The organism is Streptococcus sanguinis (assembly GCF_020729765.1).
Classification (GTDB): Bacteria; Bacillota; Bacilli; order Lactobacillales; family Streptococcaceae; genus Streptococcus; species Streptococcus sanguinis_Q.
This window is the reverse complement of record NZ_JAJEPD010000057.1, coordinates 1-57,671: the sequence shown is the minus strand read 5'-3', so window position 1 is coordinate 57,671 and position 57,671 is coordinate 1. Positions and strand designations below refer to the sequence as shown.

Annotated in this window: 59 protein-coding genes and 1 pseudogene (1 of these 60 running past the window's edge); 34 read left to right on the top strand and 26 right to left on the bottom strand. The window is 42.4% G+C overall.

Translation table 11 applies throughout. The annotated features are described in order from the left end of the window. The 3 genes from K4H96_RS08170 to K4H96_RS08160 form a co-directional block, all read right to left on the bottom strand. A protein-coding gene (locus K4H96_RS08170; RefSeq protein WP_032908295.1) for a cysteine desulfurase family protein crosses the window boundary here: on the bottom strand, window positions 1-947 show its 5' portion. Its footprint begins 166 nt before the window's first position; only the first 947 of its 1,113 coding nucleotides appear in the window; the start codon lies at window positions 945-947; its stop codon lies off the left edge, out of view. 10 nt (window positions 948-957) lie between these two features. Beyond that, a complete protein-coding gene (locus K4H96_RS08165) occupies window positions 958-1,914 on the bottom strand; it encodes a ribose-phosphate diphosphokinase (RefSeq protein ID WP_002897526.1) in 957 nt (318 codons plus the stop codon). A 136-nt stretch (window positions 1,915-2,050) separates the two neighbouring features. Next, entirely contained in the window at window positions 2,051-2,614 is a 564-nt protein-coding gene (locus tag K4H96_RS08160; protein WP_032908296.1) for a CYTH domain-containing protein, read from the bottom strand. 95 nt (window positions 2,615-2,709) lie between these two features. Between K4H96_RS08160 and K4H96_RS08155 the strand changes: the two genes are divergently transcribed. The 5 genes from K4H96_RS08155 (at window position 2,710) to mutY (ending at window position 7,294) form a co-directional block, all read left to right on the top strand. Next, entirely contained in the window at window positions 2,710-3,381 is a 672-nt protein-coding gene (locus tag K4H96_RS08155; RefSeq protein WP_002924625.1) for a GTP pyrophosphokinase, read from the top strand. Next, window positions 3,365-4,183, top strand: coding sequence for an NAD kinase (locus K4H96_RS08150; RefSeq protein ID WP_284431856.1), 819 nt, complete (start codon window positions 3,365-3,367; stop codon window positions 4,181-4,183). Before K4H96_RS08155 ends, K4H96_RS08150 begins: the two co-directional genes overlap by 17 nt. Beyond that, complete coding sequence (locus K4H96_RS08145) at window positions 4,180-5,067, top strand: RluA family pseudouridine synthase (protein WP_002924626.1); 888 nt, start codon at window positions 4,180-4,182, stop codon at window positions 5,065-5,067. The genes K4H96_RS08150 and K4H96_RS08145 overlap by 4 nt, the downstream gene beginning before the upstream one ends. A gap of 23 nt (window positions 5,068-5,090) precedes the next feature. Next, window positions 5,091-6,068 carry a phosphate acetyltransferase gene (gene pta / locus K4H96_RS08140; RefSeq protein ID WP_223336900.1) on the top strand — a complete coding sequence of 326 codons (978 nt, stop codon included), beginning with the start codon at window positions 5,091-5,093 and terminating at the stop codon, window positions 6,066-6,068. Window positions 6,069-6,133: 65 nt separating this feature from the next. After that, on the top strand, window positions 6,134-7,294 hold the full coding sequence (mutY, locus tag K4H96_RS08135; protein WP_223336899.1) for an A/G-specific adenine glycosylase: 1,161 nt from the start codon (window positions 6,134-6,136) through the stop codon (window positions 7,292-7,294). 46 nt (window positions 7,295-7,340) lie between these two features. On the opposite strand, the gene K4H96_RS08130 is transcribed toward mutY, so the two are convergent. The 5 genes from K4H96_RS08130 to K4H96_RS08110 all read right to left on the bottom strand — a co-directional run bounded on the left by K4H96_RS08130 (window position 7,341) and on the right by K4H96_RS08110 (window position 11,563). Continuing rightward, window positions 7,341-7,688, bottom strand: coding sequence for a thioredoxin domain-containing protein (locus tag K4H96_RS08130; protein ID WP_223336898.1), 348 nt, complete (start codon window positions 7,686-7,688; stop codon window positions 7,341-7,343). 124 nt (window positions 7,689-7,812) lie between these two features. After that, window positions 7,813-9,531, bottom strand: a complete 1,719-nt coding sequence (locus K4H96_RS08125; RefSeq protein ID WP_223336897.1) for a phospho-sugar mutase — start codon at window positions 9,529-9,531, stop codon at window positions 7,813-7,815. A gap of 238 nt (window positions 9,532-9,769) precedes the next feature. Continuing rightward, window positions 9,770-10,333: an ECF transporter S component gene (locus K4H96_RS08120; protein ID WP_223336896.1), complete on the bottom strand. Its 564-nt coding sequence runs from the start codon at window positions 10,331-10,333 to the stop codon at window positions 9,770-9,772. Next, window positions 10,317-10,868 (bottom strand): phosphopantothenoylcysteine decarboxylase, encoded by a 552-nt coding sequence (coaC, locus tag K4H96_RS08115; protein WP_223336895.1) that lies wholly within the window; start codon window positions 10,866-10,868, stop codon window positions 10,317-10,319. Before coaC ends, K4H96_RS08120 begins: the two co-directional genes overlap by 17 nt. A gap of 11 nt (window positions 10,869-10,879) precedes the next feature. Then, complete coding sequence (locus K4H96_RS08110; RefSeq protein WP_223336894.1) at window positions 10,880-11,563, bottom strand: phosphopantothenate--cysteine ligase; 684 nt, start codon at window positions 11,561-11,563, stop codon at window positions 10,880-10,882. Window positions 11,564-11,776: 213 nt separating this feature from the next. Here K4H96_RS08110 and K4H96_RS08105 point away from each other — a divergent pair, with 213 nt between their 5' ends. The 26 genes from K4H96_RS08105 to K4H96_RS07980 all read left to right on the top strand — a co-directional run bounded on the left by K4H96_RS08105 (window position 11,777) and on the right by K4H96_RS07980 (window position 38,512). After that, entirely contained in the window at window positions 11,777-13,447 is a 1,671-nt protein-coding gene (locus K4H96_RS08105; protein WP_223336893.1) for a formate--tetrahydrofolate ligase, read from the top strand. Window positions 13,448-13,523: 76 nt separating this feature from the next. Next, window positions 13,524-14,057: a GNAT family N-acetyltransferase gene (locus K4H96_RS08100; RefSeq protein ID WP_023916243.1), complete on the top strand. Its 534-nt coding sequence runs from the start codon at window positions 13,524-13,526 to the stop codon at window positions 14,055-14,057. After that, window positions 14,054-14,665, top strand: a complete 612-nt coding sequence (locus K4H96_RS08095; protein ID WP_223336892.1) for a DUF5052 family protein — start codon at window positions 14,054-14,056, stop codon at window positions 14,663-14,665. Before K4H96_RS08100 ends, K4H96_RS08095 begins: the two co-directional genes overlap by 4 nt. A 3-nt stretch (window positions 14,666-14,668) precedes the next feature. Then, complete coding sequence (locus tag K4H96_RS08090) at window positions 14,669-15,322, top strand: DNA alkylation repair protein (RefSeq protein ID WP_223336891.1); 654 nt, start codon at window positions 14,669-14,671, stop codon at window positions 15,320-15,322. 354 nt (window positions 15,323-15,676) lie between these two features. After that, a complete protein-coding gene (locus K4H96_RS08085; protein ID WP_223336890.1) occupies window positions 15,677-16,753 on the top strand; it encodes an aspartate-semialdehyde dehydrogenase in 1,077 nt (358 codons plus the stop codon). Window positions 16,754-16,835: 82 nt separating this feature from the next. Further along, the gene (gene dapA / locus K4H96_RS08080) at window positions 16,836-17,771 is read left to right on the top strand and encodes a 4-hydroxy-tetrahydrodipicolinate synthase (RefSeq protein WP_002902934.1); all 936 of its coding nucleotides are present in this window, start codon (window positions 16,836-16,838) and stop codon (window positions 17,769-17,771) included. Between the two features lie 59 nt (window positions 17,772-17,830). Further along, window positions 17,831-18,430: a hypothetical protein gene (locus K4H96_RS08075; RefSeq protein WP_223336889.1), complete on the top strand. Its 600-nt coding sequence runs from the start codon at window positions 17,831-17,833 to the stop codon at window positions 18,428-18,430. A 245-nt stretch (window positions 18,431-18,675) separates the two neighbouring features. Continuing rightward, window positions 18,676-19,014 (top strand): ATP cone domain-containing protein, encoded by a 339-nt coding sequence (locus K4H96_RS08070; RefSeq protein WP_002895476.1) that lies wholly within the window; start codon window positions 18,676-18,678, stop codon window positions 19,012-19,014. 141 nt (window positions 19,015-19,155) lie between these two features. Then, window positions 19,156-20,007, top strand: coding sequence for a ribosome biogenesis GTPase YlqF (gene ylqF, locus K4H96_RS08065; protein WP_223336888.1), 852 nt, complete (start codon window positions 19,156-19,158; stop codon window positions 20,005-20,007). Continuing rightward, window positions 19,994-20,758 (top strand): ribonuclease HII, encoded by a 765-nt coding sequence (locus K4H96_RS08060; RefSeq protein WP_223336887.1) that lies wholly within the window; start codon window positions 19,994-19,996, stop codon window positions 20,756-20,758. The genes ylqF and K4H96_RS08060 overlap by 14 nt, the downstream gene beginning before the upstream one ends. Window positions 20,759-20,775: 17 nt before the next feature. Then, window positions 20,776-21,618, top strand: a complete 843-nt coding sequence (locus tag K4H96_RS08055; protein WP_223336886.1) for a PRD domain-containing protein — start codon at window positions 20,776-20,778, stop codon at window positions 21,616-21,618. After that, window positions 21,594-22,157 carry a sugar O-acetyltransferase gene (locus K4H96_RS08050; RefSeq protein WP_002897554.1) on the top strand — a complete coding sequence of 188 codons (564 nt, stop codon included), beginning with the start codon at window positions 21,594-21,596 and terminating at the stop codon, window positions 22,155-22,157. The genes K4H96_RS08055 and K4H96_RS08050 overlap by 25 nt, the downstream gene beginning before the upstream one ends. A gap of 122 nt (window positions 22,158-22,279) precedes the next feature. Beyond that, complete coding sequence (gene dprA, locus K4H96_RS08045; protein ID WP_223336885.1) at window positions 22,280-23,122, top strand: DNA-processing protein DprA; 843 nt, start codon at window positions 22,280-22,282, stop codon at window positions 23,120-23,122. Window positions 23,123-23,206: 84 nt separating this feature from the next. After that, window positions 23,207-25,300 (top strand): type I DNA topoisomerase, encoded by a 2,094-nt coding sequence (gene topA, locus K4H96_RS08040; protein ID WP_223336884.1) that lies wholly within the window; start codon window positions 23,207-23,209, stop codon window positions 25,298-25,300. A gap of 59 nt (window positions 25,301-25,359) precedes the next feature. Beyond that, window positions 25,360-25,860 (top strand): phosphoribosylanthranilate isomerase, encoded by a 501-nt coding sequence (locus K4H96_RS08035; protein WP_223336883.1) that lies wholly within the window; start codon window positions 25,360-25,362, stop codon window positions 25,858-25,860. After that, on the top strand, window positions 25,857-26,801 hold the full coding sequence (locus K4H96_RS08030) for a hypothetical protein (RefSeq protein WP_227956462.1): 945 nt from the start codon (window positions 25,857-25,859) through the stop codon (window positions 26,799-26,801). The genes K4H96_RS08035 and K4H96_RS08030 overlap by 4 nt, the downstream gene beginning before the upstream one ends. Window positions 26,802-26,901: 100 nt before the next feature. Then, the gene (gene trmFO / locus K4H96_RS08025) at window positions 26,902-28,236 is read left to right on the top strand and encodes a methylenetetrahydrofolate--tRNA-(uracil(54)-C(5))-methyltransferase (FADH(2)-oxidizing) TrmFO (RefSeq protein ID WP_223336881.1); all 1,335 of its coding nucleotides are present in this window, start codon (window positions 26,902-26,904) and stop codon (window positions 28,234-28,236) included. 115 nt (window positions 28,237-28,351) lie between these two features. Beyond that, entirely contained in the window at window positions 28,352-29,176 is an 825-nt protein-coding gene (locus K4H96_RS08020) for an alpha/beta hydrolase (RefSeq protein ID WP_223336880.1), read from the top strand. Window positions 29,177-29,208: 32 nt separating this feature from the next. After that, window positions 29,209-29,949, top strand: a complete 741-nt coding sequence (locus tag K4H96_RS08015) for an esterase family protein (protein ID WP_002915194.1) — start codon at window positions 29,209-29,211, stop codon at window positions 29,947-29,949. A 12-nt stretch (window positions 29,950-29,961) separates the two neighbouring features. Then, window positions 29,962-31,128, top strand: coding sequence for an ATP-grasp domain-containing protein (locus K4H96_RS08010; RefSeq protein ID WP_002924673.1), 1,167 nt, complete (start codon window positions 29,962-29,964; stop codon window positions 31,126-31,128). 238 nt (window positions 31,129-31,366) lie between these two features. Next, entirely contained in the window at window positions 31,367-32,335 is a 969-nt protein-coding gene (locus K4H96_RS08005; protein WP_002897566.1) for a thiamine pyrophosphate-dependent dehydrogenase E1 component subunit alpha, read from the top strand. Between the two features lie 18 nt (window positions 32,336-32,353). Then, window positions 32,354-33,346: an alpha-ketoacid dehydrogenase subunit beta gene (locus K4H96_RS08000; protein WP_223336879.1), complete on the top strand. Its 993-nt coding sequence runs from the start codon at window positions 32,354-32,356 to the stop codon at window positions 33,344-33,346. Between the two features lie 477 nt (window positions 33,347-33,823). Next, entirely contained in the window at window positions 33,824-34,867 is a 1,044-nt protein-coding gene (locus K4H96_RS07995) for a dihydrolipoamide acetyltransferase (protein WP_002924687.1), read from the top strand. 78 nt (window positions 34,868-34,945) lie between these two features. Then, window positions 34,946-36,652 carry a dihydrolipoyl dehydrogenase gene (gene lpdA, locus K4H96_RS07990; RefSeq protein ID WP_223336878.1) on the top strand — a complete coding sequence of 569 codons (1,707 nt, stop codon included), beginning with the start codon at window positions 34,946-34,948 and terminating at the stop codon, window positions 36,650-36,652. Between the two features lie 66 nt (window positions 36,653-36,718). After that, window positions 36,719-37,708, top strand: a complete 990-nt coding sequence (locus K4H96_RS07985) for a lipoate--protein ligase (RefSeq protein WP_002921209.1) — start codon at window positions 36,719-36,721, stop codon at window positions 37,706-37,708. Window positions 37,709-37,873: 165 nt separating this feature from the next. After that, complete coding sequence (locus K4H96_RS07980; protein WP_061591776.1) at window positions 37,874-38,512, top strand: hypothetical protein; 639 nt, start codon at window positions 37,874-37,876, stop codon at window positions 38,510-38,512. An 86-nt stretch (window positions 38,513-38,598) separates the two neighbouring features. Here K4H96_RS07980 and xerS read toward each other — a convergent pair whose 3' ends face one another. The 7 genes from xerS to K4H96_RS07945 all read right to left on the bottom strand — a co-directional run bounded on the left by xerS (window position 38,599) and on the right by K4H96_RS07945 (window position 44,231). Then, window positions 38,599-39,669, bottom strand: coding sequence for a tyrosine recombinase XerS (gene xerS / locus K4H96_RS07975; protein ID WP_223336877.1), 1,071 nt, complete (start codon window positions 39,667-39,669; stop codon window positions 38,599-38,601). Window positions 39,670-39,847: 178 nt separating this feature from the next. After that, window positions 39,848-40,291: a MepB family protein gene (locus K4H96_RS07970; RefSeq protein WP_227956460.1), complete on the bottom strand. Its 444-nt coding sequence runs from the start codon at window positions 40,289-40,291 to the stop codon at window positions 39,848-39,850. Between the two features lie 52 nt (window positions 40,292-40,343). Continuing rightward, entirely contained in the window at window positions 40,344-41,144 is an 801-nt protein-coding gene (locus K4H96_RS07965) for an alpha/beta hydrolase (protein WP_223336875.1), read from the bottom strand. Window positions 41,145-41,223: 79 nt separating this feature from the next. Beyond that, entirely contained in the window at window positions 41,224-42,798 is a 1,575-nt protein-coding gene (gene ffh / locus K4H96_RS07960) for a signal recognition particle protein (protein ID WP_223336874.1), read from the bottom strand. Window positions 42,799-42,826: 28 nt separating this feature from the next. Then, the gene (locus K4H96_RS07955) at window positions 42,827-43,042 is read right to left on the bottom strand and encodes a 2-oxoglutarate:acceptor oxidoreductase (RefSeq protein ID WP_125438679.1); all 216 of its coding nucleotides are present in this window, start codon (window positions 43,040-43,042) and stop codon (window positions 42,827-42,829) included. A 4-nt stretch (window positions 43,043-43,046) separates the two neighbouring features. Continuing rightward, window positions 43,047-43,379 (bottom strand): putative DNA-binding protein, encoded by a 333-nt coding sequence (locus K4H96_RS07950; RefSeq protein WP_223336873.1) that lies wholly within the window; start codon window positions 43,377-43,379, stop codon window positions 43,047-43,049. A gap of 153 nt (window positions 43,380-43,532) precedes the next feature. Further along, window positions 43,533-44,231, bottom strand: coding sequence for a GntR family transcriptional regulator (locus tag K4H96_RS07945; RefSeq protein ID WP_002909746.1), 699 nt, complete (start codon window positions 44,229-44,231; stop codon window positions 43,533-43,535). Between the two features lie 238 nt (window positions 44,232-44,469). Between K4H96_RS07945 and guaA the strand changes: the two genes are divergently transcribed. Then, the gene (gene guaA / locus K4H96_RS07940) at window positions 44,470-46,032 is read left to right on the top strand and encodes a glutamine-hydrolyzing GMP synthase (protein ID WP_223336872.1); all 1,563 of its coding nucleotides are present in this window, start codon (window positions 44,470-44,472) and stop codon (window positions 46,030-46,032) included. 87 nt (window positions 46,033-46,119) lie between these two features. On the opposite strand, the gene K4H96_RS07935 is transcribed toward guaA, so the two are convergent. From K4H96_RS07935 to K4H96_RS07895, 9 genes are all read right to left on the bottom strand, one after another. Beyond that, window positions 46,120-47,100: a DUF1002 domain-containing protein gene (locus K4H96_RS07935; protein ID WP_223336871.1), complete on the bottom strand. Its 981-nt coding sequence runs from the start codon at window positions 47,098-47,100 to the stop codon at window positions 46,120-46,122. A 275-nt stretch (window positions 47,101-47,375) separates the two neighbouring features. Further along, window positions 47,376-48,230, bottom strand: a complete 855-nt coding sequence (locus K4H96_RS07930) for an alpha/beta hydrolase (protein WP_223336870.1) — start codon at window positions 48,228-48,230, stop codon at window positions 47,376-47,378. Between the two features lie 114 nt (window positions 48,231-48,344). Then, window positions 48,345-48,947 (bottom strand): lysozyme family protein, encoded by a 603-nt coding sequence (locus K4H96_RS07925; RefSeq protein ID WP_223336869.1) that lies wholly within the window; start codon window positions 48,945-48,947, stop codon window positions 48,345-48,347. Beyond that, window positions 48,947-49,921: a nucleoid-associated protein gene (locus K4H96_RS07920; protein WP_223336868.1), complete on the bottom strand. Its 975-nt coding sequence runs from the start codon at window positions 49,919-49,921 to the stop codon at window positions 48,947-48,949. Before K4H96_RS07920 ends, K4H96_RS07925 begins: the two co-directional genes overlap by 1 nt. A gap of 1 nt (window position 49,922) precedes the next feature. After that, window positions 49,923-51,185: a serine hydroxymethyltransferase gene (gene glyA / locus K4H96_RS07915; RefSeq protein ID WP_223336867.1), complete on the bottom strand. Its 1,263-nt coding sequence runs from the start codon at window positions 51,183-51,185 to the stop codon at window positions 49,923-49,925. Between the two features lie 47 nt (window positions 51,186-51,232). After that, entirely contained in the window at window positions 51,233-51,823 is a 591-nt protein-coding gene (locus tag K4H96_RS07910; protein WP_223310249.1) for an L-threonylcarbamoyladenylate synthase, read from the bottom strand. After that, the gene (prmC, locus tag K4H96_RS07905) at window positions 51,816-52,646 is read right to left on the bottom strand and encodes a peptide chain release factor N(5)-glutamine methyltransferase (RefSeq protein ID WP_223336866.1); all 831 of its coding nucleotides are present in this window, start codon (window positions 52,644-52,646) and stop codon (window positions 51,816-51,818) included. Before prmC ends, K4H96_RS07910 begins: the two co-directional genes overlap by 8 nt. Continuing rightward, window positions 52,646-53,725 carry a peptide chain release factor 1 gene (gene prfA / locus K4H96_RS07900; RefSeq protein ID WP_002906590.1) on the bottom strand — a complete coding sequence of 360 codons (1,080 nt, stop codon included), beginning with the start codon at window positions 53,723-53,725 and terminating at the stop codon, window positions 52,646-52,648. The genes prmC and prfA overlap by 1 nt, the downstream gene beginning before the upstream one ends. 35 nt (window positions 53,726-53,760) lie before the next feature. Further along, window positions 53,761-54,333 (bottom strand): thymidine kinase, encoded by a 573-nt coding sequence (locus K4H96_RS07895; protein ID WP_002906591.1) that lies wholly within the window; start codon window positions 54,331-54,333, stop codon window positions 53,761-53,763. 105 nt (window positions 54,334-54,438) lie between these two features. Here K4H96_RS07895 and K4H96_RS07890 point away from each other — a divergent pair, with 105 nt between their 5' ends. Then, complete coding sequence (locus tag K4H96_RS07890) at window positions 54,439-54,639, top strand: 4-oxalocrotonate tautomerase (RefSeq protein WP_223310287.1); 201 nt, start codon at window positions 54,439-54,441, stop codon at window positions 54,637-54,639. Window positions 54,640-54,686: 47 nt separating this feature from the next. Here the strand turns inward: K4H96_RS07890 and K4H96_RS07885 are convergent, their stop codons facing one another. Both K4H96_RS07885 and K4H96_RS07880 read right to left on the bottom strand, forming a co-directional pair. Continuing rightward, window positions 54,687-56,093 (bottom strand): glycoside hydrolase family 1 protein, encoded by a 1,407-nt coding sequence (locus tag K4H96_RS07885; RefSeq protein WP_223336865.1) that lies wholly within the window; start codon window positions 56,091-56,093, stop codon window positions 54,687-54,689. Beyond that, window positions 56,090-57,397 (bottom strand): PTS sugar transporter subunit IIC, encoded by a 1,308-nt coding sequence (locus K4H96_RS07880; protein WP_223336864.1) that lies wholly within the window; start codon window positions 57,395-57,397, stop codon window positions 56,090-56,092. Before K4H96_RS07880 ends, K4H96_RS07885 begins: the two co-directional genes overlap by 4 nt. A 29-nt stretch (window positions 57,398-57,426) precedes the next feature. Between K4H96_RS07880 and K4H96_RS07875 the strand changes: the two are divergent. Then, window positions 57,427-57,671: pseudogene (locus K4H96_RS07875) on the top strand (N-terminal phage integrase SAM-like domain-containing protein); the annotation flags it as partial.

Genomic DNA, 57,671 nt, shown 5'->3' with positions numbered 1-57,671 from the left:
GAGCCTGTTGAAATGGAAAAGCCATTTAAATCCATTTGAAGCAGAAGCAGGTCATTTTTTTGATTGGGAAATCCCAAATTGATGACGTAAGGCAAGCTGGGCTGACTTTCATTTAAGTAAAAGTCAATGTCCGATAAGTCAGCAAGTAAGCTGTCTTTTAAGTCTTGAGCATGCTCTAGATTTTCCTCAAGATTTTCCGTGCTATCTGACAGAGCCGCCGCCATACCTGTGATAGAGATTAGATTTTCAGTTCCGGCCCGGTGTTTTTCTTCCTGGTCGCCACCGTGCATGAAATTGTCAAAATCCATCTTCTTGGCATAAAGGAAGCCAACGCCTTTGGGACCATGAAACTTATGCGCTGAAGCAGAGAGGAAGTCAATCCTTAGCTCGTCAGGGTAGATGGGAAGTTTACCAATTGCTTGGACAGCATCAACGTGAAAAGCAGCAGGATGTTCGTGCAGTAATTCACCAATTTCCTTAATGGGGAGCATGGCACCCGTCTCGTTATTAACCGCCATGACGGACACAAGAATAGTGTCAGGTCTAAGTGCCTTTTTAATATCCGCCGCTCGAATCTGACCATCCACCGGCTGAACAAAAGTAGCTTCAAAGCCGAATTTGTCTACTAAGTACTCCACCACTTCTAAGACAGCATGGTGTTCAATAGCAGTGGTAACAATATGTTTTCCTCGGTTCTGGTGACGAAGGGCATAGCTTTTGATAGCAGTATTGTTGCTTTCAGTGCCACCTGAAGTAAAAAGAATCTTATTGCTTTGAGTATGCAGAGCTTGAGCAATATCCTCACGCGCCTGTCTGAGGAGTTTACTAGCTTCTCGGCCATGACTATGCGTACTGGATGGATTTCCAAAGACGGTCATAGTTTTGGTCATTGCTTGGATTGCAGCAGGCGACAAAGCAGTTGTAGCGGCATTATCTAAATAAATCACTCCGGTTACCTTATTTCTTTTGATAGGCAAAGAGTGGGCTGACTGGTTTTCTCTCTTGAATGCGGACAATAGCATCACCAATCAGTTCACTAGCTGTAATGTAGTGGAGATTCTTAGGTGTTTTTTCTTTGGTATCAACAGAGTCGGTCACAAGAATTTCCCTGATAGGAGAATTATCCAGCAATTCCGCAGCTTTATCCGCGAAGAGACCATGACTGGATACAGCATAGATTTCGACTGCGCCTTCGCGACAGACAATTTTAGCTGCTTCAGAGAAAGTCCGACCGGTATTTAAAATGTCGTCAATAAGAATAGCTTTCTTGCCCTCGACATCTCCAATGATATATCCCTCAGAGCGACCCGCCTCATCTTCGCCATAATCAATGATAGCGATAGGGGCATCCAGATATTCAGCCAAATTGCGGGCGCGTTTTACACCAGAGTTTTTAGGGCTGACGACAACGACATCATCTCCCGTTAACCCCATATTACAATAATGTTTGGCAAAGAGTGGGATAGTGAAGAGGTTATCAACTGGGATATCAAAGAAACCTTGGACCTGCACGGCATGAAGATCCAGAGAAATCACGCGATCTACTCCAGCGCCGACAAGCATGTTGGCAACCAGTTTAGCTGTAATTGGCTCGCGAGGAGCAGCAGTCCGATCCTGACGTGCATAACCAAAATAAGGCATGACAACATTAATCGTATTAGCACTGGCACGCTTGCAGGCATCCACCATAATCAAGAGCTCCATCAAGTGATTATTGACAGGGAAGCTAGTAGACTGAATGATGTAAATGTCATAGCCACGAACACTTTCTTCGATGTTAATCTGAATTTCGCCGTCTGAGAATTGGCGGGAGGAAAGTTTCCCCAATGGAACCCCAGCAGCTTCAGCGATTTTTTCAGCTATGGAATGATTGGAGTTGAGGGAAAAAAGCTTCATATTTTTTTTATCTGACATGAGTTGGACCGTCCTCTTTTTGTCTCATTTCTATAATCTAATGCTCCATGAAATTTATATTTCAATAGTCTTTAGATTGCTACCTTTTATTTTACCAAAAAAATTAGATTATTTCAGCTATTTTGTGGTCGTTGATTTACAAGTTTTCAGAAAATCTTGCTATCTTGCTCTTACTAGGTTTGTAGTCGATGCAGTGCTGTTTTAGGAAGTTGAGGAAATTTTCTTTTCCTTTTTCGAAATCTTCAACTTCGACTTCGAGTTCGAAGTCTGTTTTGCCCAAGTAGTGACTCTCATCCAGAGCAAGCAGACCGATTTCGTCTTCTTTTTCATAGCGGATAGTCTCTAGAGAGCCTAAAACTTTAAAGTCTTGAACGGGAAGTCCTTTTTGAAGCAGCGTCTCTAAAAGCTCTCCCGTAGGAAATTCATTGTTCTGCAAAATATTTTCAGTTTCTTCTGGTGTCAAGTTCTGATTGAGTTCCAAGGCTCCGACTTCTTGAGGAATCTTGAGCGTCAGCTCTGCTTCGCGATGGTTAAAAGTCCGTACTCGAAAAGCCATGTGAGCGTGTCGGATACTCTGCTGATCTGAATCGATGTAGTGGTTGGTTTGGCTAATAGGCGAAATATCAACAAATAACTGAAGCAGACGGTCGTGCTCTTCTTTGGTCAGCATGGTTTTGAATTCAATTTCTAAGTGATTCATTTTCATATCCTTTTCTTTTTTTTGAAAGCGATTTATGTTATAATAACAGTTGTGTTTATTTTATACAAAAAATAATGATATGACAAGGTAAGTGTATGACAATAGAATGGGAAGAGTTTCTAGACCCCTATATTCAAGCGGTTGGAGAGCTGAAAATTAAGTTGCGTGGGGTGCGAAAGCAATACCGCAAGCAGCAGCGTCATTCCCCGATTGAGTTTGTGACCGGGCGTGTCAAGCCGATTGAGAGCATTAAAGAAAAGATGGTTCTGCGAGGCATTCGAGAGGAAAATATCGAGCAGGAGATGCAGGATATCGCTGGCTTACGGGTCATGGTACAGTTTGTCGATGATGTGGATGAAGTTTTAGAAGTCCTGCGAAACCGGACTGATATGCGTATTGTCCAGGAACGGGATTACATCAAAAACAAAAAAGCCAGTGGCTATCGGAGTTACCATGTGATTGTAGAATATCCAGTTGATACGATTAATGGTCATAGGCTTATTCTGGCTGAGATTCAGATTCGCACCCTTTCGATGAATTTTTGGGCTACGATTGAGCATTCTTTGAATTACAAGTATAAAGGAGAATTTCCCGAGGAAATCAAATGCCGCTTGGAAACGACAGCTAATCTTGCCTATCAGCTGGATGAGGAGATGGGAGAAATCCGTGATGCTATCCAGGAGGCGCAGGCTCTCTTTGATCCTCTTCACCGCAAGTTAAATGACGGTGTGGGAAATAGTGATGATACAGATGAAGAATACAGATAAAAAAATAGCGATTATCCGCAATCGGAAAAGACAGAGTGAACAAGTCTATCAGGATTTGAAGCAGAAGCTGAAACAGAACGGCTTTATTTTAACTCCTAAGAATCCCGACATTGTGATTTCGGTGGGTGGTGACGGCATGTTGCTGTCGGCTTTTCATATGTATGAAGAACAGCTGGATCGGGTCCGCTTTGTCGGTGTGCATACAGGGCATCTCGGCTTTTATACAGACTACCGTGATTTTGAACTAGATAAGCTGGTAGAAAATCTCAAATTAGATACTGGTGCTCAGGTTTCTTATCCAATTTTAAATGTGAAAATCACTTTTGAAAATGGTGATACACGCACTATTCGTGCTTTGAACGAAGCAACAATCAAGCGTTCGGATCGGACTATGGTAGCTGATGTCATTATCAATCGGGTTCATTTCGAGCGTTTCCGAGGAGATGGGATTTCTGTTTCTACTCCGACAGGCAGTACAGCCTATAACAAATCTCTGGGTGGAGCGGTATTGCATCCGACAATCGAAGCCTTGCAGGTGACAGAAATTGCCAGTCTCAACAATCGGGTTTATCGGACATTGGGTTCGTCTGTCATTGTTCCCAAAAAGGATAAGATTGAACTGGTGCCGACCCGCAGCGACTATCACACTATTGCGGTTGATAACCAGACTTTCTCTTTCAAAAACATTGTCCGCATTGAGTACCAGATTGACAATCATAAGATACATTTTGTGGCTTCACCAAGCCATACCAGCTTTTGGAATCGTGTCAGAGACTCCTTTATTGGAGAGTGCCAGGAATGAGGTTTGAGTTTATTGCTGATGAACATGTCAAGGTAAAGACCTTTTTGAAGCGACATGAAATTTCCAAAGGCCTCTTGGCTAAGATAAAATTTTCCGGCGGAAACATTCTTGTCAACCATCAGCCTCAGAACGCTATTTATCTCTTGGATATTGGCGATAAAGTGACGATTGACATTCCTTCTGAAAAAGGATTTGAGAGTCTGAAAGCTGTTGATAAGGACTTGTATGTCGTCTACGAGGATGAGCATTTCTTGGTTTTGGATAAGCCGGCAGGAGTGGCCAGTATTCCCAGTGTTAACCACACCAACACCATGGCAAACTTTGTCAAGGCTTACTATATTGGTCAGGGCTATGAAAACCAACAGGTGCATATCGTGACGCGTCTGGATAAGGATACAAGTGGACTCATGCTCTTTGCCAAACATGGCTATGCTCATGCCAGATTGGATAAGCAGCTACAGAAGAAGCTGATAGAAAAGCGCTATTACGCTCTGGTTCGGGGGACTGGTGACTTAGAAGAGCAAGGTGAGATTATTGCTCCGATTGGACGCAACCCTGAGAGTATCATTACGAGGCGCGTGACAGAGGATGGTAAGTACGCCCATACCAGTTACAAGGTCATAGAGCAGTTCGGAGATGTCTATCTGGTGGATATCCGTCTTCATACTGGGAGGACTCATCAAATCCGCGTTCATTTTTCACATATTGGCTTTCCGCTTTTGGGTGACGATCTTTATGGAGGGAGTTTGGAACACGGAATAGAGCGCCAAGCTTTACATTGTCATTCTTTGAAATTTTATAACCCTTTTAGCGGACAGGAAGTTGAGCGTGCCAGTCCTTTGCCAGAAGATTTTAAACAAGTTATTGAGAAATTAAAAGATTAAGAGATAAAGGAGTTTTAAGAAACATGAAAATTTTTGATTCAATTCGTGAAGCCTTGAAAGATAAGGAAGTAAAAATTGTCTTGCCGGAGGGTGAAGAGCCACGGATTTTGCAAGCAACTAAACGTTTGGTGAAAGAAACCGATATTACACCAGTTCTATTGGGTAATCCTGATAAAATCCGTATCTATCTAGAAATTGAGGGAGTAAAAGAAGGATATCAAGTTATTGATCCTTCAAACTGTTCCTGCTTTGAGGAGTTGGTAGAAGCATTCGTTGAGCGCCGTAAAGGAAAAATCACTGCAGATGAAGCACGTCAGTTGCTAAAGGAAGACGTCAACTACTTTGGTGTTATGTTGGTTTACCTTGGTAAGGTTCAAGGGATGGTATCTGGCGCGATTCACTCTACGGCAGCGACTGTTCGGCCGGCTCTTCAAATCATCAAGACTCTTCCTTGGGTTTCTCGCACTTCAGGAGCCTTCCTCATGGTGCGTGATGACGAACGCTACATTTTCAGTGACTGTGCCATCAATATCGATCCAGATGCCAATGTTTTGGCGGAGATTGCTGTTAACTCAGCTTTGACAGCACAAATTTTCGGTATTGATCCTAAAGTTGCCATGCTCAGCTATTCGACCAAGGGCTCTGGTTTCGGAGAAAAGGTTGATAAGGTTGTAGAAGCGACTAAGTTGGCTCAGGAAATGCGTCCAGACTTGGCTATCGATGGTGAATTACAGTTTGATGCAGCTTTTGTTCCTGCAACAGCTGAACTGAAAGCACCTGGCAGCCCGGTGTCTGGTCAAGCGACTGTCTTTGTCTTCCCAAGTATCGAGGCTGGTAATATCAGCTACAAAATGGCAGAGCGTTTAGGTGGCTTTTCAGCAGTAGGTCCTATCTTGCAGGGTCTTAACCATCCAGTTAATGACCTTTCTCGAGGATGTAATGCGGATGACGTATACAAGCTGACTTTGATTACAGCCAGTCAGGCTGTTGGTCATTATTAAACGATAAGAAACAATTGGAGGGCATAAGCTCTTCAATTTTTCTTGCCTTATGCTATACTAGATTTATGTTAGATTTGAAAGAATACGGAATTGAGATGTGGGGGGCAGATAAAATCGCCTCTTTTCGAGAGAAATTATTAACTTGGTATGATGAAAACAAACGTGACCTGCCTTGGCGCAGAACAAATAATCCTTATCATATCTGGGTTTCTGAGATTATGCTGCAGCAGACTCGGGTGGATACGGTGATTCCTTACTATGAGCGCTTTCTTGACTGGTTCCCGACAGTAGCTGATTTAGCTCAGACACCAGAGGATAGACTGCTCAAGGCTTGGGAAGGGTTGGGCTATTATTCGCGGGTGCGAAATATGCAAAAAGCAGCCCAGCAGATAATGACAGATTTCGCTGGAAAATTTCCTGATAGCTATGAAGGAATTGCTAGCCTCAAAGGAATTGGACCTTATACGGCTGGTGCTATTGCTAGTATTGCCTTTGGACTAGCTGAGCCTGCGGTAGATGGCAATGTCATGCGGGTGCTGAGTCGATTATTTGAAGTTGATTTAGATATTGGCCAACCCAGCAATCGTAAGGTCTTTCAGGCTATGATGGAGATTCTGATTGATCCAGACAGACCCGGAGATTTCAATCAGGCGCTGATGGATTTGGGGTCAGATATTGAAGCTCCTGTTAATCCTCATCCAGAAGACAGTCCTGTAAAGGAGTTCAGCACAGCTTATTTGAATGGAACAATGGATAAATATCCAATCAAAGCACCTAAAAAGAAGCCAGTTCCGGTCTATCTGCAAGGCTTGATTATCGAAAACGAACAGGGACAATTCTTACTTGAAAAGAATGAGGCTGCTGGCTTGTTATCAGGTTTTTGGCATTTTCCCTTGATTGAAGTCGAGGAATTTCAAACTGAAAATCAGATGTCCCTCTTTGAGGTGGCTGAAAATCAGTCAAGTCTGGACTTGTCTCCTCAAGAAAGCTTTGAGCAGGATTATGATTTGATTGTTGATTGGCAGCAGCAGTCCTTTTCAAAAGTGCAACATGTTTTCAGCCATCGCAAGTGGCATATCCAGCTCGCTTATGGCCGAGTTAAAGATAGCCAGCACGCAGCTGATGGAGAGGTCTTGTGGCTTCATCCAGATGACTTTGGAAACTACCCCTTCGCCAAGCCCCAGCAGAAGATGTGGGAGTCCTTTCAGGAAGCTAGAAATAAGTAAAAAAATCTGAGACTCGCGAGTCTCAGATTTTTGAATTGAATCAATTTTATAAGTTTGCAAAAGCTTTAATCTCATCTGCAGTCATAGAAGAATCGCAACGAACAGATACTTGGCCGTCTTGAACATGAACAAAACCAGGAACAGTCGGAATGCTGTATTCAGAGCGGAAGGCTTGCAGTTTCTCTAATTCGCTGGCTTCTTCACTGTTAATGAAGTAGATGTGTGCTTTAGTTTCAGCTACGACACCAGCTAATGTTCCAGCAAACTTACGGCAGTAAGGGCAAGTTTTACGACCAACGAAGAAAGTTACTGTCTCTTTGTCAGCAATCGCTTGACGAGCACGATCAACAGTTGTGACTTCAAGGTCTTTAATATTTTGAGCAAATTGTTCCATAAATAATCCTCATTTCTTTTGATAAAACTAGTATGCCATAAAAAGCAGAAAAATGCTTGATTTGGAAACGAAAAACCAGAGAATGTGAAATTCATCCTCTGGTTGATTGGTTGATAGTGTTATTTTACTTGATAAAAGCATTAATCTCTGCTTCAATAGCAGCAATTTTTGATTGAGCATCTTCATTGCTGTCACCGACAACGGCAATGTAGAACTTGATTTTTGGTTCTGTTCCGGATGGCCGGACAGCAATCCATGAACCGTCAGCCAAAGTGTATTTCAGCACATCGCTTGGAGGAGTTGTCAGAGCTGTAACAGTACCGTCTGCGGCAGTAGAAGTCTGTGCCTTAAAGTCTTCAGTAACAGAAATAGCAGTAGCGTTGAATTCTTTTGGACCATTGTCGCGGAATTTAGCCATGATAGCCTTGATTTGCTCAGCTCCATCAACACCAGACAAGGTCACAGAGATAGTCTTTTCAGCAAAGTAGCCATACTCTTTGTAGATTTCTTCGATACCGTCAGCCAGAGTCAAGCCACGTGAGCGGTAGTAGGCAGCTAGCTCAGCCACGACCAAAACAGCTTGGATAGCGTCTTTATCACGTACAAACGGTTTAATCAGATAGCCGAAGCTTTCTTCAAATCCCATCATGTAGGTGTGGTTGTGCTTTTCTTCGAATTCTTGAATCTTTTCAGCGATGAATTTGAAACCTGTCAAGACATTGAACATGGTTGCACCGTAGCTTTCAGCAATCTTAGTCACCAAGTCAGTGGAAACGATAGACTTGCAGAGAGCTGCGTTAGCTGGCAGAGTTCCAGCGCTCTTATGAGCTTCCAAGATGTACTTAGCCATGATTGCCCCGATTTGGTTACCTGAAAGATTGAGATAGCTGCCGTCTTTTTGCAGGACTTCCACACCGACACGGTCAGCATCTGGGTCAGTTGCGACCAAGACATCTGCACCAACTTTACGGCCTAATTCTTCAGCCAAGGCAAAGGCTGCTTGGCTTTCAGGGTTTGGAGACTTAACGGTAGAGAAGTCAGGATCAGCTACAGCTTGAGCTTCAACAACTTCAACAGAATCAAATCCTGCTTGAGCCAAAGCGCGACGAGCCAACATTTCACCAGTACCGTGCAACGGAGTATAGACAATCTTCATGTCCTTGCCGTATTCATCAATCAGTTTTTGGTTGATATTAACATCTTTAACTTCCTTGAGGTATTCAGCATCAATAGCATCGCCAATCACTTCAATCAAGCCAGAAGCTTTTTCAGCTTCAACATCAGCGACCTCAATAGCAAAAGGATTTTCAATCGCACGGATGTAGTCAGTCAATGCATCTGCATCATGCGGAGGCATTTGTCCGCCGTCTTCACCATATACCTTGTAGCCGTTAAATGGAGCAGGGTTGTGGCTGGCTGTAATCATGATACCAGCGAAAGTTCCAAGATGGCGTACTGCAAATGAAAGTTCTGGAGTTGGGCGCAGACTTTCAAAGACATAGGACTTGATGCCGTGCTTAGCTAAAACAGCAGCAGATTCAAAGGCAAATTCTGGTGAGAAATGACGAGAGTCGTAAGCAATCGCAACACCGCGTTTTTTGAACTCTTCACCTTTTTCTTCAATCAAGCGAGCCAAACCTTCGGTTGCCTGACGAACAACATAAATATTAATACGGTTGGTACCGGCGCCAATCAAACCACGCATACCAGCGGTACCAAACTCAAGATTGGTGTAAAAAGCATCTTCCTTAGTTTTTTCGTCCATACTGTTCAAGTCTTGGCGAAGATAGTCAGGAAGTTCAGCATAATCAAGCCATTTTTTGAAGTTATCTCGATAAGTCATAGGTGGAGTCTCCTTTATTTTTGAAATGAAGAGATGGAAATTTTAGTAAAAAATCCTGCTCTTAAATTTTCTTAATCGCTTTCATTGTAGCACATTTTCATTAATTTTGAAAGAGGTTACCTAGAAAACAATGAAATACTTTTCAAGGTATTGTTTCAAGGATTTCAGAATAATATTGCAGAATTGCGAGATTAAAAAAAGACCAAAGCAAGGCTTGGTCTGGAAAACTAACTCATCATCATTTTTTGGCTTTCTCAAGCGCAGGAATGATAGTTGCTGTCAAAATCGCAGAAATGATTAACTCGGCAATGGAATTTGCTGATAGAATCACAGCCAGAAGTGCTTTGATATCTCCTTGGTATACATTTGAAAAGAGAAAGAAAATACCTCCCAAGACAAAAATGGTATTGGTGGCAGAACCTACGGAACCTGCTACAATCAAGCCGGCCTTATTTTTCATAGCTTTATATACGAAATAAGGAGTGATACCGATGAGAATACGAGGCACCATGGCAACAAGAAGTGAAGAGAGGCTTCCATTTGGCACAAAAGGGCTAAAGAGATAACTGGTTGGCAGCAGCACCAAGGTATTGGTAACAACGCTGATACATCCCATGAGGCCACCTAGAACAGCTCCGACTTTAGGGCCATAGAGGATACTGGCAATAATCACTGGAATATGAATAATCGTAGGTTTAATCGGTACTGGAAGCAAGTTGAAAATAACCGAGCTGAGCAGGTGAAGTACCAGCATAATGGCAAAGAAAATAGCAATTTGAGCAATTTTAGATTGTTTTTTCATAAATAAGTTCCTTTACTTTATCAATAATCGTATCAATTTCAGCTAGAGCACCTGTCCCCTGATCACCACAGGCTAGAACAGCTTCGCGTGGTTGGATAATTTTCCATCCAAAACGCTGCAGACGCTCCAAATTGTGCTGAGTTAGTGGATTTTCAAACATCTTAGTGTTCATAGCTGGAGCTAAAACTTTCTTCGTATGAGGCTGCAGAGCCAGGGCAGTAGCTGTCACCATATTGTCAGCTAAACCGTTGGCTAGTTTAGCGATGGTATTGGCTGTAGCGGGAGCTAGCAAAAAGAGGTCAGACTTTTTAGCAATGTCAATGTGATTGACCTTGCTAGGATCAGGTTCTTGCATAATATCAATTGCAACTTGTCTTTGCGACAAGACTTGCAGGGTCAGTGGTGTGATAAATTCTGTCGCTGCCTCTGTCATGATGACAGTGACTTCAAAGTTCTCTTTCTTTAGACGGCTAGTGATGTCAGCAGCCTTATAGGCTGATATACTGCCGCTGACGGCTAAGGTAATCTGAGTCATCTTAATCCTCCTTATGTATTGTGTATATGCAGGCAGAGGAGCTGAGCAATTTCTTCTTTGGATTGAGCTTGAGTTACAGTATCTTTTCCAACGAGATAGGCTCTGTGCCCATGGTTAGAAATCTCTGTCAAATCATTGGCGACGATAATTTCTGCTTGATTTTTTATGAGACTGTCTCGTGCGGTCTTGAGTAACTCTTCCTTAGTAACATTGACCAAGAGTTTGAATCCAATCAAGCGAATGGCTGGATTCCATTTTTTTACCAGGCTGATGACTTTTGGAGTCTTTTTGAGAAAAAGGACTTGAACATCATCCTGAGAAGAAATTTTGCTTTCTGAGTTAGTCTTATTCAAAAATTCAGTCATGTCAGGGCTAGCCGCTACAGCTTCCAAACCAGTCATGTAGACGGGAGTATAGTCAGAAACAGCCATTGCATGAATCAATACATCATGTGTGTGAATGAGCGGCTCCAAGCTTTCAAGCAGTTCTGCAACATTTTCAATCTGTACAATGGTAAGATTGGGATGAGCTGCCGGGCGGACAGCCTTGGGAGTCGTCACCAGAGTCACCTGATCGCCCTTGTCTAGGGAAGTTTCAGCTATAATTTTCCCTAGCCGGCCCGTCGAATGATTGGTAATAGAGCGGACACGGTCGATTTTCTCGCTGGTCCCGCCAGAAGTAATCAATATGTTCATAGCACTATTTTACAAGAAAAAAGAAATTTAGTAAAATAATTCTAATTGCAGAGTGTCACAGCGGAAAATAATTCTCTAAAATCTTATATTTCAGAGGACAGGAATTTTCCAACTTTCCTTTTTCCCGAACATTAAAATCTATTTAGAGCTTAATCATGTAGATTTTGCTCTTTTTTGTTATAATCTTTATATTAATTGATAGAGGAGTTCTTGATGAAAACAGATATTGAAATTGCTCAAAGTGTTGAATTGCAGCCTATTGTTGATGTGGTGAAAAAAGTCGGCATCGACTATGATGACTTGGAACTATATGGTAAATATAAGGCCAAGCTCAGCTTTGATAAGATTCGTGAGGTTGAAAAAAATCCTGTTGGCAAACTGATTTTGGTAACAGCGATTAATCCAACTCCTGCTGGGGAAGGTAAGTCTACCATTACCATTGGACTAGCTGATGCGCTCAATAAAATTGGCAAGAAAACTATGATTGCCATTCGCGAACCATCTCTGGGTCCTGTGATGGGGATTAAAGGAGGAGCAGCTGGCGGCGGTCACGCGCAGGTCCTACCCATGGAAGATATCAACTTGCATTTTACTGGAGACATGCACGCAATTACGACAGCTAACAACGCCCTGTCAGCTCTTATTGATAATCATTTACATCAAGGAAATGCCCTGGGAATCGATCAGCGCCGCATTATCTGGAAGCGGGTTGTTGACCTGAATGACCGAGCTCTGCGCCATGTGACTGTTGGCTTAGGAAGTCCAGTTAACGGTATTCCACGCGAAGATGGTTTTGATATTACGGTTGCTTCTGAAATTATGGCGATTCTTTGCCTAGCCACTGATATTGAAGATTTGAAAAAGCGCTTGGCTAACATTGTCATCGGTTATCGCTATGACCGCACGCCTGTCTATGTTCGTGACCTTGAGGTAGAAGGAGCCTTGGCATTAGTCTTGAAAGATGCGATTAAGCCAAATCTAGTTCAGACTATTTACGGGACACCAGCCTTTGTTCATGGCGGTCCGTTTGCCAATATCGCCCATGGCTGTAACTCTGTTTTAGCGACTAGTACAGCGCTTCGCTTGGCTGATTATACAGTGACAGAAGCAGGATTTGGTGCGGACCTTGGAGCTGAAAAATTCTTAGATATTAAAACTCCAAACTTACCAACTTCTCCAGATGCAGTCGTAATTGTCGCAACCTTGCGAGCCCTCAAGATGAATGGCGGTGTTGCTAAGGATGAACTTACAGAAGAAAATGTCGAGGCGGTCAGAGCTGGATTTGCTAATCTCAAACGTCACGTTGAAAATATCCGCAAGTTTGGTATCCCAGTAGTAGTGGCCATCAATGAATTTGTTTCAGATACAGAGGCTGAAATTGCTACGCTTAAGGAACTTTGTGCAGAAATCGGAGTAGCGGTTGAGCTTGCTAGTGTCTGGGCTGATGGCGCTGAAGGCGGTGTGTCTCTAGCTGAGACTGTAGTCAAAACCATTAATAAAGAACCTGCTCATTACACTCGCCTCTATGACAATGATCTCTCTATTGAAGAAAAAATAGAAAAAATTGTCACAGAAATCTATCGTGGTTCGAAGGTGAACTTTGAGAAAAAAGCGCAGACTCAGATTCGCGAAATTGTCAAAAACGGCTGGGACAAGCTACCAATCTGTATGGCCAAAACACAGTATAGCTTCTCTGACAATCCTGCTGCTCTGGGGGCGCCAGAAAACTTTGAAATTACCATTCGTGAACTGGTACCAAAACTTGGAGCAGGCTTTATCGTGGCTTTGACAGGAGATGTCATGACCATGCCAGGATTGCCAAAACGTCCTGCGGCACTTAATATGGATGTTGCAGCAGACGGCACAGCGATTGGACTATTTTGATCTTGGTTTAAAAGGCTCTTTACGAGCCTTTTTTGGTATAATAGTGAAAATAATGAGAATAAAATATGGAAACAACATGAACATTAGATTTGCAACACCATCAGACGCTGCGACCTTGCTTGCTATTTACGCGCCTTATGTAGAGAATACAGCCATCACTTTTGAGTATGAAGTTCCAACTATCGAAGATTTCACAAATAGGATTGCGAAAACATTGGAAAAATATCCTTACCTGGTGGCGGAAGAAGACGGTGTAGTCGTAGGTTATGCTTATGCTTCGACTTATTATGCGCGTGCCGCCTATGATTGGGCGGCGGAATTGTCCGTCTATGTCAGTCAAGATGCTCGAGGAAAGGGAGTCGGCAGTAAGCTTTATGATGAACTTGAAGACCTGTTAGATCAGATGGGATATATGCATTTTCTAGCCTGTATTTCTCTGCCTAACGAAGCTAGCCTGGCTTTGCATCGAAAAAGAGGCTATCAGCAGGTGGCGCATTTCCCTAAAATGGGCTATAAATTCGAGCGTTGGCATGACATTGTTTGGCTGCAAAAGTCCTTGGACAAGCAAGCTGGCCCCATCAAACTTTTAAAAGAAATGGAGTGGAAATGATGAAAAAGAAACATTTATTAATAACTCTTCTAAGCATTGCCCTTTTGACTTTGAGCGGCTGTCAGGCCGTTGAAAATTGGTTCAAAAATGCCAAGGAGGAATGGTTGGGGTTGGAGATGACGGTTCGCACCTATGATGAAAATTCTCAGCTTATTGACCAGATGTCGGGCAAGTCACTATCCATCTCGCGTAACGAGGAGTTTGACTCAGTTGATGCGGAAGGAAATTCTAAAGAAGATTCTTCTGTGCTCAAAATCACCTTGGGTAAGTATGAGATTGACCATGTGGGCTCTTCCTTGATTGCAGAAGAAAAAGGCTTGAAAGATGTGTTTACCCAGTATCAAAAGACTGCAGACGTTGAGGAGAACAGCCATTCTGTCCCCGTTTTAAATCGCATGATTTCAGCTTTTAAAAACGATTTTACCGGAAAGAAAAAGGTTATTCTGATTCGTTCTCAAAACGGCACTCCGTTGGCTGCCTATGCTGGCGATCGTGTCTCTCTTGATAAATCTGATGCTCCTAAAACTTCTGAATTACTAATTGATGGTAAGCGTCTCGTGATTTATCGTTGTGACTACACTATTTATGACCGTGAATTGCTGGAGTGAGCTATGAATGTAGAGGAATTGGTAAAAGAGTTAAAAGCTGTAGCTACCCCTGATGATGCAGTAGCTATGAAAGCCTATATGAAAAATAAATTTGAGTTTCTAGGAGTCAAGACTCCGGCCAGGCGGAAACTCACAAAGGCTTTTTTCAAACAGCAGACTGACTTTGTTATTGATTGGGATTTTATAAATGAAGCTTGGAATAATCCCTATCGAGAACTGCAGTACACTGCGCTAGATTATCTGGAGATTCGCAAGAAACTATTGACACCATCTGACTTGCCACGTTTGAAAAAGCTGGCCCAAACAAAATCTTGGTGGGATACCATAGACTTTTTGGACCGCTTGGTTGGATCAATCATTGCTCGATTTCCGGAAACCAAAGAGATTATTGTAGCTTGGAGTTGTGATGAGGATATTTGGTTACGGCGCTTGGCCATCGATTATCAGCTGCTACGAAAAGAGAAAACAGACACAGAGCTCTTGAAGAAGATTTTAGTGAATAATCTAGGCCGAACAGAATTCTTTATTAACAAGGCCATCGGCTGGGCGCTGAGAGATTATTCCAAAACCAATCCAGACTGGGTCAGAGCTTTTATCGAGCGGCATCAGGCAGAAATGGCTGCGCTTAGTATTCGAGAGGGAAGTAAGTATTTATGAAAATTCTAATAATCTGTCTGTCTTGACATTTTCTATGTGATAGCTTATGATAGATAAGTGCGATGAGTCGATATGCAGTTTTTCTGCAAATTGAAGCATGGGAGGTCATAAACGCAGGAGCGGATCTTGATCAGTTGTGTGAACCTGCTGATCACACGAAAGTGCCCTTATCCCCAGTCTTCGGATTGGGGATTTTTCTATTGCTCTTGATGAAATGAGTCCGCAGGAGGAAGTTGAGTTGGTGTGTTTTATCAAAATATCGCACTTATATTCTTCAGAAATATTTGCATTTTTCCCTAAAAATAGTATAATACTAACAATAAAAATTTTTTGAAAATTCAGAGAGGTTATCGCATGGGATATACAGTTGCTGTAGTAGGTGCCACTGGTGCCGTTGGATCTCAAATGATTAAAATGCTGGAAGAATCTAGCCTTCCAATTGATAAAATACGCTATCTGGCGTCTGCTCGTTCAGCTGGTAAAGTTCTCCAGTTCAAAGGACAAGACATTACCATCGAAGAGACGACTGAGACGGCTTTTGAAGGTGTAGATATTGCTCTCTTTTCAGCTGGTGGTTCTACCTCAGCAAAATTCGCTCCTTACGCAGTCAAAGCTGGAGCAGTAGTGGTCGATAATACCTCTTATTTCCGTCAAAATCCTGATGTTCCTCTGGTTGTTCCAGAAGTCAACGCCCATGCCTTAGATCAGCACAAGGGAATTATCGCTTGCCCTAACTGCTCGACAATTCAGATGATGGTAGCATTAGAGCCTGTTCGTCAGCAATGGGGGCTGGAGCGCATCATTGTGTCAACCTATCAAGCGGTTTCTGGTGCAGGTATGGGAGCCATTCTTGAAACCCAAGCTCAATTACGCTCTGTTCTCAATGATGGTGTAAATCCTAAGGATGCGGAAGCCAATATCCTGCCGTGTGGCGGTGATAAGAAACATTATCCTATTGCCTTTAATGCCTTGCCTCAGATTGATGTCTTCACAGATAACGACTATACTTACGAAGAGATGAAGATGACTAAGGAAACTAAGAAAATCATGGAAGATGATTCTATTGCTGTTTCTGCGACATGTGTCCGCCTTCCAATCTTGTCTGCCCACTCAGAGTCTGTTTACATCGAGACTAAGGAAGTTGCACCTATTGATCAGGTAAAAGCAGCAATCGCAGACTTTCCTGGTGCTGTTCTGGAAGATGATGTAGCTCATCAGGTTTATCCGCAAGCGATCAATGCGGTTGGTAAGAAAGAAACCTTTGTTGGCCGGATTCGTAAGGATCTTGATGCGGAAAAAGGAATCCATATGTGGGTGGTTTCAGACAATCTTCTTAAAGGAGCAGCTTGGAATTCTGTTCAAATCGCAGAGACACTGCATGAGCGTGGTTTAGTTCGTCCAACAGCAGAAGTTGTTTTTGAATTAAAATAAAGTGACCAAGGAAACTTGACAGCACAGGGTTGAATAATCGTTCTTTCAACCCTCTTTTCGTATAATAAAGAGAGGTAAGTTTATGGCGTATGCGGATCTGAAAAACTGTAAAATCATCACAGCTTTTATTACTCCTTTTCATGAAGATGGTTCCATCAATTTTGAAGCTATTCCAGACTTGATTGAGCACCTTTTGGCGCATCATACAGATGGGATTTTGCTGGCTGGAACGACTGCTGAAAGTCCAACACTGACACACGATGAAGAGTTGGAGCTATTTGCGGCAGTTCAAAAGGTTGTCAAGGGGCGCGTTCCTTTGATAGCTGGTGTCGGTACCAATGAAACGCGCGACTCTATCGAATTCGTCAAAGAAGTAGATGAATTTGGTGGTTTTGCTGCTGGCCTTGCCATTGTTCCCTATTACAACAAACCTTCTCAAGAAGGGATGTATCAGCACTTTAAAGCTATTGCGGATGCTTCAAACCTGCCTATCATTATCTATAATATACCTGGACGGGTAGTTGTTGAGATGACACCTGAGACTATGCTAAGGTTGGCAGAACATCCAAATATTATCGGCGTTAAAGAATGTACCAGTCTGGCGAATATGGCCTATCTGATTGAGCATCGTCCAGAGGAGTTTCTAATTTATACTGGTGAGGATGGCGATGCCTTTCATGCTATGAATCTGGGGGCTGATGGAGTTATTTCAGTTGCTTCTCACACAAATGGAGATGAAATGTTTGAAATGCTGGATGCCATTGAGCACAATGACATCAAAAAAGCAGCAGCTATCCAACGGAAATTTATCCCTAAAGTCAATGCACTGTTCTCTTATCCAAGTCCAGCCCCTGTCAAGGCAGTCCTTAATTACTTAGGATTTGCAGCTGGTCCAACCCGCTTACCTCTTGTGCCTGCACCCGAAGAAGATGCCAAACGCATTATTAAGGTCGTGGTTGATGGCGATTACCAAGCAACCAAAGAGACTGTTAAAGGTGTTCTGAGACCGGATTATTGATTTATAGAAGTAGTTTTAGGATTGACATAATAAAAATAATAAAGAAAGAATTGAAAATTGTGACAGAAAAACATAGTGAACGAATTGAGGAGTATAAGGATAAGCATAGACTGGAAAAACTTGAGGGCAAAAAAGTTTATGATAAGCCAGTTATCCGAACTGGTGATAAGGCAGGTTGCTATGGTTCAGGATTGATTTTACTTGGATCTGTTTTAGGAATTATTTATTTACTTCTAATACTGATAACGGACTGGGATTTGAAACTTTTCTCTTTCATCTGGGAAACACTTGCTGCGTTAGGGATAGTTTTCAGTCTCTTTGGAGCTTTTAAAATCGGTCAGTTGGAGCTGCACAGTTTGTCAATGGTGGCTGACAAAGAGAAAAATTTTGAAATTGATAAAGCTTTCAATCTTTATAACATCATTCACAAACCAACAAAGAAAATTCTACTTCAATATGATAGTGAAGATGATAGTTTAATTTCTCTGAACGCTGGAGGAGAGTTATTAGTTGAGCTCTTAAAGAGAGTTGAAGAAGAAAAATTGTCCTTTAAGGCTATTAACAAAACATTGAGTTTAGAAGAATTGTCTGAAAATCACTGGAAAATGCACTATCGTTATAAAAGACAGGACATAACATTAGAGAAATCCGATACATAGTGTTTGGCTTGTTATTTTAGTTGTATTGACTTAAACTGAAAAGTGAATTCAGAATCTGATAGTTTTTGAAGAGCATATAAAAAAGAGAGCTTCCTTTGAAAAATATTGGAAAAAATTATATAATATCAAGGTATGGTCTGGCTTTGAGATTTCCTTTTGAGCAGGCTTATAGATAATTGGATTGGCAGCAGTCATGTTAGAGACTTACATTAGATTAGAAATATATAATATAAAAGGAGTTTTTTATGCAAGTTATTAAACGGAGCGGTGAGGTTGTAGAATTTGACCCAGATAAAATCTATCAAGCAGTTTTAAAGGCAGCTCAGACTGTCTATGTGTTGACAGATGATTTGCGTCAGAATTTAGCGCAGGTTACAAAGAAAGTGGTTCTGGATTTGGAAGAAGCTAAGGTTGAGCGTGCGACGATTAGCATGATTCAGTCCATGGTTGAAAGCCGCCTCTTGGGTGCAGGTTATATTACTATTGCAGAGCATTATATTTCTTATCGCTTGCAGCGCGATTTAGAGCGAAACGGCTATGGAGATCATATAGCTGTGCATCTGCATTTTGAGCAAGTGAGATAAAATCAGAAAGCCCGTTAGGGCTTTTTTTTGCTCTTGAGGTAGAGAGTATCACTTTAGGATTCATCCGCTTAAATCCCAGAAATATGTTAAAATAGTTAAAGAAATAAAATTTTATCAATATATTCGTTGAAAGGATAAATTATGGCAACGATTCAATGGTTTCCGGGTCATATGTCTAAGGCACGGAGGCAGGTACAGGAAAATATTAAGTTTGTTGATTTTGTGACGATATTGGTTGATGCGAGACTTCCTTTATCCAGTCAAAATCCTATGCTGACTAAGATTGTGGGGGATAAGCCCAAGCTTTTGATTTTAAACAAGGCTGATTTGGCTGACCCTGTTCGTATCAAGGAATGGCAGAGCTATTTTGAAAGCAAGGGGATTCCGACTTTGTCTATTAATTCCAAAGAGCAGTCTGCAGTTAAAAAAGTGACAGATGCAGCTAAAAAGCTTATGGCTGACAAATTGGCGCGACAGAAAGAGAGAGGAATTCGCATCGAAACCCTGCGTACCATGATTATTGGCATTCCTAATGCCGGAAAATCAACCCTCATGAATCGCTTGGCAGGTAAGAAAATTGCCGTTGTAGGGAATAAGCCGGGTGTGACCAAGGGGCAGCAATGGCTCAAGTCAAATAAAGACTTGGAAATCTTGGATACACCAGGGATTCTCTGGCCTAAGTTTGAAGATGAGACGGTTGCTCTCAAGCTTGCCCTGACTGGTGCTATCAAGGATAATCTGCTGCCTATGGATGAGGTGACGATTTTCGGCCTTAATTATTTTAAGGAGCATTATCCTGAGGAGCTGATAGCACGCTTCAAGCAGCTGGACCTAAGTCAGGAAGCGCCTGATATGATTATGGATATGACCAAAAAACTCGGCTTTCGCGATGACTATGACCGTTTTTACAGCCTTTTTGTCAAAGATGTCCGCGATGGCAAGTTAGGCCGTTATTGTCTGGATATGGTTGGTGAACTAGATGGCAACGATTAAAGAAATCCAGCAACGTTTAGAGTTAGTGACTGATTTGGCTGATCCTTTTCTGGCAGAAGCAGCTAATGACCAGCGGAGCGGAGTTCAAAAGGCGATTGAAAAGCGTAAAAGAGCCATTCAGGTGGAGTTAGACGAGGAACTGCGTCTGGAGCAGATGTTACGATATGAAAAAGAGCTTTATCAAGCCGGCTATCGGGCGATCGCTGGGATTGATGAGGTCGGTCGTGGTCCTCTAGCTGGACCAGTTGTTGCTGCAGCTGTTATCTTACCTCCAGGATGTAAGATTAAGGGGCTCAACGACAGTAAAAAAATTCCTAAGAAAAAGCATGATGAAATCTATCAAGCAGTTATGGATAAAGCCTTGGCAGTAGGTGTTGGCCTGATGGACAGCAAGATTATTGATAAAGTCAATATCTACGAAGCAACCAAACTCGCTATGAAAGATGCTTTATCTAGGTTGAAGATTGAGCCAGATTATCTGCTGATTGATGCCATGAAGCTAGATGTCGAGATTCCGCAAGAGTCCATCATCAAAGGCGATACTAATTCGCTATCTATCGCAGCAGCCAGTATTGTGGCTAAGGTTACTCGAGATAAGCTGATGGCAGACTATGACAAGGAATTTCCTGGCTATGATTTTTCGCAAAATGCTGGTTATGGGACCAAAAGTCATTTGCAAGGCTTGGAACGAAATGGTGTAACTCCTATTCATCGCAAGACATTTGAACCTGTAAAATCCATGTGTGAATAGGCATGAAGAGGTGAGGCATGCTTATCAGTAAAATCTTAAACAATAATGTAGTGATTTCTGAAGAAAACCAAGAAGAAGTTATTCTCATGGGACGAGGACTGGCCTTTGGTCGAAAAGTTGGCCAGGAGATTCCAGATGAGCTGATTGAGAAAAAGTATGTCTTGTCAGAAAATAGACGACAGCTTCTGATGGAGTTGCCAGCAGAGGTCATGGAAATGTCAGATAAGATTATTTCTTTCGCAAAGGTGAAACTGCAGAAGAAGCTCAAAGACAGTGCTTTTCTGGCGATGGCAGATCATATCCACGGAGTCTTGCTGCGCTTGGAAGATGATATTTATCTCAAGAATTTCCTCATGTGGGATATTAAACGCTTTTTTCCTATCGAGTTTGAGGTTGGTCAGTATGCCAAACTGCTTTTGAGTGCTTATGTCAGCAAGGAGCTTCCAGATGATGAAGCAGCATTTATGGCGCTGACCTTGGTCAATGCAGAGCTGGAAAATGGCGATGGAACTGCGCGTGATTTGACTATGATGATGGAGGAAATCATGACCATTGTCAAGTACAGTTTGGAAATTTCTTTAGATGAAGAAGATGTCTACCTTGAGCGCTTTATGACCCATCTAAAATTTTTCTGTGAGCGAGTCCTGACTGATAGAGGCCACCGTGACCTAGAGGACAATGAGATGTTTGACTTACTTAAATGTAAGTATCCCTTGGCCTATGAAACCACTAGGAAGATTGCTGAATTTTTAAAGCAAACCAGAAATTACCAAACATCAGAGGATGAACAACTGTACCTGACTATCCATTTGTCACGCATGAAAAGGAGGATGATATGCAAAGCGAATACGAAAAAATGATTGCTGGAGAGATTTACCGACCACAAGACAGTGAATTAAGAGAATTGGCAGCAAGGTCAAAGGAATTTCAATATCGTTTTAACCAAGAACAAGACAGTGTCAAGCGCACGGCTATTATCAAAGAATGGTTTGGCAGCACAGGGGAGAATCTTGCTATGAAGCCTGACTTGGTCTGTGATTATGGAATCAATATTCATCTAGGGGAGAATTTTTATTCTAACTGGAATCTGACTATGTTGGATGTTTGCCCGATTCGCATCGGAGATAATGCTTTGCTTGGTCCAAATTGCCAGCTTCTGACACCTCTTCATCCGCTTGATCCAGTGGAAAGAAATTCCGGTATTGAGTACGGAGCACCAATCACTATTGGTGATAACTTCTGGGCTGGCGGCGGTGTGACGATTCTGCCAGGCGTGACACTAGGAGATAATGTGGTAGTCGGAGCAGGAGCGGTTGTGACCAAGTCTTTTGATGACAATGTAGTCTTGGCTGGCAATCCTGCTAAAATTATTAAGGAAATTCCTGTTCATAGTGAATAAAAGGTGTGTTAGGCAAGGAGACCAGCTATTGATAACACCAAATTTAATAGAATCGTAAAGAAGGAACTGTATTGCAGTTCTTTTTTTGAACTTTTTTACGAATAAGAAAGTGAGGTGAAAAAATGAATAATTTTGAGATTTATAAAATGAAAAAAGCTGGCTTGACTAATCATCAGGTTTTAAATGTTTTGAGATATGCTGAGAGTAGAGATGGCAAGCTTTCTCTGCGAGATAAGGCTGTCGTATCTGAGTGCCGCAATCCTGCACTCTTTATAGAGAAATATAAGAGGCTTGATTTACCGGCTTTGAAGGAAGAATTTGAACTTTTTCCGTCCTTTTCTATCTTGGATGATATTTATCCTTGGGATTTATGCGAAATTTATGATGCCCCGACCTTGTTATTCTATCAAGGAAATCTAAATCTACTAGAATTGCCTAAGGCCGCAGTCGTTGGCAGTCGAGACAGCAGTAAGCAAGGAAATGCCTCTGTACAAAAGATTATCAAAGAGCTAAATAATGAATTGGTTATTGTCAGCGGGCTGGCTCGAGGGATTGATACAGTGGCTCACATGGCTGCCCTGCAAAACGGAGGTCAGACCATTGCTGTCATCGGAACGGGATTAGATGTCTTTTATCCCAAGGCAAATAAAAAACTACAAGCTTACATTGGCAAAAATCATTTATTGCTGACAGAGTATGGTCCGGGTGAACAGCCCTTGAAATTTCATTTTCCAGAGCGGAATCGTATCATCGCTGGTCTCTGTCGAGGCGTCATCGTGGCGGAAGCCAAGATGCGCTCAGGCAGTCTGATCACCTGTGAGCGAGCCATGGAAGAAGGACGGGATGTCTTTGCTATTCCAGGGTCAATTTTAGATGGAAAATCTGACGGTTGCCATCATTTGATTCAAGAGGGCGCAAAGTGCATCACATCAGGCTCTGACGTCCTTTTAGAGTTTGATTTTTAAAACAAGTTTTCCTATAAGAAAAGTTAGCAGTTGACATCTATCAAAAAATAGTTTAAACTCTATGAGATTTATTTCTTATAGAAGGTGTCTAAATTGGTAACAAAAACAAAGAAAAAGTCTACGACCAAGAAAAATCTTGTCATCGTAGAGTCGCCTGCTAAGGCAAAAACAATAGAAAAATATCTGGGACGAAACTACAAGGTTCTGGCCAGTGTCGGGCATATTCGTGACCTAAAAAAGTCTACTATGTCCATTGATTTTGAGAACAACTATGAGCCACAATACATCAATATTCGTGGTAAAGGTCCGTTAATTAATGACTTGAAAAAAGAAGCGAAGAAAGCTAAGCAAGTCTTTCTAGCAAGTGACCCGGACCGCGAAGGAGAAGCTATTTCTTGGCATCTGGCTCACATTCTTAATCTGGATGAGAAAGAGAAAAACCGTGTCGTCTTTAATGAAATCACCAAAGATGCGGTCAAGAACGCTTTTAAAGAGCCGCGCCAGATTGATATGGATTTGGTTGATGCGCAGCAGGCTCGCCGAGTTCTGGATCGCTTGGTTGGTTATTCCATTTCTCCTATTCTCTGGAAAAAAGTCAAAAAAGGCTTGTCAGCTGGTCGGGTGCAGTCTGTCGCTCTCAAGCTGATTATCGACCGGGAAAATGAAATCAATGCCTTCAAACCAGAAGAATACTGGACAATTGACGGAACCTTTAAGAAAGGAACTCGTCAGTTCCAGGCCAGCTTCTATGGAATGAACGGTAAAAAAATGAAGCTGACTAACAACGATGATGTCAAAGAAGTCCTTACTCACCTCAAGGGTGATGATTTTACAGTTGACAGTGTTGAAAAGAAGGAGCGTCGACGCAATGCTCCGCTACCCTACACGACTTCCTCAATGCAGCAGGATGCCGCTAATAAGATTAATTTCCGGACTCGTAAGACCATGATGGTGGCTCAGCAGCTCTATGAGGGGATTAATATCGGTTCTGGCGTACAAGGTCTGATTACGTATATGCGTACCGACTCGACTCGTATCAGTCCAGTAGCGCAAAATGAAGCAGCAAGCTTTATCACGGATAAATTTGGTGCTAAATATTCCAAACATGGCAGTAAGGCTAAGAACGCTTCTGGCGCTCAAGATGCCCACGAGGCTATTCGTCCTTCCAGCGTTTTCAATACACCGGAAAGCATCGCAAAGTATCTGGATAAGGATCAGCTTAAGCTCTATACGCTGATTTGGAACCGCTTTGTAGCCAGCCAAATGACAGCAGCAGTCTTTGATACTATGAATGTTAAGTTGGGGCAAAATGGTGTCCAATTTGCCGCCAATGGCAGTCAGGTCAAGTTCGATGGCTATCTGGCTATTTACAACGACTCTGATAAGAATAAAATGCTGCCGGATATGGAAAAGGGGGATACCGTCAAACGTGTCAATACCAATCCAGAACAGCACTTTACCCAGCCGCCTGCTCGTTATTCTGAAGCGACTCTCATCAAGACTTTAGAAGAAAATGGTGTTGGTCGTCCGTCTACCTATGCACCGACCATTGAAACTATTCAGAAACGATATTACGTTAAGCTGGTTTCCAAGCGCTTTGAGCCGACGGAATTAGGTGAGATTGTCAATTCATTGATTGTCGAATTCTTCCCAGGCATCGTAAATGTGAAATTTACAGCCGAAATGGAAGCAAAATTGGATGATGTAGAAGTTGGCAAAGAGCAGTGGCAGAAAGTTATTGACGAGTTTTATCGACCTTTTGAAAAGGAAGTCGCTAAAGCCGAGACTGAAATGGAGAAAATCCAAATCAAGGATGAACCGGCTGGTTTTGACTGTGAGGTCTGTGGCAGTCCCATGGTCATCAAGTTGGGGAGATTTGGCAAGTTCTACGCCTGCAGTAATTTCCCAGACTGCCGTCACACTCAAGCTATCGTCAAGGAAATCGGCGTGACCTGTCCACAGTGTCAGAAAGGTCAAGTTATCGAGCGTAAGACTAAGCGAAATCGCATTTTTTATGGCTGTGATCGTTATCCTGACTGTGATTTCACATCTTGGGACAAGCCAGTCGGTCGGAACTGTCCAAAATGCGACCATTATCTGATCGAAAAGAAAGTTCGTGGTGGCGGCAAGCAAGTGGTCTGCAGCAATGGTGATTACGAAGAAGAAAAAGTGAAATAGTTATTTTTACATAATTTATATTATGTAAAATGTTTTTTCTGAAGAAGAGGTGCAGCTTTATGACAGATAAATTTGCAGAATTTCTAAAAATCGCGTCTCAACTGAACAAGATGGGAATTATTCCACTGCTAATGGGCTCCTTGGGGCTGGAGCAGGTTACTTGTCAGGACTGGCAGGCGCGGGATATTGATATTCATGTTCACGGTGATGAACGTGGCTGGGAAGCACCAGACGAAGAACGTATTTATGATATGGACAAGATTGAGCCTATGATGGAGTGCTTGGGCTATCGCTTAGTCGATTTGCACGAGCATGAATTTAAAAAAGAAGACTTATCTATTGAATTTGGGGTCATGGAAACCTTAGAGGCATTTTCAGGTGTGCCGCTAGAGAAGTTGACTCGAAAAGAAGTTGAAGGTGTCAAGTTTCTGCTGCCAACTGCAGAGCAATTTTTAGCTATCTACCGAGCTTCTTCACAAGATTCTTACCGAAATGAAAATAACAATCATAAGGATTTGGCTAAGATTGCTTATTTGGAGGAGATGTTAAAAGCAAAGTGATTAAGAAAATAATTAGTGTGCTGTTTTCTATTCTCGCATTATTTATTTTGTCAGCATGCAACAACAGTGTAGATCATGTTTTAAGTAGTACGGCTATATCAAATATTAGTTCCGTAATAGAAGCTGCAGGACTAGAAGCAGAAGGATACTCGACTGCTGATACTTTTGGCTATCAGGGATTTCCGTTTTACATTGAAGGAAACAAAAAATTTGTTGATGTCTATGTGGATTTTGAAAAAGATTATGTTCAGAAAACTCCAGTCCTCAGATACAACTCGAGACTTAAAGAAGTTGAGAAGAAAATTWTCTTTGGTTTGGCCAAGAAAAAAGTCTATCGTTTAGAAATGGAGTATGTTTCTGGCGATGACAATTATGATAGACTTGAAGAAGCTTACAATAAGTTGCTTCAAAGTGATAGCTTGGCTTCTACATTTTTGAGCGAAGATATGATTAGACAGCTTTATTTAAAAAACTCAATTGAATTGCACTCCTTTGACTCGGGATATTCTTTGGTGCCAAAAGAAGAATATAGTGGCAACCCAGAAACTCATCTTGAAGAGCAAGAGAAAAGGGAAGCAATTTTGAAGAGGGATGTCAAAGAACTAACTCCGTTAATCAAGGACTTAGACCTAAGTAGGGAAAAAAATCTAGTTGAAGATGTGATTGTTCGTAATCGCGATATACTCTTAAAAAGAGTTGCTGACAATCATTCGACTTTTAGTATTCATATAAGCGTTGATATAGAACAAGTACGAAAACAAAACCTACAACTAGCTAATGAAGATATTGACAATTGGACAGACTCTGATTTTGAATACTTACTTGCTCAAATACTTCAAATCGATAAACTACCTAGGAATACAGAAGTGGGCTTTGGCATAAGTTACGAAGACAATAAGCATCTGTATGCTTATAAGTCATTCAGCTTCAATAAACAATGATTTTCGAAAGACATTCAGGAATCCTCCTGTCTGTCTTTTTTACTTTGTTTTTGTTATAATGGTCAGAGTGAAAATCTAGAAATATCCAAGGGAGAGTATCATGTCATCATCCTATATCAATGTTATCGGTGCTGGTCTGGCTGGCAGTGAAGCAGCTTACCAGATTGCCAAGCGTGGCATCCCAGTCAAACTCTATGAAATGCGGGGTGTTAAGTCAACACCTCAGCACAAAACTGCAGACTTTGCAGAACTGGTCTGCTCTAACTCTCTGCGAGGAGATGCGCTGACCAACGCAGTCGGTCTGCTCAAGGAAGAAATGCGACGGTTGGACTCGGTCATCTTAAAGTCAGCAGAAGCGACTCGGGTGCCAGCAGGTGGTGCTCTAGCGGTTGATAGAGAAGGCTTTTCGCAGATGGTGACGGAGCTAGTGACCAATCATCCATTGATTGAGGTCATTCGTGAAGAAATCACCGAAATTCCGGAGGATGCCATCACAGTTATTGCGACAGGACCCTTGACCAGCGATACTTTAGCAGAAAAAATCCACACGCTCAATGGAGGTGACGGTTTTTATTTCTACGACGCAGCAGCGCCAATTATTGATGTCAATACTATTGATATGAGCAAGGTCTATCTCAAATCCCGCTATGATAAGGGGGATGCTGCCTATCTCAATGCGCCAATGACCAAGCAAGAATTTATGGATTTCCATGATGCTTTGGTCAATGCTGAGGAAGCACCGCTCAATTCCTTTGAGAAGGAAAAATACTTTGAAGGCTGCATGCCTATTGAAGTTATGGCTAAGCGGGGCGTTAAAACCATGCTTTATGGACCGATGAAGCCGGTTGGTTTAGAATATCCAGATGACTACCAAGGGCCTCGTGACGGAGACTTTAAGACCCCATACGCTGTGGTGCAGCTCCGTCAGGATAATGCAGCGGGCACTCTCTACAATATCGTTGGCTTCCAAACCCATCTCAAATGGGGCGAACAAAAGCGGGTCTTTCAGATGATTCCTGGCCTTGAGAATGCAGAATTTGTTCGCTATGGTGTCATGCATCGAAACTCCTATATGGACTCTCCAAATCTGCTGGAACAGACTTTCCGCTCTAAGAAACAGCCAAATCTTTTCTTTGCAGGTCAAATGACTGGAGTTGAAGGGTACGTAGAGTCAGCAGCTTCAGGTCTAGTTGCTGGTATTAACGCTGCTCGACTCTTCAAGGGAGAAGAAGCACTTGTCTTTCCAGAAACAACAGCTATTGGAAGTCTGCCTCATTATGTTACTCATGCTGACAGCAAGCATTTCCAACCCATGAATGTCAATTTTGGGATTATCAAAGAACTGGACGGCCCTCGGATTCGTGATAAGAAGGAGCGCTATGAGAAAATTGCTGAGCGCGCCTTGCAGGATTTACAGCCTTATTTGGATAATTAATCTATTTTCTATCATTATCTAATAAAAATCATCAAAAAGTTAGGAAATCCCTAACTTTTTTGCTTAATTTGTGATATAATAAATAAAAATTTTGAAAATAGAAAGTTTTCTGAAAATGAATAAATCCTATTTTTACCTTGAAATGAAAACACATGAGTTAGTCGTTCCTTATACCAAGCAAAAGCGCCGTGTCCGCGTCTTGCTTCCAAAGAACTATAGCGAGGACACAAATAAGACCTATCCGGTCATTTATTTTCACGACGGCCAAAACGTTCTCTATAGCAAGGAGTCTTTCAGTGGCCATTCGTGGAAAGTCATTCCGACAATCAAACGCAATCCTGATATTGAGAAAATGATTGTCGTGGCTATTGATAACGATGGTCAACGGCGCATGAATGAGTATTCAGCTTGGAAATTCCAAGAGTCCAATATTCCCGGTATTCAGTTTGGCGGCAAGGGAACGGAGTATGCGGAGTTTGTCATGGAAGTCGTCAAGCCTTTCATTGACCAGCATTATCGGACCAAGTCGGATCGGCTGCATACAGCTATGATTGGTTCCTCTCTTGGGGGAAATATCAGCCAGTTTATTGGCGTTGAATACCAAGATCAGATTGGCTGTCTGGGCATCTTTTCATCAGCTAATTGGCTGCATCAGGAAGCTTTTGACCGTTATATTGAGAGAAAGACACTTCAGGCTGACCAGCGAGTTTTCATTTATGTTGGGACGGAAGAGGCTGATGATACAGATAAGACATTGATGGCTGGTAACATCAAGCAGGCCTATATTGATTCATCGCTCAGCTATTTCCGACAGTTACTTGTATCTGGGGTCGATTTGTCCAATATTCAGATTAAGATCAAGTCTGGAGCTATTCACAATGAAATCGCTTGGGCGGAGCACTTGCCAGACTGTTTCCGTTTTATCAGCGAGAAATGGTAATCTAGTCAAACAGTGAGAAAGAGGTAGAAACTATGCATGTAGAATTTTTAAGTCATTGGAGCGGCAATTTAGGCCGTGAAATGTATGTCAATCGCTATGGCCATGCTGGACTCCCGATTATAGTCTTCGCATCATCAGGCGGCAGCCATAATGAGTATGCTGACTTTGGCATGATTGAGGCCTGCGCAGGTTTTATTGAGGCTGGCAAGGTCCAATTTTTCACTCTCAGCAGCGTTGATAGCGAGAGTTGGCTGGCTGACTGGAAACATCCTCACGACCGAGCAGAAATGCATCGTGCCTATGAGCGATATGTCATCGAGGAAGCCATTCCTTTCGTCAAGCATAAGACAGGCTGGTTTGATCCTATGATGACGACAGGCTGCTCCATGGGAGCTTATCATGCTGTTAATTTCTTCCTGCAGCATCCAGATGTTTTCAATAAAGTGATTGCCCTCAGTGGTGTCTATGATGCACGTTTCTTTGTCGGTGACAATTTGAACGACGAAGTCATTTATCAAAACTCACCAGCTGACTATATCTGGAACCAAAATGATGGCTGGTTTATTGACCGCTATCGACAGGCTGATATTATCGTTTGTACTGGCTTGGGCGACTGGGAGCAGGATGGCCTTCCTTCCTTCTACACGCTGAAAGAAGCTTTTGAGCATAAGAATATTCCAGCTTGGTTTGCTGAATGGGGCCATGATGTTTCCCATGACTGGATTTGGTGGCGTAAGCAAATGCCTTATTTCCTTAATGAACTCAATCTTTAAAGGAGGTTTCCTATGAATTTTATTGTTATTTCTCCCTACTATCCGCAAAATTTTCAGCAGTTTACCGTGGAACTGGCTAACAAAGGAATCACTGTTCTGGGAATCGGTCAGGAGCCTTATGACCAGCTAGATCAGCCTTTGAAGGATTCATTGACCGAATATTTCAGAGTAGAGAATCTTGAAAACCTTGACGAAGTCAAAAGAGCGGTGGCCTTTCTTTTCTACAAACATGGGCCTATCGATCGGATTGAGTCTCATAACGAATATTGGCTGGAACTGGACGCTGAGTTGCGTGAGCAATTTAATGTTTTTGGAGCAAAACCAAAAGATTTGAAAAAGACCAAGTTCAAATCAGAAATGAAGAAACTCTTTAAAAAAGCAGGCGTTCCAGTCGTACCGGGGCAGATTGTCAATACAGAAGCAGGCGCTGATTTGGCTGTCAAGAAACTTGGTCTGCCTTTGATTGCCAAGCCTGATAATGGAGTGGGGGCAGCTGCGACCTTTAAATTGGAAACAGCAGAAGATGTTGAACGTTTCAAGCAAGAATGGGATCATCAGACAGCTTATTTCTTTGAAAAGTTTGTCCAGTCTGGCGAAATCTGTACTTTTGACGGTTTGGTAGATAAGGACGGTCAGATCGTCTTTTCGACCACCTTTGACTATGCTCATACACCGCTGGATTTGATGATCTATAAGATGGACAATTCCTACTACGTTCTTAAGGATATGGATCCAAAACTGCGTGCTTATGGAGAAGCGATTGTCAAAACCTTCGGCATGAAAGAACGCTTTTTCCATATTGAGTTCTTCCGCGAAGGTGATGATTATGTAGCCATTGAGTACAATAACCGTCCAGCTGGCGGCTTTACCATTGATGTCTATAATTTCGCCCACTCAATCGATCTTTACAGAGGCTATGCAGCGATTGTAGCAGGAGAGCCTTTCCCAGCTGCTCACATGGAGCCACTGTATTGTTTGGCAACCTCGCGCCGTGCATCGACAAACTATGCTTACCCTGAGGCTGACTTGCTGGAGAAATACAGAGATAATTTCAAGGTTAAAAAAGACATGCCAGCCGCTTTTGCAGAGCTGCAAGGTGACTACCTCTATATGCTAACAACACCAAGCCGTGAGCAGATGGAGCAGATGATTGCAGATTTTGCTAAACAGGCGGACTAATCAAAAGCATGCTCTGCTATTATTTTCGTATAACAGTTTCAAAGTAGTAAAAACTACTCTAGCACAAAAAGTTTGTGAAATTTCTATTTTGGCATCGAAAACCAGTTTATCCAATGGATTGACTGGTTTTTCTTTGTGAAATGCAAGTGAGCAAAAGTTTTGACAGTGCTTACAGCTTTAGATAGAATTAACTTTAGATAGAATTAAATAGAAGAATTATGCTTAGAAAGGCAAAAAAATGGCAACTTTAGATAAAAATCTTTTGTTAGAGATGTTCCGTAAGATGGAAGAAATCCGTCGCATGGACTTAAAAATTGCTCAACTTGTAAAAAAAGGAAAGGTTCCTGGGATGACTCACTTCTCAGTAGGTGAGGAAGCAGCCAATGTCGGTGCTATGCTGGCCTTAAATGAGGATGATTTGCTGACTTCTAATCACCGGGGACACGGTCAAGCTATCGCCAAAGGAATCAACCTCAATGAAATGATGGCGGAAATCCTAGGAAAATACACTGGAACCTGTAAAGGAAAAGGCGGCTCTATGCACATTGCGGACCTAGATGCTGGAAATCTTGGTGCTAATGGTATCGTAGGTGGTGGCATGGGAATTGCTGTCGGAGCAGCTCTGACCCAGCAAATGCAGAAGACAGGTAAGATTGTTGTCTGCTTTTTTGGTGACGGGGCTACCAACGAAGGTGTCTTCCACGAAGCAGTCAACATGGCTTCCATCTGGAATCTACCCGTAATTTTCTATTGTATCAATAACGGCTATGGTATTTCTGCTGACATCAAGAAAATGACCAATGTAGAGCACATCCACGAGCGCAGCGCAGCTTATGGCATTCCAGGAATGTTCATCGAAGATGGCAATAATGTTTTGGATGTCTATGAAGGCTTCCAAAAAGCTGTAGAGCATGTTCGCAGTGGTAAAGGACCTGTCTTGATTGAGAGCGTCACTTATCGTTGGTTGGGACATTCATCTTCTGACCCAGGTAAATACCGTACTCGTGAAGAAGTAGAAGAATGGAAGAAAAAAGATCCAATCGAAAATCTTCGTAAATACTTGCTGGAAAACAAGATTGCAAGCGAGGAAGAGCTGGAAGCTATCCAAGCTGGAGTCAAAGAAGCAGTAGAAGCATCTGTGAAGTTTGCAGAAGAAAGCCCATTCCCACCGCTTGAATCTGCCTTTGAAGATATTTACGCAGACTAAAGAGAGGAGAAAAAGAAAATGGAAACTAAAACTATGTCTTTTCGTGATACCATCATCCTCGCTATGTCTGAGGAAATGCGTCGCGATGAAAATGTACTCTTGATGGGAGAAGATGTCGGAGTCTTTGGTGGAGATTTCGGAACATCTGTTGGTATGCTGGAAGAGTTCGGGCCAGAGCGTGTACGTGACTGTCCGATTTCAGAAGCAGCTATTTCTGGAGCAGCAGCTGGAGCAGCTATGACAGGGCTGCGTCCAATCGTAGACATGACCTTTATGGACTTCTCTGTAATCGCCATGGATGCTATTGTAAACCAAGCCGCTAAAACGCGCTATATGTTTGGCGGAAAAGGGCAGGTGCCAATGACTGTCCGCTGTGCAGCAGGTAATGGAGTTGGCTCAGCGGCTCAGCACTCGCAGTCTTTGGAATCTTGGTTTACCCACATTCCAGGTCTTAAGGTTGTGGCACCGGGAACTCCAGCTGACATGAAGGGACTTCTCAAGGCTTCTATCCGAGACAACAACCCAGTCATTATACTGGAATACAAGTCTGAATTTAACCAAAAAGGTGAAGTGCCACTGGATCCTGAGTATGTAATCCCACTTGGTGTTGGTGAAATCAAAAAAGAAGGTACCGATGTAACAGTTGTTACCTACGGAAAAATGCTTCGTCGTGTCATGCAGGCTGCTGAAGAATTAGCAGAAGAGGGTATCTCTGTAGAAGTGGTTGACCCACGTACATTGGTGCCACTTGATAAGGATATTATCATCAATTCTGTTAAGAAGACTGGAAAGGTCGTTTTGGTTAATGATGCTCACAAAACTAGCGGTTTCATTGGTGAAATTTCGGCGATTATTTCTGAGTCTGAAGCATTTGACTATCTAGATGCGCCAATCCGCCGTTGTGCAGGTGAAGATGTGCCAATGCCTTATGCACAAAACTTGGAAAATTCGATGATTCCGACCGTTGAAAGCATCAAAGACGCTATTCAGAAGACATATCACAAAGAATAAGGTATAATAAAGAAAAGGCTTTCTCATGAATTAGATTACATAAATTATTTTATGTAATATAATCTTGTGTAGAGGGTCAAAGTAGCTAAAATTTTACTAATTACAGACAATCGTTATTCGGACCGATTTTATCCGATGAGCGAATTAGTAGGTCTACAAGGTTGATTGCCGATAGCGGTAACCATAATAACTTTAGATGCATTTGTATCCAAGTTGCTTGTAGAGTTGCAACAGGAGAGAGTCGAATCGATAATATTCGACGAACGACTTAGTAAGTCTACTAGGTTGGACGCAGATAGCGGCAACCGTAGTAACTTGAGATACGTTTCGTATCCAAGTTACTTGTAGAGTTGAACATGGGCTAAAGTCTGTGTGAAAAATTAACTTTTCTAGAAACTAAAATTTCTTCGTTAAGTTTTCTATTTTCATTTTGATTTTTTTTACGCCCTTAATATCATAATTAGAATTGGAGAGGTCATGGCTGATGATAAGCTAAGAGCGACTCCTGCAGCTAGAAAGTTAGCGGATGATTTGGGAATCAACCTCTATGATGTTTCTGGCTCAGGCGCAAACGGTCGTGTCCACAAAGAAGACGTGGAAACTTATAAAGATACAAACGTGGTGCGCATTTCACCACTGGCAAAACGAATTGCCCAAGAACACAATATTGCTTGGCAAGAGATTCAAGGAACTGGCCATCGTGGCAAGATTATGAAGAAAGATGTTCTTGCTTTCTTGCCTGAGAATGTTGAGAGCGATACAATCAAATCTCCTGCTCAAATTGAAAAAGCGGAAGAAGTGCCTGATAATGTCACTCCTTATGGTGAGATTGAGCGTATCCCAATGACGCCGATGCGAAAGGTCATTGCTCAGCGGATGGTAGAATCTTACCTGACGGCGCCAACATTCACCCTTAACTATGATGTTGATATGACAGAAATGCTGGCCTTGCGTAAAAAAGTGCTGGAACCAATCATGGAAGCAACTGGCAAAAAAGTAACTGTCACAGACCTGCTTTCGCTGGCTGTTGTGAAGACACTGATGAAGCATCCTTACCTCAATTCGACCTTGACAGAGGATGGCAAGACCATTATCACACACAACTATGTCAACCTTTCAATGGCAGTCGGTATGGATAATGGCTTGATGACACCAGTTGTCTATAATGCAGAAAAAATGAGCCTATCAGAGCTTGTAGTAGCCTTTAAAGATGTAATCGGACGTACCTTGGAAGGCAAGTTATCTCCGAGCGAGCTGCAAAACTCAACTTTCACAATCAGTAACTTAGGTATGTTTGGCGTTCAGTCCTTTGGTCCAATCATTAACCAGCCAAACTCTGCTATCTTGGGTGTAAGCTCAACAGTAGAAAAACCTGTCGTTGTTAATGGCGAAATTGTTATCCGTCCAATTATGAGTCTTGGCTTGACCATTGACCACCGTGTAGTTGACGGAATGGCTGGAGCTAAGTTTATGAAGGACTTGAAGGCTTTGATTGAAGACCCAATTTCAATGTTGGTATAAGATTTTCTTTGCTAGTTTAAAAAGTAAAGAAACGAAAGACTCAGCAAGTGAAAAATTAAATTAGAAAAGGAAAGAAAAATGGCTTTAGAAGTAATTATGCCAAAAGCCGGTGTGGATATGACCGAAGGGCAAATTGTCCAATGGAATAAGAAAGTCGGCGAATTTGTCAAAGAAGGGGAAATCCTTCTGGAAATCATGACTGACAAGGTCAGCATGGAATTGGAAGCTGAAGAAGATGGCTATCTGATTGCCATTCTCAAAGGAGACGGTGAAACCGTGCCAGTAACGGAAGTCATCGGTTACTTGGGAGAAGAAGGAGAAAACATTCCAACTGCTGGCGGATCTGCACCTGCGGAAGCACCAACTCCTGCAACAGCGGCAGCAAACACAGATGATGATAAGAGCGATGATGCATATGATATTGTTGTTATCGGTGGCGGACCTGCTGGTTATGTAGCGGCTATCAAAGCAGCTCAGCTAGGCGGTAAAATTGCCTTGGTTGAGAAGTCTGAACTCGGCGGAACTTGCTTGAACCGTGGCTGTATTCCTACCAAGACTTACTTGCACAATGCGGAAATCATTGAAAGCCTTGGTCACGCTGCTAATCGCGGTATCATCATCGAAAATCCTAGCTTCTCAGTGGACATGGACAAGGTTCTAGTAACTAAAAACAAGGTTGTTAATACGCTTGTTGGCGGTGTTGCTGGCCTTCTTCGCAGCTATGGCGTAGATGTTCATAAAGGAATTGGTACCATTACTAAAGACAAGAATGTTCTTGTAAACGGCAGCGAGCTGCTAGAAACGAAGAAGATTATCTTGGCTGGTGGTTCAAAAGTCAGCAAGATCAATGTTCCAGGAATGGAATCATCTCTCGTTATGACCAGTGATGATATTCTGGAAATGAACGAAGTGCCTGAAAATCTGGTAATTATCGGCGGTGGTGTTGTCGGTATTGAGCTTGGACAAGCCTTCATGACTTTTGGCTCAAAAGTCACTGTCATTGAAATGATGGACCGCATCGTACCAGCTATGGATACGGAAGTTTCTAAAAATCTTCGCCTCATCTTGGAGCGCAAGGGCATGACAATCCTGACTGAAACTAAGTTGGAAGAAATCGTCGAAGAAAACGGCAAACTCCGTATCAAGGTTGAAGGAAAAGAAGATATTCTAGCAGATAAGGCTCTGCTGTCTATCGGACGCGTGCCAGACCTAGAAGGCATTGGTGAGGTCGAGTTCGAATTGGATCGCGGCCGCATTAAGGTCAATGAGTATATGGAAACTTCTGTTGCAGGTATTTACGCACCAGGTGATATCAATGGTACTAAGATGCTGGCTCATGCAGCCTTCCGTATGGGTGAAGTTGCTGCTGAAAATGCGCTGAAAGGTAATCACCATGTTGCTAAACTCAATCTGACGCCTGCAGCTATTTACACCCTGCCAGAAGTAGCAGCAGTTGGTTTGACAGAAGAGCAAGCTCGTGAGAAATATGATGTAGCGATTGGTAAGTTTAACTTCGCTGCTAACGGCCGAGCCATTGCTTCAGATGCAGCTCAAGGCTTCGTTAAAGTCATTGCTGACAAGAAGTACGGTGAAGTCCTAGGTGTTCATATCATTGGTCCTGCAGCGGCAGAATTAATCAATGAAGCATCAACCATCATCGAAATGGAAATCACCGTAGAAGAAATGCTTAAGACCATTCACGGTCATCCAACCTTCTCAGAAGTTATGTACGAAGCATTTGCAGATGTACTGGGATTAGCAGTTCACTCACCTAAGAAAAAATAATTTAAAAGATAGATTAGACTGGACATAAATCATTGTTCCAGTCTCTATCGTATAAAGAGGTAGCTTATGAAATACATTGTTAACTACTCAAATGACACAGCTTTTAATATTGCTCTGGAAGAATATGCTTTCAAACACCTCTTAGATGAGGATGAAATTTTCCTGCTCTGGATTAACAAACCCTCTATCATAGTGGGACGTCACCAAAATACCATCGAAGAAATCAACCGTGACTACGTTCGTGAGCATGGCATTGAAGTTGTGCGTCGTATCAGCGGCGGCGGAGCTGTTTATCATGATCTAAACAACCTTAACTACACCATTATCTCTAAGGAAAGTGAAGATAGAGCTTTTGACTTCAAGAGTTTCTCTACGCCAGTTATCAACACCTTGGCAGAACTTGGGGTAAAGGCTGAATTCACTGGCCGTAATGACCTGGAAATTGACGGTAAGAAGTTCTGCGGCAATGCGCAGGCCTATATTAACGGCCGTATCATGCACCATGGTTGCCTGCTCTTTGATGTTGATTTGTCTGTCTTGGCCAATGCGCTTAAAGTTTCTAAAGACAAGTTCGAATCAAAAGGTGTTAAATCCGTTCGTGCACGCGTGACAAATATTGTCAATGAATTGCCAGAAAAGATTACTGTCGAAGAATTCCGCGACCTGCTTCTGGACTATATGAAGAAAGAATATCCAGAAATGACAGAGTATGTCTTCTCTGAGAAAGAACTGGAAGAAATCAAGCAAATAAGAGATAGCAAGTTTGGAACTTGGGACTGGAACTACGGTAAATCGCCTGAATACAACGTGCGCCGTGGCACCAAGTTTACCAGTGGTAAGGTAGAAATCTTTGCCAATGTTGTTGAATCCAAGATTCAGGATATTAAAATCTATGGAGACTTCTTTGGTATTGAGGATGTAGCAGCAGTGGAAGATGTGCTGCGCGGCGTTAAATACGAGCGAGAAGATGTCCTTAAAGCTCTTGAAAGGATTGATATTAGCCGCTACTTTGCTGGAATCAGCAGAGAAGAAATTGCCGAAGCTATCGTTGGTTAAAATATGACATAAAGAAAACCAAGCTCTTGAAGAGTTTGGTTTTTCATGTAAACAGTATATTTCAAATCAACAACATTCTTACGTTTCCTTAACCAGCTAGTTTTCTCTAGGCTTTATTTACCAGATATGATAAAATGATAGGGAATCAGAGAAAGGGGTGCCTTGATGCAGAAAGTCCCAGTAGAAAGCCTTGGTTTGTTTGAGCAGTTGGACCGCACAGTTGTAGCTTTTCTGAAGAAAAAACCATCTCCTAATCCAGACAATTTTTATGTTAGCATATCTCCAGAAGATTATGAGAAAAAGAAAGAAGAATTTGAAAAATCAGGCTATCAAGCTGTGAAATTACCGCTTGGCATGGCGTTAGATAATGTCATTCAGCAACCTTCTTTCCAAAACCTAGTCATTGGTGGGCTCTACATGGTAGATATCTTCGTTCCCAAGGAAGATCTGCTGCCCTTAAAGGATCTTGTTGACAGCTTTTGCATCATGTTTGCAGCAGCTAATAATCGAATAGAGAATATCAAGGCTTACGATCTGATGAAGAGTAAAACGGTCTATTTTATCGGAAAACTCTTCACGGATAATCCTCAGCCAGGCGATGAAGTTAGCTTCGAAGGGTTGAATAGAGAGACAGCAGAAGGCTCCTACGAAGCAGTCAAATGTTTCCTAACTAGAGAAAGCGCTGAAAAGTACAACTCTAAAAATCGACCAATTACAGCAGCAAATCTAGAACATCTCAAGCACTTCTGGGGCAAACCGCTGATTGTCGAGCCGCATCGAAACTACTGGATTGAATTTTTATAAGAAAAAGAGCGAAGCATCTAAACTAGATTTTCGCTCTTTTGTTGTTATTGTCATTCTCCGTATTAAATATTTTAAATTATGTAATATTATAATTTATCCAAAGCGTTCTTTTGCTCATCATTGACAATGTGGGTGTAGAGGTCTGTTACCTGAGTGCTAGCATGCCCTAACTGGTGACTGACGAGAACTTGAGATTTGGTTGCATCGTATAAACGTGTAGCAAGCGTGTGGCGGAGTTTGTGAGGCGTCACTCGCACCTTGAAGTCTTCAGAATACTTGGCCACCATTTTTTCAACACTGGAAGCATCGATGCGATTAGGACTGCCTCGGTATTCAGTCAAAAAGAAGGCTGTATCAGTCTTTTCGGCCTTGTATCGCTTGCTCCGAATGCTTAAATACTCTTCTAAATAGGGCTTGGCAAAAGCAGCAACATTGACAGAGTCCCTTTTCCCGCCTTTTCTAGTTACTTCGATAACCATCATTTTGAGATTGATGTCTTTCAGATCAAGATTAACAGCTTCAGACAGACGAACACCAGAGGCTAGCAGCAAGGCAATGATAGCTAGATCACGTTCTTTGTTTTTGTTGAAGGAGGACAGAGCGCGATTAGAGAGCTTCTTAGGGTACTCTGTATCAATATACTGGAGGAATTCTTCTGTCTCATCTCCTAAAAAGAGCTTCTGCTTTATATTCTCTGCACGAGCAGCCAGAGTTTCCTTTTTCTTCTTAGTAGCAACTTTTTTCATCACATTTCGATAGAAGTAGGGCTCACCCTGCTCGTTTTCCACTTCCTCAGTCAAATACTTGTAGAGGCTGGACAAAGCCGAAAGAGTCCGGTTAATGGTTGTCTGGGAAACACCATTTTGAGTTGTATTGGCATTTAGAAGCGGTCGCTCACGCAGATAAAGAATGAAGGCCTCCATGTCTTTTTTGGTCATATTTTCCAAGATTGAGAGAGGAATCTCAGCAATATGCGAAGCATCCGTGATACCAGATTCTAGCACCCAGTTAAAAAAGCGATCATATTCTTTGAGATATTCGTATAAGGTTGTAAAACTATAAGGCACCGCCAGCTTAGATTGGTAATATTCCAGAATATACCAGGGCATGGTGGCCTTGAGTTTATCAATTCTTTCTAATAACAGTTCACGTCTCATCACATTTCTCCGTTTTTTCTATAATAGTAGTATAGCATATCTAGATATATTTTTCAAGAAAATTATAGTTTTTCGGAAAGATGTAAGAGGACATATATAGTCCAATCTTATTAAAAAAACGGATAATAAAAACAAGACAGAATTGAGAAATTAAACTCTGTCTTGTTTTACCTGAAACTTATTCTTCTAATTCGATTTTTTGAAAATAATCCAGTTGCCATTTTTGTGTTGCCTGAGCTGTTTTATTTAAATTGCTGCACCAGGACGGATAAAACCGCATAGCCATCTTTCCTTTACAATCCTTTGTAGAAAGAATTTTTTTACTGATAGCCACCTCTTTGGGAATGATAAATATACCGAAATGACGGTCTTCGATGACGACAATAACCAGTTCATCACCTAAGTCTTTATCAGTATATGGAATGTTCTTATTGTCTTGGTCTTTTTTCCAAAAGACTGTAAAGTAGCCTTCTTTTTTAGSTGTCTTCTTTGCCAAACGGCATCTTTTATATTCTTGATCATCCTTTGGCTTAATCAAAATGCTTTCATAGTCTTCGTTCCATTTTTCATTTACCAGATCAAAGTCACCATAATACCTATAAAGAATATCTGTCATTTTCATTGTTTTATTACCTTTCTAATTTTTACTAAAATTAAATTATGTAAAATATTCACTAGAATAAGAAATCCCTAATCAAATCAACTACCTGTTCATTTTGAGGCAGAGAGGAATGGTGGGCATCCTTGCCTACGATGACTACCTCTCTGTGTGAAGCAATCTTTCCTTCGTAAATCAAGCTCCCAGCCTCTACACTGCTTTTATGTACAATTCCGTCACCATCTCGGAAAAAAATTCCCAAAATCGACAAATGCTGCAGCTTCTTAGGAAGTTTTCCTTTGTTATATACAAAGTCATCTAGCATCGCAACTCGTTGATTGAGATTTTTCTTGTTTAGATTATAAGGGCTGCCAATAGTCAGGAGCTTTTTTATCTCTAACCCAGAATGGTTTGCCAGATATTGCTGCAGGAATACTGTATAAATTAGACCACCGTTAGAATGCCCCAGCGCCTTAAAGCTGTTAAAAGAATACTTCTCTCGCAAAACAGTCAAGGCGGCGTCAAACATGGCCGCCTGCTGCTTGATGTTTTCATAACCATCGCGATTATTTTGAAAGCCAACCACAAAAATGGGATTTCTATCCTTCCGCTTCAAATGCCCTCGATAAGTCATATGTCCGTCATTCCAGACTTTAATACGGACTAGGCTATGACGCGAATGCTGATTGCGGTTGAGTTTTTTAACCATTCGATTAAAACGATTCTCTGTCGCTGAACTACCTGGAATCATGATAATAGGATGTATTTCGACCTTGCTGGCAGGTAGATGAGAAATAGGGTGGCTAGGCAGCTTATTCAATAATTTTTGAAAGGTTTTAGCAAGTCGATGAATCAATTGAGTCAAAAAAGGCTTCATTCTAAGTCTCCGTATCTGAATCTGATGTTTCCAAAAACAAGCCACATAAAACTTAGTTATGCGAATTGTTTTTTTGTTATTACTTCCGCTTCTTCTTGTTTTTCTTCATTTGCTTGGCCATTTTATTCATGCTGCGGCGCATCAGGAACTCTCCAGCCTTACCTTTGAGGCCGCCGCCAAACATTTGGCTCATATCCGGCATGCCGGCTCCACCTAAGCCTGACATATCTGGCATACCGCCTTGGCCCATCATGCCTTCTAGAGCTGACATGTCAGGCATTCCTCCGCCACCAGGCATGTTCTTAGGCATATTGTTTGGATTGAGCCCCATTTGCTTCATCATCTTGCTCATATCGCCTGACAGAACGCCCTGCATCATCTGCTTAGCTTGATTGAAGTCTTTGATAAATTTATTGACATCAACGAAGCTGTTACCTGAACCATTGGCAATCCGACGGCGACGGCTAGGACTCAGCAAGTCAGGATTTTCACGCTCAGCCGGTGTCATAGAGGATACGATAGCACGTTTGCGGGCAATTTCTTTCTCATCCACTTTGATATTCTTAAGAGCAGGATTATTGGCCATGCCTGGAATCAGCTTGAGCAAATCTTCCATAGGTCCCATGCCTTGTACCTGATCCAGCTGATCAATGAAGTCATTGAAATCAAAGGTGTTTTCCCGCATCTTTTCAGCCATTTCAAGCGATTTTTTCTCATCGTATTCTTGAGAGGCTTTTTCGATCAGAGTCAGCATGTCCCCCATACCGAGGATACGACTAGACATACGGTCTGGGTGGAAGGTTTCGATATCAGTGATTTTTTCACCAGTACCAGTAAATTTAATAGGCTTACCAGTAATCTGACGGACAGACAAGGCTGCACCGCCACGGGTATCGCCATCAATCTTAGTCAGGATAACACCGGTCACTTCCAGTTGGCTGTTAAATTCACGAGCGACATTAGCTGCTTCCTGACCAATCATAGCATCGACAACTAAGAGGATTTCATTGGGATTAGCCAGCGCTTTGACATCTGACAGCTCCTGCATGAGCTTTTCGTCAATTTGAAGACGTCCAGCTGTATCAATCAGGACATAGTCATTGTGGTTAGCTTTTGCCCGCTCCAGACCTTGACGGACAATCTCAACAGCTGGAACTTCCGTGCCCAAAGCAAAAACAGGTACATCAATTTGCTGTCCAAGTGTTTTCAGCTGATCTATAGCCGCTGGACGGTAAATATCCGCCGCAATCATGAGCGGACGAGCATTTTCTTCTTTCTTGAGCTTATTAGCAAGCTTTCCAGCGAAGGTGGTTTTACCAGCCCCTTGCAGACCAACCATCATGATAATAGTCGGAATCTTTGGTGACTTGATAATCTCAGCAGTATCAGATCCCAGGATGGTTGTCAGCTCTTCGTCAACAATCTTGATAATCTGTTGCGCTGGATTGAGGGTATCGATAACCTCATGACCGACAGCGCGCTCACGGACTTTCTTGATAAAGTCTTTGACAACTGGCAGGGCAACGTCGGCTTCTAAGAGAGCCAGACGAATCTCTTTGGTTGCTTCCTGAACATCGCTCTCTGAGATTTTTCCTTTTCTGCGCAGATTTTTAAAGACGTTCTGCAAACGTTCTGTTAAACTTTCAAATGCCATTTTTTATTTCTCCTAGTTTCTATTTCAATCAATTCAGTGGAAATTTTCCAAAACGAGTTAAACAAGCGTATTCTTCAGCAGAGACTTCTTTCATAATCTCATTTGGGTAGCCCCAGCAGCTGAAGCCTTCTTGCATTGCCTTAGAAAGATCGTCAGGGGAGATGAGTTGTACCCTAGAAGGAAAAGGTTCTTCCGACTCCAACAACCAGCAAGACATTCCCTTGTAGATAACTTGTTTAGCCATATGGTCACTCCCTATTATCAATACCAGACAGAATCCCGATCTGCTCCTGCAGATAGCTGTCGTCAGGGTATTTCTCTGTAATCTGGTCAAATATCTGACTTCTGACAATATAGTCCGAGTACATGTGCAGCTTTTTCTCATAGTCTTCCAGAATCTTCTCTGTCCGTTTGATATTATCGTAAACAGCCTGACGGCTAACACCAAACTCCTCAGCAATCTCAGCCAGGCTGTAGTCGTCTGCATAGTAGAGCTCGATATAGTTCATCTGCTTGTCAGTCAAAAGCGCCGCATAAAACTCAAAGAGAGCATTCATTCGGTTTGTTTTTCCAATTTCCATAAGAAACATTATACCAGAAAAGCATGATAAACTCTAGTCTGACAAGGGAAATATACACTCGAAATATGAGATTGCAAAATGTCAATCAGCTTTTTTCTGCCGAGCAAAAGACAAGTTAAAAACCCTTGGTGATAACCAAGAGTTTTGTAATAATTAATTGTTTTCCAAATAAAATTCAAAACGATCGCCAACATACTGACTTTTTACATATTCAAAAGCTGTGCCGTCGTCAAAGTAAGAAATCTGAGTCAGTCCTAAGATGGCATGGCCGCGAGGAATATCGAGGTAATTGGCGATTTTTTCCTTAGCCAGCCGAGCATAAATAGTCTGCTGGGACTTGCCGATCTTATAGCCATGTTCCTGCAAGGTCTGGAAGAAATGACTGGTCACCTCTTCTTTTTTGAAATTCTTAATGAACTTCTCTGGAATTGAAGCCACCTCGTAAACCACTGGCAAATCGTCAGCGTATCGAACCCGCTCCATCCGAATGACATTTTCCGTCTTGTGGATGCCTAGCTTTTCCACTTCCTGCTCGCTCGGCAGGGTACGTCGATAAGAAATGAGCTGGCTAGATGGCGTTTTGCCTTGTGCCTTCATGATTTCCGTGAAGCTGGTTGTGCCGCGCATTTTCTCCTGAACGCGTGTGCTGGCTACGAAGGTACCACTCCCGACTCGACGCTCCAGCACTCCCTCCTCAACCAAGAGTGTGATGGCCTGACGCAGGGTCATACGGCTGACCTTAAAGGTTTCGGCTAGATCTCGCTCGCTGGGCAGGCGCTCCCCAATCTCCCAAACGGCATCGTCAATATCTTTCTTAATCTGATCATGAATTTTAATATATGCGGGTAACATGTCGGCTCTTCTTTCTTATTTGGTACCTTCCTTTATTTTAGTACCAAATACTTCAAATGTCAAACTAAATGATAAGTATTAGCTCTCAAGTGCTTGCTTTTATCACGATTCTAGCTGTTAAGCCAAATAAAGACTCATATTCGTTTTTTCATCACTCTTACTCCTTATTACCTTGGAAAAATTCCTTTTTTGTGATAAAATGAGGGGAAAAGATTACTTCTTTTAAGAAAGGGAACAGATGACAACTAGAACTGAATTGCAAGATGTCGAAAAGATCATCGTGCTTGATTACGGCAGCCAGTACAACCAGCTGATTTCACGCCGCATTCGTGAAATCGGTGTTTTTTCTGAGCTCAAGAGCCACAAGATTACCGCTGACGAAGTCCGTGCTATCCAGCCTATCGGAATTATCCTTTCCGGCGGTCCGAATTCTGTATATGAAGACGGCTCCTTTGATATTGATCCGGAAATTTTTGAGTTGGGAATCCCGATTTTGGGGATTTGCTATGGTATGCAGCTGTTAACTCACAAGCTGGGCGGCAAGGTTGTTCCTGCTGGTCATGCTGGAAATCGTGAATATGGTCAGTCAACTCTGTCACATACTGCTAACTCCAGCCTTTTCAACGGAACACCTGAAAGCCAGCTAGTTCTTATGAGTCACGGAGATGCAGTAACAGAAATTCCCACTGACTTTGTCCGTACTGGTACTTCTGCTGACTGTCCTTTTGCAGCTATTGAAAATCCAACTAAGAAAATCTACGGCATTCAGTTCCACCCTGAGGTTCGTCATTCAGAATTTGGCTATGATATCCTGCGAAACTTTGCTCTTGATATTTGTGGAGCCAAAGGCGACTGGTCTATGGATAACTTCATTGACATGGAAATTCAAAAAATCCGCCAAACCGTTGGTGACAAGAGGGTGCTGTTGGGACTTTCTGGCGGCGTAGACTCTTCTGTTGTCGGTGTTCTTTTACAGAAAGCAATCGGTGATCAACTAATCTGTATCTTTGTGGATCATGGACTTTTGCGTAAAGGCGAAGCAGATCAGGTCATGGATATGCTGGGCGGCAAATTTGGTTTGAATATCGTCAAAGCAGATGCAGCTAAACGTTTCCTTGATAAACTAGCCGGCGTCTCAGACCCAGAGCAAAAACGTAAAATCATTGGAAACGAGTTTGTCTATGTCTTTGACGACGAAGCTAGCAAACTGAAAGATGTAAAATTCTTGGCTCAAGGAACACTCTATACAGACGTTATCGAATCTGGTACCGACACTGCTCAGACTATCAAGTCCCACCATAACGTTGGTGGTCTGCCAGAAGACATGCAGTTTGAGCTGATTGAGCCGTTGAACACACTTTACAAGGATGAAGTGCGTGCTTTGGGTACCGAGCTTGGTATGCCTGATGAAATTGTCTGGCGCCAACCGTTCCCAGGCCCAGGACTTGCTATTCGCGTTATGGGAGAAATCACTGAGGAAAAATTAGAAACTGTCCGCGAATCTGATGCTATTCTACGCGAAGAAATCGCCAAAGCTGGGCTTGACCGCGACATCTGGCAATACTTTACTGTTAATACTGGCGTCCGATCTGTTGGGGTCATGGGAGACGGCCGAACTTACGACTACACAATTGCGATTCGCGCTATCACTTCTATAGACGGCATGACAGCTGACTTTGCCAAGATCCCTTGGGATATTCTGCAAAAAATCTCTGTTCGTATCGTTAATGAAGTAGACCATGTCAACCGTATCGTCTATGACATCACCAGCAAACCACCTGCAACTGTAGAGTGGGAGTAACAAACAAATCTTATTTTAAATGATAACTGTAGAAACAAACAAGGCTAGAACTAAAATGTTCTAGCCTTGTTTTACATAGTCTTGGAATTAACCACCAAACAATCCTTTAAAGAAGTTGACGATGGCATTCCAGATATTAGAAAAGAAATTACCGCCTTCTTGAAGGAGGCCATTTGCATCAAAGTTAAGGTTAATATTGTTAAAGGTATCCCCTGCCTTTGAAACGATGCTGTCTTTCAAGTCACTAAGTGTCTTTGTAAAGTCAGAATCCGTAATGACTCCACTGTTTGAAAGATTGATAGCGAAATTCACGATGAGGTTGATTTGGTCACTGGTCACTGACTGAGTCAGACCATAGTTTTTCAAGGTTTCTTCAACAATCTTACGGACATCATCTGCTGTCAGATTGCTGTTGTTCTTCTTAGCATTGGCGATAGCCGCTTTGATATCAGCCAGGGCCACGTTGAGCTTGTCTGCATCATAGCCTTCCTTACCTGTATTTTCAGCATTGATACCAGAAAGGGCAGCCAGTTCTTCCTGCGCTAGATTTTTATTTTCCTGAGGAATGGTCGCTCCATTATCTTCCAGAGAGTAGTAAATCCCTGCCAAGGCGCTCTCACCTGTTACCGGAATCGGTGCTGCAACGGTAATCTGCGCGTGCTGAACACCTAGAGTAACAGCCGCATTACGATACATATCTTCTGTAACCTTAGTGATGTTTTGCGGAGTGACAATTTTGACCTCTAATGGCTTATTGCTGCCTAACTTCTGGATTTTCACAGAAGAATAAAGCTGCAGGCTAGGGTCGTTGGCGACATCCATAATCTTAGAGTAGACTTCCGGTGTCATGGTCTTAAGTGGCTTGCTATCACTGGATGAATTGTAGCCCAACATCTGCAAGGTCTGCTGTTTTTGGTTCTCATCTAAGGAGTAACCTAGAACATACTCAGGCTGCACGTAAGTCTCATCAATGACTTTCTGAACATTTGAATCGGCCGTTGCGGTCGATACAGTAAACAGAGTAGCCAGCAAGGCTCCTGCTGTCATTAAAGTTTTTTTGAATTTCATATTTTTTCCTCTTTTCCTCCCGCTATAGTTTCCCAAATTCTATAGCTTTTTTATAGAGCAAACTTCTTTCTGAGTGACTCAAATTTCTGTTTCTTGAGCTGGTGATTTCTGCTCCTTTTGATGTTCAGAGCGCTTCAGTTAAGTTGCTGCAATGATGGAGTTACTATTATCTCATCCATTAAGGGCTTGAGATAATAGATACATTTTACAACATTTCTCAAAGAAGTTCAAAGAAAAAACAGTCACTGAATTTGCTAGCCAGTAACTGCTCTTTTCTACTTTTTCCAAAGGAAGTCAATTAGTAATTCGTCTACTTCTGGATTCTCATGCAATTGGCTGTGCTGAGCCAACTGACCTGTGATTTTCTTTTCCTGGTAAGATTTGGCATTTTCAACCAGGAGATATTTGAGGCTGCGAGAAGAAATATTGAGGACAGAACCGTCGGATTCATTTTTAAAATCACCGTAAATGTTCAGAACATCTACTTGCTCTTGCGGATAGATTTCTCGTAATCCCAGTAGTTTTTGATAAGTCTGGCTCATAGCACTAGGCTGGCCAGTTTGGTCGTCTAGGATTCTCAAATCTTCAGGCAAGTCCCTTCCTTGCAGACCATTAACATGGTTGGCAATATTGACCTGCTTTTGCAGCTCGGGCAGCTTTTCATCCTGACCGTTCTCCAGCATATAAAAGAGGATGGACATATTCCCCATCGAATGGCCTACCAGATTCATCTTATCAAAGCCATAGGTTTCTTGTAGCTTGCGAATCACAGCTGCTGCATACCTACCATCTTGAGCGTAGTCGGCATTGCGGTTATCTTCATAGTTTACCTTGATAATAGGATTGATAGCACCTTTCGGTATCTCTCCTAATAAGCTTACTTGACCGTTTTTACTGACATTTGCCGTGATAATTGTCTGAGTGACTCCAGCCTTTTTGGCTGCCTCTGTCATATGATTTTCAGCATTAGAGCTGGATCCAAAACCGTGGAAAAACAAGGTCGGCGTTGTTGACTGCACAAATTGTTTTGTATTGAGGCTAGTGGCTTCTTTATGGTTGTAAAAAGCTGTTAAACCGGCAATTGTCACCAAAACCAGAATGAGGAGTTTAAAAGCAAGTTTCTTGTTCATTTTTCATTCCTTTTTAAGATAGATGTACAAAATTATATCATGTATCCATCGTGGTTACAAATATCCGGATTATTACTTCACCATCAAAAAAGAAAGAAGCTTGAAAACTTCTTTCTAAAACAATTTTAAGAGTCGCATGATGTGCATGTTCATCTTGACCTGACGGGAATAATAATAATTACCGCCGTTGATATAGAGCTCTGGGCCGTGGAAAATAGAAATAAAGTTATAGTAGCCGTAGGTCTTGCCAGTTACATTTCCTAAGCTTGGCGCCACTACATCTTTTGAATATTTCTTAGCCAGCTCTAGCGTATTTTCACCACCGTTTTTAGCGACGTAGTCGATATAGGCTTGACCAAAATTATAGGCTTGTACTGCTGTCCAAACATCTACCTTTTTCTCGCTGGCTAACTCTAGGTTATCAGACAGGGTCTGGACGCCCTGGCGAATACTTTCTCTGTTGTCCGTGATGGCATTGGTCTGACCAGTCGCGCTTTCACTGGACTGCATGACATCAGTGTCTTTTCCCTTGGTCTCTGTATAAATCATGGCCAGTACCAGTTCTTCATTGGCCGCTGTATCCTGCTCGTCCAGCACTTCTCTGACCAAAGTCTGATACTTCATGACCTGCTTGACATCATGATGAACCTGATAAATCTTATAGCCAGCAAAGAGCACGAAAAGGACTAAAATCAGTCTTCTTAGAAATTTAAACATTATTTATTTTGGATATCCTCGATGTTCTTAATCAAAATAGAATAGGTCCCGTTGTCGTTCTGGATAAATTCTACCGACTCTGCGTCCTGATAGATATTATTGGGAACGATGAGCTCAATTCCATTTGAAAGGGAGAGTTTCTGATTTTCGAACTTCTTCTTCTGGCGACTGCTGTCAATCTCATCAAACTTGACTGGCTCAGGAATGGCTTCCTTGACTTGGTCAATAAAGGTAAGTCGGGCAGTCAGATTGCCGTCAAAAAGATCATCGGCCAATTTCTCAGGCGACAGTTCGTCATTTTCTTCCAGATTTTTGAAAATACTGGATTTGACCTTGGACTGGAACTGAAAATCGTCTTTGTTAAAACTCTCGGCAACCTTCTGAGCTGTCTTCTCAAGTGCTTTGATTGATTTCTTAGCTGAGATTGTCGGATTGACCTGCAAGAGATTGTCTGACATATAATTGAGAAAGGCACCGTTATACTTGATGCGCTTTTCAATCAGATGGTACTTGCGAGACTTGAGATTGATGACCAAAGCCTCGTCCGCACCCGTACCAAAGCCAGGCAGATTGTTCTGCGTCAGTTTGATAGGATTGTCCACCTCACCCCCTAAGTGGGTCAGAGTTTCCCGCAGAGCGATTCGCAGAAAAGCAAAGTGCTCCACACCTTCTTTGTCAAACTGAACAAAAATCAGATCGTTGGTTTTCTGGTTTTCACTGACAGAAAACTCCTCCTGCCAGAGCTTGGCCACTGTCACTGATGTTTCCAGTAGGTCGTCTGAAAGCTGGGCTAAAAAGACGTTTTCGGGATCGAAAACACCTGTTTTAGCATCGTCAGAATAGACCCGCTCAATCTTCTTGCGCAGGTATTCTTCAATCTTGGGAGTAATGTTGAGAAACTTATCCGCCAGCAGTAGTTCGGTATCAGCTGGGCTGAATTGATGAATAATCGCTTTTTTTACGTAAATATCCATCTTAGTTCAAGCCCTCATAGAGTGGAAAAGCGTCCGTCAATTCGCGAACTTCCGCCCGCACCTGACTCAGCACCGCTTCGTTTTCAGCGTTTTCCAGAGCCTTGATAATGAGCTCGGCTACTTTGATGCTTTCTGTTACACCAAAGCCTCGAGCTGCAATAGCTGCTGTACCGATACGAATACCGCTAGTCTTAAACGGTGACAAAGTCTCGTAAGGAATGGAGTTTTTATTAAGCGTGATATTAACCTCATCCAAGAGATTTTGCGCTACTTTCCCATTTTCTACAACCTTAGTGACATCAACCAAGAAGAGATGATTTTCAGTACCGTCAGAAATCACACGGAACTTATCATGCTGACGGAAGACTTGAGCCATAGCTTGGGCATTGTCCAAAATCTGCTGAGCATAAACTTTGAAAGCTGGGTCAAGCACTTCTTTAAAGGCAACTGCTTTAGCTGCAATGACATGCTCCAATGGTCCGCCCTGAATGCCTGGGAAGATTGCTGAGTTAATCTTCTTAGCCAGGTCTTCGTCATTTGTCAAAATCAAACCACCACGAGGGCCACGCAAGGTCTTGTGGGTCGTTGTTGTTGTGATATCCGCATAAGGCACAGGGCTTGGATGGAGGCCAGCAGCAACCAAACCAGCGATGTGAGCCATATCTACCATAAGCTTGGCACCTACTGCATCAGCGATTTTACGGAATTTTGAAAAGTCGATGATGTGAGAATAGGCTGAAGCCCCCGCCACAATCAGCTTAGGCTGTACTTCTTTAGCTTGCTGGAGGATGGCGTCAAAGTCCAGCAATTCTGTTTCTGGATCAACACTATAGGGTACAAAATTATAGGTTTGACCAGAGAAACTGACTGAGGCACCGTGAGTCAAGTGACCGCCCGCAGACAAATCCATACCCATAACTGTATCACCTGGCTCAATCAAAGCCATATAAGCAGCACAATTTGCTTGGCTGCCTGAGTGAGGTTGAACATTGGCAAACTTGGCACCAAAAATTTCCTTGGCGCGTTCAATTGCCAGACTCTCAATCACATCCACTACATCTGTCCCACCATAGTAACGGCGACCTGGGTAGCCTTCAGCGTACTTATTGGTCAAAATAGAACCTTGAGCGGCCATGACAGCTTTAGAAACGACATTTTCCGAAGCAATCAGCTCAATATTATGCTGCTGACGTTCTTCTTCCTTAGCAACTGCTTCCCAAATCTCTGGGTCAAATGCTTTGTAGTTTTCTTGGTCAAAAATCATAAGGTGTCTCCCTTCTTTTGCGAAAATAGGACCTTAGGTCCTAAAAGTTAAAATTTTATATCATTTACTTGGGCGAGAATATCCTCGCGAGTGATTGCCCCTTGGCGTAAAATAAGAGCCTTTTCTCCAGACAAGTCTAAAATGGTTGAATCCTGACCTGTCAGAGCAGCATCATCTTCTACCCCCGAGACCTCCTCTTGAAAATCCATCATAATCTGCTGGAAAGAAGTTCCACTGGCTTTTCCAGAAAGATTGGCGGATGGACCAATCAAGGGACCGTACTTCCGAATCAACTCCAGCGTAACTGGATGCTTAGGAATCCGAAAACCCACGGTTTCCATACCTGAGTTTATCCAAGCTGGCACTCGGTCATTGGCTTGAAGGATAATAGTCAAAGGGCCAGGCAAAAAGGCTTGATAGAGCTGCTCTAGATAGCAGGGCTGGTTCTTAGAAAAAGCATAAATCTCTTCCAAGCTAGCCACATTGAGATTGAGAGCCTTGTCACGAGGTCTTCGTTTTAATTCGTAGACTAGTTCAACCGCCTCTTCATTCAAAGCCTGGGCAAAGAGGCCATAAACAGTTTCTGTCGGCAGGACAACCGCTCCGCCTGCTGCCAGAGTCTTTTCTATCTTATCCATTGTCCATCGCCACCATTCTATCTTTGCCAAATTGATCTTTCAAGACTCGGATTCGTTTTTGGGGAAAAGATTTTTTCAATAACTCTGCAACGCCGTTTCCTTGCTTGTAACCAATTTCCAGATAGATTTTTCCTATATCTGTCAGATAGTCCCCTGCCTGCTCTGCTATTTTCCGATAGACGGCATAACCATCTTCCTCAGCAAAGAGGGCCATATGAGGCTCTGAGGTCAAAACATTGATACCAACTTCGTCTTTATCTGCTTCTGAAATATAGGGCGGGTTAGAGACGATAATGTCAAATTCTCCACTAATAGAATCCAAGCAATCGGATTGGACAAAAGTAAGGCTAAGATTACAGGACTGAGCGTTTTCTGCTGCCAAGGCAAGAGCATCATCCGAGAGATCAGAAGCAGTAATCTGCCAGTTTGGACGGCTGTTTGCCAGTGCCAGAGCAATGGCTCCGCTACCCGTTCCGATATCCAAGACAGACAGAGAACTTTCGGGATTTTCTGACAAAATCAGCTCCACCAGCTCCTCCGTCTCAGGTCTTGGAATCAACACCCGCTCATCAACCTTGAGAGTCAAGCCGTGAAAGTCGCTGCTCCCAACAATATACTGGGCCGGCTTATGAGCAAGCAGCTGCTCTTGAATTGATTTTAGCTGGTCACGATCTTTCTGGCTGACTTCTGCGCGAAGTTTGAGAACAAAGTCGGTAAAGGAGAGCTCATTGAGAGCCCTATAAACGAAAGATAGGTTTTCTGCTTCTTCTCCCGCTGCTAGCAGCTCTTGCTCTAACTCCGCCAAATATTGAGCCAATGTCATTATTTATTCAGCTCTTCTAGTTTTTGCGTTTGGTCATAGAGAACCAGAGCGTCAACGACTTCATCCAGTTTGCCAGCTAAAATCGTGTCCAGCTTTTGCAAGGTCAAGCCGATACGGTGATCTGTCACTCGATTTTGCGGGAAATTATAGGTGCGAATCCGCTCTGAGCGATCACCTGTACCAATTGTGGACTTGCGCTCTGCATCCTGCTCATCTTGAGCGATTTGAGCAAAGTGGTCTGCTACACGAGCTCGGATGATTTTCATAGCCTTATCCCGGTTCTTCTGCTGGGTCCGCTCTTCCTGCATTTCGACCTTGATATTGGTAGGCAAGTGAACGATTCGAACAGCAGTCGCAACCTTATTGACATTCTGTCCGCCAGCACCTGAAGCATGGTAGATATCCACCCGCAAATCTTTAGGATCAATGTCGTATTCTACTTCTTCTATTTCAGGCATCACCAAGACAGTTGCTGTTGAAGTATGAACACGACCTTGGCTTTCGGTTACTGGAACTCGCTGTACGCGGTGAGCGCCAGATTCATACTTAAGCTTTGAGTAGACCGACTGACCTGAGACCATAGCGACCACTTCCTTGATCCCGCCTACACCATTATAAGATGCCTCCATGACTTCAAAGCGCCAACCTTGGCTTTCAGCATATTTTTGATACATCTGCAAGAGGTCTCCTGCAAACAACTGCGCTTCGTCTCCTCCTGCAGCCCCGCGGATTTCCAAAATGATATTCTTATCGTCATTTGGATCCTTAGGCAAAAGGAGGATTTTTAGTTTTTCCTCGTATTCTTCTTTTTCAGCCTTGGCATCCTTAAGCTCCTGCTTGGCCATTTCCTCCAAGTCTGCATCACCAGAGGCGTCTTTAATCATATCTTCGGCGTCTGTGATGTTTTGCAGGACTTTTTTATACTCGCGGTATGCCGTCACCGTATCTCGGGTGCTGGCTTCTTCCTTAGAAAGCTCCATAAAACGCTTGGTATCGCTGACCACATCAGGGTCACTTAGGAGTTCACCAAGCTCTTCGTAGCGATCTTCAACCGCTTGTAACTGTTCATAGATGTTCATAGATTTTTCATCATCTCCTTTTTTCTATCGTTGGATTACTTAATATCGGGGTTAAAATAGTGCTTGCGGCAGACTGAGATATAGGTCTCGTGGCCGCCAATTTTGATCTGCTCACCATCATAAACAGGCTTTCCGTTATCAGTCCGTAAAACCATGGTAGCCTTACGAGAGCAATATTGACAAATCGTTTTAATCTCCTCAATCTTGTCAGCCAAGAGCAAGAGGTGCTTAGAACCCTCAAAAAGTTCATTGCGAAAATCGTTCTTCAGACCAAAAGCCATAACTGGAACATCCAGCTCATCCACCACTCTAGCCAAATCATAGACATGATGGCGTTTCAAGAACTGAGCCTCATCAATCAAAACGCAATAAGGCTTTTCAGGCAGCTGCTGGATATAGCCAAAAATATCCGTCTGTTCTTCAATAGCTACGGCATTTCGTTTCATGCCGATGCGACTAGAAACAACGCCAAAACCGTCACGGGTATCAACAGCTGAGGTCATGATGACTACGCTCTTGCCTTGTTCTTCGTAATTGTGGGCCACTTTTAAAATTTCAATGGTCTTGCCCGAATTCATCGTGCCATATTTGTAGTATAACTGAGCCATAATTTAAATCTTTGCTAATTCATTATCTCCATTTTTACTTCACATTATTTTACCATAATTCACTACTCTTTAAAACCTCATTTGTGATAAAATAATAATAACGAAATAAAGGAGGCAGAAAATATGCCATTTGTTAGAATTGATTTGTTTGAAGGACGTACTCTGGAGCAGAAAAAAGCTCTTGCCAAGGAAGTAACTGAAGCTGTTGTCAGAAATACAGGCGCACCTCAGTCTGCTGTCCATGTCATTATTAACGACATGCCAGAAGGAACCTACTTCCCACAAGGTCAAATGCGGGAAAAATAAAAGAGACAAGCCAGCAGTTTGTGAAGATATAAACTGCTGGCTTTTTTCTATGAATGACTCCTACTGTTATCTCTTTTATTCTCAAATTCTTTAATTAATTTTTGATACCAATAAAAACTATCTTTTCGAATCCGCTCTAGACTACCACCTTCTTCCTCATCACGGTCTACATAAACAAATCCATAACGCTTGCCATAGCCATTAAGCCATGAAAGTAAATCTGTGAAAGACCATGTACAATAGCCGATGACTTGGCAACCATCTTCGATGGCATTTTGTACAGCTGTAATATGATTATCAAGATATTCAATCCGATATGGATCATGTATCTTTCTATCTTCCGTTAAGGTATCATACTCTCCTAGACCATTTTCAGTTATCATAATCGGGATGTCATATCTACTGGTAATCCGCCGTAAAGCAATTCGCAAACCAATTGGATCTATTTCCCACTCCCAGCTAGTACGCTCTAAGTGTTCGTTTGGCACATGCTTAAACTGGTCTGGCTCTCCAGCTTCAGCATTCGGTACATTAGCAGAAAATGTATGGGATTGGTAATAGTTAACGCCTACGAAATCTGGACGGCCTGCTTTTAAAATATCTAAATCTCCTTCTCGGATATCTAATTCTATACCGAATTGATTTCTCAAATATGCTAGAGCTGTCCTTGGATAACGTCCCAATAAATAAGCATCCATCCAATACCAAACATTGACATCCAAAGATTTCTCCATGGCTAGGACATTCTCTGGCTGATTATCCAGAGCATAGAGGACAGGAAAAGCAAAGCTTGGACCGATTTGACCTTTTATTTTCAAATCATGGAATCGTTTGATAATCGTTGCATTAGCCAAGTTGACAATGTGATTTACCTGATGCATTAACTGAATATTTTTGATTCCTGGTGGAAAATGACCATCCCGATAGCCTAGTCCAACAAAGACATTTTGCTCATTGAGTCCAATCCAATATTTCACTCGATCTCCAAAGTTTTTGAAGAGAATCTCTGCATAATACAGGAAATCGTCGATTATCTTTCTGGATTCCCAACCGCCGTACTCATCTTGCAGTACTTGAGGTAAATCCCAGTGATAGATTGTGATAATGGGTTCAATATTATATTTGAGAAGTTCATCAATCAAATTTGAATAAAATTCAATCCCTTTTTGATTGACCTCTCCTCGTCCCTCAGGCAAAATACGGGTCCAAGCAATAGAAAAACGATAAGCTTTCAGCCCCATTTCTGCCATCAGTTTAACATCTTCTTTATAGTGATGATAATGATCCACTGCCACGTCGCCAGTCGTGTTTTTAAAAGTCCTATTAGGCTGGCGAACAAAGACGTCCCAGATAGACAGACTCTTACCATCTTCATCCCAAGCTCCTTCAACTTGATAGGCAGCTGAAGCCGATCCCCAGAGAAAGTCTCTGGAAAATTTTGTTACATCAATCAAGCTGCTGCACCTCCTTTGGCTTCTATTGCTTCCGCTTCAGCTTCTTGCTTAACCAATTGCTCTTCGTATTTCTTGAAGAATGGATAGTAGATTAACATAGCTGGTAAAATCAAGATATAGTCCCAAACAAAGTTTTGCCAACGAAGGGTGGTCAGATAGTTACTAAAGCCCATTGGCAACTGAGCGCTGACAACAATCCAAGCTGGAATGATAAAGCCTGTTTTGTAAGCAAAATAAGTCAAAATCATCATAATAGGCACATTGAGTACATAAGGGATACAAAGAATTGGGTTGAACATAATTGGCATACCAAATGTTACTGGCTCGTTGATACCAAACCACCCAGGAATGAGCGAAATCTTTGATACGGCACTGATTTGTTTAGATTTTGATCGTAAGCCCATCAGGACTAGTGCCCAGGTATTCCCTGTACCACCAACTAAAGCCATGGAAGTGTAGAGTAAGACTGGGAAGAATTGCATTGGCTGACCGTTCGCATGAAGAGCAGCATTGGTTGTTGCCGCTTGAATCCCAAGCGGAGAAATGATTGGAATAATGATGAGGGTACCATGAATACCGAAGCACCAAAGAACCAGCGCTAACATACAAAGCATCACAATCCCTGGAACAGATGATACAGCGCCAAGCGGTGCACGCAAGAGAGCCATAAAACCAGACGGAACATTATAAGCTCCTGCTGTCAAGGCTCCAATTCCAACATTCAGCAAGAGGAAGAGAGTGATGGAGAAGAATACCGGCAGAATAGAGCCGAAACTATCTTGCAGGAACTGCGGCACAACATCTGGCATCTTTATTTTAATATCTTTTTCATAACAGAATTTTTCAATCTGTACGACGACAAAGACAATAAAGAAGCTGATAAACATACCTTGTGAGCCAAGGTAGTCTAATTGCAGGCCGGAGAATTCTTCAGTATCAACAAAAGCTCCTGCCACAAGCATGAAAGTAACTGCTGTATCAACAGCTGCCATAATAGGGGATTTTAATTTCAAATTCTTAGCATAATGATAAGCAAAGAAGATAGCAACCCAGATAGAAATAAAATCCATTGAATAACGGAAAGGCAAGGTCAATGTATTATACACTGCATCCCCTGTTTTGAACCAACCTAGAGCAGTTTCATTTCCAATTGCAGCTAAGACTTGAAATAAGGATCCCACGGTAATCAATCCCAAGAGAGATCCTAATCCAGCTTGTAAAGACTGTATAAACACATTGTTGGCCAGTTTATAACCAATTTCCTGAAGTTTGGTCATGAATTTACTGTTAAAGAATTTTTCCATCAGAAAAACCTCCTTAAGAGCTTGCTGCCCTATGGCTAGAAAGTCACAGGCTGACAGTTAGACCGCAAACATTTGCTGTGACCAGGAGGCAAGTTAATCATCATCTTATCCCTGAGTTTGGGAGCATGAAGATAGACAAAATAACGCCTAGCAGCATTCAGGAGTTTATAAACAATCTGGCCCATAAGCTTGTAAATTTCAAGGAGATTAACTCAATTAATAGGAGAATACTGCAGCATGGTGTGACATTACAGCTGCTGGCATCTAACCCTGG

Coding starts and splice junctions, on each gene's coding strand:
- K4H96_RS08165 (WP_002897526.1), bottom strand. CDS start 1,914: ATGTCAGATAAAAAAAATATGAAGCTTTTTTCCCTCAACTCCAATCAT.
- K4H96_RS08160 (WP_032908296.1), bottom strand. CDS start 2,614: ATGAATCACTTAGAAATTGAATTCAAAACCATGCTGACCAAAGAAGAG.
- K4H96_RS08155 (WP_002924625.1), top strand. CDS start 2,710: ATGACAATAGAATGGGAAGAGTTTCTAGACCCCTATATTCAAGCGGTT.
- K4H96_RS08150 (WP_284431856.1), top strand. CDS start 3,365: ATGAAGAATACAGATAAAAAAATAGCGATTATCCGCAATCGGAAAAGA.
- K4H96_RS08145 (WP_002924626.1), top strand. CDS start 4,180: ATGAGGTTTGAGTTTATTGCTGATGAACATGTCAAGGTAAAGACCTTT.
- pta (WP_223336900.1), top strand. CDS start 5,091: ATGAAAATTTTTGATTCAATTCGTGAAGCCTTGAAAGATAAGGAAGTA.
- mutY (WP_223336899.1), top strand. CDS start 6,134: ATGTTAGATTTGAAAGAATACGGAATTGAGATGTGGGGGGCAGATAAA.
- K4H96_RS08130 (WP_223336898.1), bottom strand. CDS start 7,688: ATGGAACAATTTGCTCAAAATATTAAAGACCTTGAAGTCACAACTGTT.
- K4H96_RS08125 (WP_223336897.1), bottom strand. CDS start 9,531: ATGACTTATCGAGATAACTTCAAAAAATGGCTTGATTATGCTGAACTT.
- K4H96_RS08120 (WP_223336896.1), bottom strand. CDS start 10,333: ATGAAAAAACAATCTAAAATTGCTCAAATTGCTATTTTCTTTGCCATT.
- coaC (WP_223336895.1), bottom strand. CDS start 10,868: ATGACTCAGATTACCTTAGCCGTCAGCGGCAGTATATCAGCCTATAAG.
- K4H96_RS08110 (WP_223336894.1), bottom strand. CDS start 11,563: ATGAACATATTGATTACTTCTGGCGGGACCAGCGAGAAAATCGACCGT.
- K4H96_RS08105 (WP_223336893.1), top strand. CDS start 11,777: ATGAAAACAGATATTGAAATTGCTCAAAGTGTTGAATTGCAGCCTATT.
- K4H96_RS08100 (WP_023916243.1), top strand. CDS start 13,524: ATGAACATTAGATTTGCAACACCATCAGACGCTGCGACCTTGCTTGCT.
- K4H96_RS08095 (WP_223336892.1), top strand. CDS start 14,054: ATGATGAAAAAGAAACATTTATTAATAACTCTTCTAAGCATTGCCCTT.
- K4H96_RS08090 (WP_223336891.1), top strand. CDS start 14,669: ATGAATGTAGAGGAATTGGTAAAAGAGTTAAAAGCTGTAGCTACCCCT.
- K4H96_RS08085 (WP_223336890.1), top strand. CDS start 15,677: ATGGGATATACAGTTGCTGTAGTAGGTGCCACTGGTGCCGTTGGATCT.
- dapA (WP_002902934.1), top strand. CDS start 16,836: ATGGCGTATGCGGATCTGAAAAACTGTAAAATCATCACAGCTTTTATT.
- K4H96_RS08070 (WP_002895476.1), top strand. CDS start 18,676: ATGCAAGTTATTAAACGGAGCGGTGAGGTTGTAGAATTTGACCCAGAT.
- ylqF (WP_223336888.1), top strand. CDS start 19,156: ATGGCAACGATTCAATGGTTTCCGGGTCATATGTCTAAGGCACGGAGG.
- K4H96_RS08060 (WP_223336887.1), top strand. CDS start 19,994: ATGGCAACGATTAAAGAAATCCAGCAACGTTTAGAGTTAGTGACTGAT.
- K4H96_RS08055 (WP_223336886.1), top strand. CDS start 20,776: ATGCTTATCAGTAAAATCTTAAACAATAATGTAGTGATTTCTGAAGAA.
- K4H96_RS08050 (WP_002897554.1), top strand. CDS start 21,594: ATGCAAAGCGAATACGAAAAAATGATTGCTGGAGAGATTTACCGACCA.
- dprA (WP_223336885.1), top strand. CDS start 22,280: ATGAATAATTTTGAGATTTATAAAATGAAAAAAGCTGGCTTGACTAAT.
- K4H96_RS08035 (WP_223336883.1), top strand. CDS start 25,360: ATGACAGATAAATTTGCAGAATTTCTAAAAATCGCGTCTCAACTGAAC.
- trmFO (WP_223336881.1), top strand. CDS start 26,902: ATGTCATCATCCTATATCAATGTTATCGGTGCTGGTCTGGCTGGCAGT.
- K4H96_RS08020 (WP_223336880.1), top strand. CDS start 28,352: ATGAATAAATCCTATTTTTACCTTGAAATGAAAACACATGAGTTAGTC.
- K4H96_RS08015 (WP_002915194.1), top strand. CDS start 29,209: ATGCATGTAGAATTTTTAAGTCATTGGAGCGGCAATTTAGGCCGTGAA.
- K4H96_RS08010 (WP_002924673.1), top strand. CDS start 29,962: ATGAATTTTATTGTTATTTCTCCCTACTATCCGCAAAATTTTCAGCAG.
- K4H96_RS08005 (WP_002897566.1), top strand. CDS start 31,367: ATGGCAACTTTAGATAAAAATCTTTTGTTAGAGATGTTCCGTAAGATG.
- K4H96_RS08000 (WP_223336879.1), top strand. CDS start 32,354: ATGGAAACTAAAACTATGTCTTTTCGTGATACCATCATCCTCGCTATG.
- K4H96_RS07995 (WP_002924687.1), top strand. CDS start 33,824: ATGGCTGATGATAAGCTAAGAGCGACTCCTGCAGCTAGAAAGTTAGCG.
- lpdA (WP_223336878.1), top strand. CDS start 34,946: ATGGCTTTAGAAGTAATTATGCCAAAAGCCGGTGTGGATATGACCGAA.
- K4H96_RS07985 (WP_002921209.1), top strand. CDS start 36,719: ATGAAATACATTGTTAACTACTCAAATGACACAGCTTTTAATATTGCT.
- K4H96_RS07980 (WP_061591776.1), top strand. CDS start 37,874: ATGCAGAAAGTCCCAGTAGAAAGCCTTGGTTTGTTTGAGCAGTTGGAC.
- xerS (WP_223336877.1), bottom strand. CDS start 39,669: ATGAGACGTGAACTGTTATTAGAAAGAATTGATAAACTCAAGGCCACC.
- K4H96_RS07965 (WP_223336875.1), bottom strand. CDS start 41,144: ATGAAGCCTTTTTTGACTCAATTGATTCATCGACTTGCTAAAACCTTT.
- ffh (WP_223336874.1), bottom strand. CDS start 42,798: ATGGCATTTGAAAGTTTAACAGAACGTTTGCAGAACGTCTTTAAAAAT.
- K4H96_RS07955 (WP_125438679.1), bottom strand. CDS start 43,042: ATGGCTAAACAAGTTATCTACAAGGGAATGTCTTGCTGGTTGTTGGAG.
- K4H96_RS07950 (WP_223336873.1), bottom strand. CDS start 43,379: ATGGAAATTGGAAAAACAAACCGAATGAATGCTCTCTTTGAGTTTTAT.
- K4H96_RS07945 (WP_002909746.1), bottom strand. CDS start 44,231: ATGTTACCCGCATATATTAAAATTCATGATCAGATTAAGAAAGATATT.
- guaA (WP_223336872.1), top strand. CDS start 44,470: ATGACAACTAGAACTGAATTGCAAGATGTCGAAAAGATCATCGTGCTT.
- K4H96_RS07935 (WP_223336871.1), bottom strand. CDS start 47,100: ATGAAATTCAAAAAAACTTTAATGACAGCAGGAGCCTTGCTGGCTACT.
- K4H96_RS07930 (WP_223336870.1), bottom strand. CDS start 48,230: ATGAACAAGAAACTTGCTTTTAAACTCCTCATTCTGGTTTTGGTGACA.
- K4H96_RS07925 (WP_223336869.1), bottom strand. CDS start 48,947: ATGTTTAAATTTCTAAGAAGACTGATTTTAGTCCTTTTCGTGCTCTTT.
- K4H96_RS07920 (WP_223336868.1), bottom strand. CDS start 49,921: ATGGATATTTACGTAAAAAAAGCGATTATTCATCAATTCAGCCCAGCT.
- glyA (WP_223336867.1), bottom strand. CDS start 51,185: ATGATTTTTGACCAAGAAAACTACAAAGCATTTGACCCAGAGATTTGG.
- K4H96_RS07910 (WP_223310249.1), bottom strand. CDS start 51,823: ATGGATAAGATAGAAAAGACTCTGGCAGCAGGCGGAGCGGTTGTCCTG.
- prmC (WP_223336866.1), bottom strand. CDS start 52,646: ATGACATTGGCTCAATATTTGGCGGAGTTAGAGCAAGAGCTGCTAGCA.
- prfA (WP_002906590.1), bottom strand. CDS start 53,725: ATGAACATCTATGAACAGTTACAAGCGGTTGAAGATCGCTACGAAGAG.
- K4H96_RS07895 (WP_002906591.1), bottom strand. CDS start 54,333: ATGGCTCAGTTATACTACAAATATGGCACGATGAATTCGGGCAAGACC.
- K4H96_RS07880 (WP_223336864.1), bottom strand. CDS start 57,397: ATGGAAAAATTCTTTAACAGTAAATTCATGACCAAACTTCAGGAAATT.